At 42.6% G+C, this 57,671-nt stretch carries 57 protein-coding genes and 3 tRNA genes (1 of these 60 only partly in view); 49 read left to right on the top strand and 11 right to left on the bottom strand.

Going from position 1 to position 57,671, the window contains the following annotated elements:
• Window positions 1-59, top strand: the final stretch of a protein-coding gene (gene pheS, locus AC6HZ4_RS23075) for a phenylalanine--tRNA ligase subunit alpha (protein WP_497492169.1). It extends 976 nt beyond the left edge of the window; the window shows 59 of its 1,035 coding nt (coding positions 977-1,035); its start codon lies off the left edge, out of view; the stop codon is at window positions 57-59.
• 17 nt (window positions 60-76) lie between these two features.
• The gene (gene pheT / locus AC6HZ4_RS23070; protein WP_497492168.1) at window positions 77-2,497 is read left to right on the top strand and encodes a phenylalanine--tRNA ligase subunit beta; all 2,421 of its coding nucleotides are present in this window, start codon (window positions 77-79) and stop codon (window positions 2,495-2,497) included.
• A gap of 325 nt (window positions 2,498-2,822) precedes the next feature.
• Here the strand turns inward: pheT and AC6HZ4_RS23065 are convergent, their stop codons facing one another.
• Window positions 2,823-3,521 (bottom strand): SDR family NAD(P)-dependent oxidoreductase, encoded by a 699-nt coding sequence (locus tag AC6HZ4_RS23065; RefSeq protein WP_497492167.1) that lies wholly within the window; start codon window positions 3,519-3,521, stop codon window positions 2,823-2,825.
• Window positions 3,522-3,863: 342 nt separating this feature from the next.
• On the opposite strand from AC6HZ4_RS23065, the gene AC6HZ4_RS23060 reads away from it, so the two are divergent.
• The 5 genes from AC6HZ4_RS23060 to AC6HZ4_RS23040 all read left to right on the top strand — a co-directional run bounded on the left by AC6HZ4_RS23060 (window position 3,864) and on the right by AC6HZ4_RS23040 (window position 8,464).
• Complete coding sequence (locus AC6HZ4_RS23060) at window positions 3,864-4,382, top strand: HEAT repeat domain-containing protein (RefSeq protein ID WP_497492166.1); 519 nt, start codon at window positions 3,864-3,866, stop codon at window positions 4,380-4,382.
• 62 nt (window positions 4,383-4,444) lie between these two features.
• Window positions 4,445-5,335, top strand: coding sequence for a polyprenyl synthetase family protein (locus tag AC6HZ4_RS23055; RefSeq protein ID WP_497492165.1), 891 nt, complete (start codon window positions 4,445-4,447; stop codon window positions 5,333-5,335).
• A gap of 27 nt (window positions 5,336-5,362) precedes the next feature.
• On the top strand, window positions 5,363-5,518 hold the full coding sequence (gene comX / locus AC6HZ4_RS23050; protein ID WP_497492164.1) for a competence pheromone ComX: 156 nt from the start codon (window positions 5,363-5,365) through the stop codon (window positions 5,516-5,518).
• Between the two features lie 31 nt (window positions 5,519-5,549).
• Window positions 5,550-7,811 (top strand): sensor histidine kinase, encoded by a 2,262-nt coding sequence (locus tag AC6HZ4_RS23045; RefSeq protein ID WP_497492163.1) that lies wholly within the window; start codon window positions 5,550-5,552, stop codon window positions 7,809-7,811.
• Window positions 7,808-8,464 (top strand): response regulator transcription factor, encoded by a 657-nt coding sequence (locus AC6HZ4_RS23040; RefSeq protein WP_497492162.1) that lies wholly within the window; start codon window positions 7,808-7,810, stop codon window positions 8,462-8,464. Before AC6HZ4_RS23045 ends, AC6HZ4_RS23040 begins: the two co-directional genes overlap by 4 nt.
• 183 nt (window positions 8,465-8,647) lie before the next feature.
• Here AC6HZ4_RS23040 and rnhC read toward each other — a convergent pair whose 3' ends face one another.
• Window positions 8,648-9,577, bottom strand: coding sequence for a ribonuclease HIII (gene rnhC / locus AC6HZ4_RS23035; RefSeq protein WP_497492161.1), 930 nt, complete (start codon window positions 9,575-9,577; stop codon window positions 8,648-8,650).
• A 126-nt stretch (window positions 9,578-9,703) separates the two neighbouring features.
• Here rnhC and zapA point away from each other — a divergent pair, with 126 nt between their 5' ends.
• The 12 genes from zapA to AC6HZ4_RS22975 all read left to right on the top strand — a co-directional run bounded on the left by zapA (window position 9,704) and on the right by AC6HZ4_RS22975 (window position 22,776).
• Window positions 9,704-9,967, top strand: coding sequence for a cell division protein ZapA (gene zapA / locus AC6HZ4_RS23030; RefSeq protein ID WP_497492160.1), 264 nt, complete (start codon window positions 9,704-9,706; stop codon window positions 9,965-9,967).
• 7 nt (window positions 9,968-9,974) lie between these two features.
• Window positions 9,975-10,514, top strand: coding sequence for a CvpA family protein (locus AC6HZ4_RS23025; protein WP_497492159.1), 540 nt, complete (start codon window positions 9,975-9,977; stop codon window positions 10,512-10,514).
• Window positions 10,515-10,777: 263 nt separating this feature from the next.
• Window positions 10,778-12,496 (top strand): DNA polymerase/3'-5' exonuclease PolX, encoded by a 1,719-nt coding sequence (gene polX, locus AC6HZ4_RS23020; protein ID WP_497495816.1) that lies wholly within the window; start codon window positions 10,778-10,780, stop codon window positions 12,494-12,496.
• 16 nt (window positions 12,497-12,512) lie between these two features.
• Window positions 12,513-14,873, top strand: a complete 2,361-nt coding sequence (locus tag AC6HZ4_RS23015) for an endonuclease MutS2 (RefSeq protein ID WP_497492158.1) — start codon at window positions 12,513-12,515, stop codon at window positions 14,871-14,873.
• Between the two features lie 773 nt (window positions 14,874-15,646).
• Window positions 15,647-16,387, top strand: a complete 741-nt coding sequence (cas6, locus tag AC6HZ4_RS23010; protein WP_497492157.1) for a CRISPR-associated endoribonuclease Cas6 — start codon at window positions 15,647-15,649, stop codon at window positions 16,385-16,387.
• Window positions 16,388-16,786: 399 nt separating this feature from the next.
• Complete coding sequence (locus AC6HZ4_RS23005) at window positions 16,787-18,460, top strand: AMP-binding protein (protein WP_497492156.1); 1,674 nt, start codon at window positions 16,787-16,789, stop codon at window positions 18,458-18,460.
• A gap of 146 nt (window positions 18,461-18,606) precedes the next feature.
• Window positions 18,607-19,194 (top strand): fatty acid metabolism transcriptional regulator FadR, encoded by a 588-nt coding sequence (fadR, locus tag AC6HZ4_RS23000; protein ID WP_497492154.1) that lies wholly within the window; start codon window positions 18,607-18,609, stop codon window positions 19,192-19,194.
• 15 nt (window positions 19,195-19,209) lie between these two features.
• Entirely contained in the window at window positions 19,210-19,983 is a 774-nt protein-coding gene (locus tag AC6HZ4_RS22995) for an enoyl-CoA hydratase (protein ID WP_497492153.1), read from the top strand.
• Between the two features lie 82 nt (window positions 19,984-20,065).
• Window positions 20,066-20,839 carry an electron transfer flavoprotein subunit beta/FixA family protein gene (locus tag AC6HZ4_RS22990; protein WP_497492152.1) on the top strand — a complete coding sequence of 258 codons (774 nt, stop codon included), beginning with the start codon at window positions 20,066-20,068 and terminating at the stop codon, window positions 20,837-20,839.
• A gap of 40 nt (window positions 20,840-20,879) precedes the next feature.
• Complete coding sequence (locus AC6HZ4_RS22985) at window positions 20,880-21,857, top strand: electron transfer flavoprotein subunit alpha/FixB family protein (protein ID WP_497492150.1); 978 nt, start codon at window positions 20,880-20,882, stop codon at window positions 21,855-21,857.
• A 223-nt stretch (window positions 21,858-22,080) separates the two neighbouring features.
• Window positions 22,081-22,395: a thioredoxin gene (gene trxA, locus AC6HZ4_RS22980; protein WP_497492149.1), complete on the top strand. Its 315-nt coding sequence runs from the start codon at window positions 22,081-22,083 to the stop codon at window positions 22,393-22,395.
• 213 nt (window positions 22,396-22,608) lie between these two features.
• A complete protein-coding gene (locus tag AC6HZ4_RS22975) occupies window positions 22,609-22,776 on the top strand; it encodes a hypothetical protein (protein ID WP_497492147.1) in 168 nt (55 codons plus the stop codon).
• A 183-nt stretch (window positions 22,777-22,959) separates the two neighbouring features.
• Here AC6HZ4_RS22975 and AC6HZ4_RS22970 read toward each other — a convergent pair whose 3' ends face one another.
• On the bottom strand, window positions 22,960-23,484 hold the full coding sequence (locus AC6HZ4_RS22970; protein WP_497492145.1) for an alpha/beta fold hydrolase: 525 nt from the start codon (window positions 23,482-23,484) through the stop codon (window positions 22,960-22,962).
• A gap of 220 nt (window positions 23,485-23,704) precedes the next feature.
• Between AC6HZ4_RS22970 and AC6HZ4_RS22965 the strand changes: the two genes are divergently transcribed.
• The 9 genes from AC6HZ4_RS22965 (at window position 23,705) to uvrC (ending at window position 34,327) form a co-directional block, all read left to right on the top strand.
• Window positions 23,705-24,880: a hypothetical protein gene (locus AC6HZ4_RS22965; RefSeq protein ID WP_497492143.1), complete on the top strand. Its 1,176-nt coding sequence runs from the start codon at window positions 23,705-23,707 to the stop codon at window positions 24,878-24,880.
• 326 nt (window positions 24,881-25,206) lie between these two features.
• On the top strand, window positions 25,207-26,154 hold the full coding sequence (locus AC6HZ4_RS22960) for an SDR family NAD(P)-dependent oxidoreductase (protein ID WP_497492141.1): 948 nt from the start codon (window positions 25,207-25,209) through the stop codon (window positions 26,152-26,154).
• Window positions 26,138-27,055 (top strand): lysylphosphatidylglycerol synthase transmembrane domain-containing protein, encoded by a 918-nt coding sequence (locus tag AC6HZ4_RS22955; protein WP_497492140.1) that lies wholly within the window; start codon window positions 26,138-26,140, stop codon window positions 27,053-27,055. Before AC6HZ4_RS22960 ends, AC6HZ4_RS22955 begins: the two co-directional genes overlap by 17 nt.
• Complete coding sequence (locus tag AC6HZ4_RS22950; RefSeq protein ID WP_497492138.1) at window positions 27,043-28,515, top strand: alkaline phosphatase family protein; 1,473 nt, start codon at window positions 27,043-27,045, stop codon at window positions 28,513-28,515. The genes AC6HZ4_RS22955 and AC6HZ4_RS22950 overlap by 13 nt, the downstream gene beginning before the upstream one ends.
• Window positions 28,512-29,264 (top strand): glycosyltransferase family 2 protein, encoded by a 753-nt coding sequence (locus AC6HZ4_RS22945; RefSeq protein WP_497492137.1) that lies wholly within the window; start codon window positions 28,512-28,514, stop codon window positions 29,262-29,264. Before AC6HZ4_RS22950 ends, AC6HZ4_RS22945 begins: the two co-directional genes overlap by 4 nt.
• 75 nt (window positions 29,265-29,339) lie before the next feature.
• A complete protein-coding gene (locus tag AC6HZ4_RS22940) occupies window positions 29,340-30,095 on the top strand; it encodes a hypothetical protein (protein ID WP_497492135.1) in 756 nt (251 codons plus the stop codon).
• Between the two features lie 28 nt (window positions 30,096-30,123).
• Window positions 30,124-31,044, top strand: coding sequence for an FTR1 family iron permease (locus AC6HZ4_RS22935; protein ID WP_497492133.1), 921 nt, complete (start codon window positions 30,124-30,126; stop codon window positions 31,042-31,044).
• Between the two features lie 57 nt (window positions 31,045-31,101).
• Complete coding sequence (locus AC6HZ4_RS22930; RefSeq protein ID WP_497492132.1) at window positions 31,102-32,532, top strand: glycosyltransferase family 39 protein; 1,431 nt, start codon at window positions 31,102-31,104, stop codon at window positions 32,530-32,532.
• Between the two features lie 13 nt (window positions 32,533-32,545).
• Window positions 32,546-34,327 (top strand): excinuclease ABC subunit UvrC, encoded by a 1,782-nt coding sequence (gene uvrC / locus AC6HZ4_RS22925; RefSeq protein WP_497492130.1) that lies wholly within the window; start codon window positions 32,546-32,548, stop codon window positions 34,325-34,327.
• A 251-nt stretch (window positions 34,328-34,578) separates the two neighbouring features.
• Here the strand turns inward: uvrC and AC6HZ4_RS22920 are convergent, their stop codons facing one another.
• Window positions 34,579-34,983 (bottom strand): YslB family protein, encoded by a 405-nt coding sequence (locus tag AC6HZ4_RS22920; RefSeq protein ID WP_497495815.1) that lies wholly within the window; start codon window positions 34,981-34,983, stop codon window positions 34,579-34,581.
• 360 nt (window positions 34,984-35,343) lie between these two features.
• Here AC6HZ4_RS22920 and AC6HZ4_RS22915 point away from each other — a divergent pair, with 360 nt between their 5' ends.
• The 4 genes from AC6HZ4_RS22915 (at window position 35,344) to AC6HZ4_RS22900 (ending at window position 39,098) form a co-directional block, all read left to right on the top strand.
• Entirely contained in the window at window positions 35,344-35,970 is a 627-nt protein-coding gene (locus AC6HZ4_RS22915) for a succinate dehydrogenase cytochrome b558 subunit (RefSeq protein ID WP_497492128.1), read from the top strand.
• Between the two features lie 13 nt (window positions 35,971-35,983).
• Window positions 35,984-37,780 (top strand): succinate dehydrogenase flavoprotein subunit, encoded by a 1,797-nt coding sequence (sdhA, locus tag AC6HZ4_RS22910; protein ID WP_497492126.1) that lies wholly within the window; start codon window positions 35,984-35,986, stop codon window positions 37,778-37,780.
• The gene (sdhB, locus tag AC6HZ4_RS22905; protein WP_497492124.1) at window positions 37,773-38,534 is read left to right on the top strand and encodes a succinate dehydrogenase iron-sulfur subunit; all 762 of its coding nucleotides are present in this window, start codon (window positions 37,773-37,775) and stop codon (window positions 38,532-38,534) included. The genes sdhA and sdhB overlap by 8 nt, the downstream gene beginning before the upstream one ends.
• Before the next feature lie 114 nt (window positions 38,535-38,648).
• A complete protein-coding gene (locus AC6HZ4_RS22900; RefSeq protein ID WP_497492123.1) occupies window positions 38,649-39,098 on the top strand; it encodes an acyl-CoA thioesterase in 450 nt (149 codons plus the stop codon).
• Window positions 39,099-39,166: 68 nt separating this feature from the next.
• Here AC6HZ4_RS22900 and AC6HZ4_RS22895 read toward each other — a convergent pair whose 3' ends face one another.
• Window positions 39,167-40,186 (bottom strand): glycosyltransferase family 2 protein, encoded by a 1,020-nt coding sequence (locus AC6HZ4_RS22895; RefSeq protein ID WP_497492122.1) that lies wholly within the window; start codon window positions 40,184-40,186, stop codon window positions 39,167-39,169.
• A gap of 4 nt (window positions 40,187-40,190) precedes the next feature.
• A complete protein-coding gene (locus AC6HZ4_RS22890) occupies window positions 40,191-41,879 on the bottom strand; it encodes a DUF6044 family protein (protein WP_497492120.1) in 1,689 nt (562 codons plus the stop codon).
• 512 nt (window positions 41,880-42,391) lie between these two features.
• On the opposite strand from AC6HZ4_RS22890, the gene motA reads away from it, so the two are divergent.
• Together motA and motB are read left to right on the top strand one after the other, a co-directional pair.
• On the top strand, window positions 42,392-43,189 hold the full coding sequence (gene motA, locus AC6HZ4_RS22885) for a flagellar motor stator protein MotA (RefSeq protein WP_497492119.1): 798 nt from the start codon (window positions 42,392-42,394) through the stop codon (window positions 43,187-43,189).
• Entirely contained in the window at window positions 43,182-43,961 is a 780-nt protein-coding gene (gene motB, locus AC6HZ4_RS22880) for a flagellar motor protein MotB (protein ID WP_497492118.1), read from the top strand. The genes motA and motB overlap by 8 nt, the downstream gene beginning before the upstream one ends.
• Window positions 43,962-44,223: 262 nt before the next feature.
• Here the strand turns inward: motB and AC6HZ4_RS22875 are convergent, their stop codons facing one another.
• On the bottom strand, window positions 44,224-44,397 hold the full coding sequence (locus AC6HZ4_RS22875) for a hypothetical protein (protein ID WP_497492117.1): 174 nt from the start codon (window positions 44,395-44,397) through the stop codon (window positions 44,224-44,226).
• Between the two features lie 125 nt (window positions 44,398-44,522).
• Window positions 44,523-44,753, bottom strand: a complete 231-nt coding sequence (locus AC6HZ4_RS22870) for a YozQ family protein (RefSeq protein ID WP_497492116.1) — start codon at window positions 44,751-44,753, stop codon at window positions 44,523-44,525.
• A 416-nt stretch (window positions 44,754-45,169) separates the two neighbouring features.
• Between AC6HZ4_RS22870 and AC6HZ4_RS22865 the strand changes: the two genes are divergently transcribed.
• The 11 genes from AC6HZ4_RS22865 (at window position 45,170) to AC6HZ4_RS22815 (ending at window position 52,930) form a co-directional block, all read left to right on the top strand.
• A complete protein-coding gene (locus tag AC6HZ4_RS22865) occupies window positions 45,170-45,319 on the top strand; it encodes a hypothetical protein (RefSeq protein ID WP_497492115.1) in 150 nt (49 codons plus the stop codon).
• Window positions 45,320-45,465: 146 nt separating this feature from the next.
• Complete coding sequence (locus AC6HZ4_RS22860) at window positions 45,466-46,425, top strand: LacI family DNA-binding transcriptional regulator (protein WP_497492114.1); 960 nt, start codon at window positions 45,466-45,468, stop codon at window positions 46,423-46,425.
• A 159-nt stretch (window positions 46,426-46,584) separates the two neighbouring features.
• A complete protein-coding gene (locus tag AC6HZ4_RS22855; protein ID WP_497492113.1) occupies window positions 46,585-47,364 on the top strand; it encodes a Cof-type HAD-IIB family hydrolase in 780 nt (259 codons plus the stop codon).
• 668 nt (window positions 47,365-48,032) lie between these two features.
• Window positions 48,033-48,257, top strand: coding sequence for a spore germination transcription factor GerE (gene gerE / locus AC6HZ4_RS22850; RefSeq protein ID WP_497492112.1), 225 nt, complete (start codon window positions 48,033-48,035; stop codon window positions 48,255-48,257).
• Between the two features lie 274 nt (window positions 48,258-48,531).
• Window positions 48,532-49,326, top strand: a complete 795-nt coding sequence (racE, locus tag AC6HZ4_RS22845; protein ID WP_497492110.1) for a glutamate racemase — start codon at window positions 48,532-48,534, stop codon at window positions 49,324-49,326.
• A gap of 268 nt (window positions 49,327-49,594) precedes the next feature.
• Entirely contained in the window at window positions 49,595-50,650 is a 1,056-nt protein-coding gene (locus AC6HZ4_RS22840; protein ID WP_497492109.1) for a GerMN domain-containing protein, read from the top strand.
• Window positions 50,651-50,766: 116 nt separating this feature from the next.
• Complete coding sequence (rph, locus tag AC6HZ4_RS22835; protein WP_497492107.1) at window positions 50,767-51,504, top strand: ribonuclease PH; 738 nt, start codon at window positions 50,767-50,769, stop codon at window positions 51,502-51,504.
• Window positions 51,505-51,518: 14 nt separating this feature from the next.
• Window positions 51,519-52,151 carry an XTP/dITP diphosphatase gene (locus tag AC6HZ4_RS22830; RefSeq protein WP_497492106.1) on the top strand — a complete coding sequence of 211 codons (633 nt, stop codon included), beginning with the start codon at window positions 51,519-51,521 and terminating at the stop codon, window positions 52,149-52,151.
• A gap of 12 nt (window positions 52,152-52,163) precedes the next feature.
• Window positions 52,164-52,670: a metallophosphoesterase gene (locus tag AC6HZ4_RS22825; protein ID WP_497495813.1), complete on the top strand. Its 507-nt coding sequence runs from the start codon at window positions 52,164-52,166 to the stop codon at window positions 52,668-52,670.
• A 99-nt stretch (window positions 52,671-52,769) separates the two neighbouring features.
• Window positions 52,770-52,843, top strand: a tRNA-Gly gene (locus tag AC6HZ4_RS22820).
• 13 nt (window positions 52,844-52,856) lie between these two features.
• A tRNA-Arg gene (locus AC6HZ4_RS22815) sits at window positions 52,857-52,930 on the top strand.
• 488 nt (window positions 52,931-53,418) lie between these two features.
• On the opposite strand, the gene AC6HZ4_RS22810 is transcribed toward AC6HZ4_RS22815, so the two are convergent.
• Window positions 53,419-53,733 (bottom strand): YolD-like family protein, encoded by a 315-nt coding sequence (locus AC6HZ4_RS22810; protein ID WP_497492104.1) that lies wholly within the window; start codon window positions 53,731-53,733, stop codon window positions 53,419-53,421.
• A 476-nt stretch (window positions 53,734-54,209) separates the two neighbouring features.
• On the opposite strand from AC6HZ4_RS22810, the gene AC6HZ4_RS22805 reads away from it, so the two are divergent.
• A complete protein-coding gene (locus tag AC6HZ4_RS22805; RefSeq protein ID WP_497492103.1) occupies window positions 54,210-54,908 on the top strand; it encodes a hypothetical protein in 699 nt (232 codons plus the stop codon).
• 93 nt (window positions 54,909-55,001) lie between these two features.
• On the opposite strand, the gene AC6HZ4_RS22800 is transcribed toward AC6HZ4_RS22805, so the two are convergent.
• On the bottom strand, window positions 55,002-55,286 hold the full coding sequence (locus tag AC6HZ4_RS22800; RefSeq protein WP_497492102.1) for a hypothetical protein: 285 nt from the start codon (window positions 55,284-55,286) through the stop codon (window positions 55,002-55,004).
• A 417-nt stretch (window positions 55,287-55,703) separates the two neighbouring features.
• Here AC6HZ4_RS22800 and AC6HZ4_RS22795 point away from each other — a divergent pair, with 417 nt between their 5' ends.
• A complete protein-coding gene (locus AC6HZ4_RS22795; protein ID WP_497492100.1) occupies window positions 55,704-56,240 on the top strand; it encodes a hypothetical protein in 537 nt (178 codons plus the stop codon).
• 190 nt (window positions 56,241-56,430) lie between these two features.
• Here the strand turns inward: AC6HZ4_RS22795 and AC6HZ4_RS22790 are convergent, their stop codons facing one another.
• Window positions 56,431-56,610 carry a small acid-soluble spore protein H gene (locus AC6HZ4_RS22790; RefSeq protein WP_497492099.1) on the bottom strand — a complete coding sequence of 60 codons (180 nt, stop codon included), beginning with the start codon at window positions 56,608-56,610 and terminating at the stop codon, window positions 56,431-56,433.
• Between the two features lie 153 nt (window positions 56,611-56,763).
• Between AC6HZ4_RS22790 and AC6HZ4_RS22785 the strand changes: the two genes are divergently transcribed.
• A tRNA-Arg gene (locus AC6HZ4_RS22785) sits at window positions 56,764-56,836 on the top strand.
• A 234-nt stretch (window positions 56,837-57,070) separates the two neighbouring features.
• Complete coding sequence (yhfH, locus tag AC6HZ4_RS22780; protein ID WP_497492097.1) at window positions 57,071-57,202, top strand: protein YhfH; 132 nt, start codon at window positions 57,071-57,073, stop codon at window positions 57,200-57,202.
• Window positions 57,203-57,671: the final 469 nt, after the last annotated feature.

The raw sequence follows: 57,671 nt of genomic DNA, 5'->3' as shown, positions 1-57,671 counted from the left end.
ACATTCGCCATTTCTATACAAATGATGTACGATTCTTACAGCAGTTTAAACGAGCGTAAAAGGGGAGGGCACAAACATGTTCGTATCTTATAAATGGTTACAGCAATATGTAGATATTGACGGTTTAACGGCAGAGCAATTAGCTGATAAAATTACAAAGGCCGGCATCGAAGTAGAAGGCGTAGAGCTTTTAAATAAAGGCGTAACAAATGTTGTCGTTGGCTATGTGATGGAACGCGAAAAGCATCCAGAAGCGGATAAATTAAGCAAGTGTCTTGTAGATGTTGGGGAAGACGAGCCAGTGCAAATTATTTGCGGCGCGAAAAACGTAGCACAAGGGCAAAAGGTAGCGGTCGCAAAGGTTGGCGCGCGTTTACCGGGCGGCCTTAAAATTAAAAAGGCGAAGCTTCGCGGCGAAGTATCGCAAGGAATGATTTGCTCCCTGCAAGAGCTTGGCATTGAAGGAAAGCTTGTACCAAAGGAATATTCAGAAGGCATTTTCGTATTCCCTGCGGATGCAGAGGTTGGGGAGGATGCGATTGAGCAGCTAAACTTGGATGATCAAGTGCTAGAGCTTGGCTTGACACCAAACCGTGCGGACTGCTTAAACATGCTTGGTGTAGCGTATGAAGTAGCGGCAATCCTTGGCAAGGAAGTGAAGATGCCAAGCATTGAACTGCAAGAAACAAATGAAAAAGCATCTGACTATATTTCCATTCGTGTAGATGCGCCAGAGCAAAACCCGCTGTATATTGCGAAGGTTGTGAAAAACGTAAAAATTGGTCCATCACCAATTTGGATGCAAACACGCTTAATGGCAGCCGGCGTTCGTCCTCTGAACAACGTAGTGGATATTACAAACTACATTCTCATGGAATATGGCCAGCCGCTTCATGCATTTGACTATGATAAGCTTGGCTCCAAGGAAATCGTTGTTCGTCTTGCAGAAGAAGGCGAGAAGGTAGAAACACTTGATGGCACAGAGCGCACATTAAAAGGCGATCATTTGTTAATCACAAATGGATCGAAAGGCGTTGCGATTGCCGGCGTAATGGGCGGTGCAAATTCAGAGGTAGATGAAAACACAGTGAATGTTTTAATCGAATCTGCTTACTTCACAGGTACTGCAATTCGCAAGGCGTCCAAAGATTTAGGCCTTCGCAGCGAAGCAAGCGCGCGCTATGAAAAGGGCATTGATCCACAGCGTACATTTGAAGCAGCACAACGCGCGGCTGCGTTAATGGCACAGTATGCAGGCGGCGAAGTGTTAGAAGGTGTCGTAGAGGTTAATAACCTGAAGCTAGAGCAAAGCACTGTTTCGATCTCTGTTGAGAAAATTAACAGTGTGTTAGGAACGGCGATTACAGCTGAAGAGGTAGCTGCGATTTTCACAAACTTAAAGTTCCCATTCTCACAAGCAGAAGGAACATTCCAAGTAGAAGTGCCAACAAGAAGACCTGATATTACAATCGAAGAAGATCTAGTAGAGGAAGTAGGTCGTTTATACGGTTACGACCATATTCCAGCTACGCTTCCAGTTGCGGAAACAACGCGCGGCAAGCTTTCTGAAAAGCAGGCGAAGCGCCGTAAAACGCGCCGTTATTTAGAGGGAGCGGGGCTATACGAAGCAATTACGTATTCCTTAACAAGTGCGGAAAAAGCGAAGCAATATGCGCTGAAGGAAACGTCCCTTGAGCCGATTCGTCTTGCACTTCCAATGAGCGAAGAGCGCAGCCAGCTTCGTTTAAGCTTAGTACCGCATTTGCTGGAAGCAGTTTCCTATAACAACGCGCGCAAAATCGAAAACGTAGCACTTTATGAAATCAGCTCTGTTTTCTTGCCAGCAGGACAAGACGAGCAGCCAAAAGAAGAACAGCACCTTGCAGGTGTCATGACTGGACTTGTACTGAATCACCCATGGCAGGGTGAGAAAAAGGCAGTTGATTTCTATGTCATGAAGGGCGTGCTTGAAGGATTATTCGATGTGCTTGGTGTAACAGAGAAGATTTCATATGCAGCGACTCAACGTGCTGATCTGCACCCAGGACGCACAGCCAGCATCTTGTTAGATGGCCGGGAAATCGGCTATATCGGCCAAGTGCATCCAGAAATGCAAAAGCAATTAGACGTGAAGGAAACCTATGTCTTTGAATTATCTCTTGAGGCATTGTTTGGTGCTGATGTTGCTGAGGTAAGCTATGAAAGCATTCCGCGTTTCCCATCTATGACACGTGATATGGCGCTTGTTGTGAAAGCGGATGTCCTTGCTGGTGATGTACAACGCACGATTGTGGAAGCCGGCGGCGAGCTGTTAAAAGAAGCTGCTTTATTTGACCTATACCAAGGTGAAAAAATGGAAGCAGGCAAAAAATCGTTAGCATTCTCGCTTCGTTACTATAATCCAGAGCGTACGCTAACGGATGAAGAAGTAACAGAAGCACATAGCCGTGTGTTACAGGCTGTGGAGGAAACGTTTGATGCGGAGCTACGTAAGTAATAGGAAATAAATAGACAGGGACAATGCGGATGCATTGTCCTTGTTTTTTATACTTTAAGAGAGGATAAACTTCCAACTGGAAGCTAACTTCATATAGTGGGAAATTTTAAGAATAAAGTTTAAGTGCAACTACGCCTCTGCCGTCACCTAAAGGCCCGCCAATCGGCGAGTTTTCTTTACACTTTAAGAAAGTATAAATTTCTAGCTGGAAGACAATTCGACGTAGCGAGAAATTTTAGGAACAAAGTATAAGTGCAACTACGCCTCTGTCTTCGCCCAAGGGCAGGGCTCGCCAGTCGGCGAGTTTTCTTTATACGAAGACGGATTAATCCCTTGCTAGTTGAAAATCCTCTAATTGAATGACGCGCTTTTCACCGCTGGAATGGATCTCCGCTAGTGCAACAACGTATGGCGCAACATTTGCAGGATCATCACCTATATTAGCTAAATTCGTTTTCATCACACCTGGATTAAAGACATGCACGTGAATCCCGTTTTTATGCTCCTCATCCTGAGCAGAATACGTTAATGCTTCAATTGCTGCTTTACTTGCAGCATATGCGCCAAAGCCTGCCGCACCTTCTCGTACCAACCCTGACGTAATATTGATAATATGGCCGGATTTTTGACTTCGCATAATCGGAATACATTCCCTCATCATTAGAAACACACTCGTAGCATTATTATGGAATTGGTACTCCCATGAATCTAGAGAACTATCAACAAGATGATATTGCTGGAACACAGCTGCATTATTAATTAACACATCAATTCTTTGAAACTTAGCAAATGCAGCCTGTACAAGCATTTTTACATCGGACTCGGATGATACATCTGCGCGGATTGGCAGCACTGTGGCATTATACTGACTTGTAATTAGGCTCTCCACTCGTTCGAGCTTGGCATAATTACGACCGCAAATCACAAGATTCGCCCCAGCCTTTGCGAAGGCCAGAGCTGTTTCCTTCCCTAAACCGCTTCCCGCACCGGAAATAATGACTACCTTTCCTTTTACATGTTCCATAGATCGTCTCCCTCCATTAAAAAGCATACATGATCTTCCTATGATGATTACTGTTATTATATACCATAGTAAAAGTTTATGTATTCAAAATATTATGACTGTTTTAGAGGCATAAGAAAATGCAATGTGATGCTGCTTTTGTTCTTATGGTCTGATTTTGGAAATTTAAAAAAATTGCGGTTTTCCGAAGATAAATTTGCGGAAAACCGCAATTGTATTTCTGTTAATATAGAGACAATCCAATTGAAAGATCCTTAGCTGCCCGCTATTTCATTGGAGAGTTGTTACCCCCTGCTGAGATATGCCATGAACAAAGACAGGTGAAATGAGGTGATTGTGTGAATGGGTAAGGCTCCGGTGGATTTTCAAATGCTGCAATTCGAAAGTTCCAGCATTCCGGAGACATGGAAGGCAGTTCAAAGCTTGCAAAAGGAACAAGCTACTCAATTCATCGTAGAGGCCTTGCAAGACGAGCATAATTCTATAAAAATGCTGGCGGTAAGGATGGTGGATAAGTTAGGTGAAGTATTTTCAGATGCCATACCTGTAATCGTCCCTTTGCTGTTTGACGCAAAGGAGCAAACAAGAATGGCGAGTGCTTTAGCACTAGCAAGGATTGGGAGAAAGAGTGTACCATACCTAATCGAAGCGCTGGATTCAGGGAATAGGGTCGGTCGTTTTTGGGCAGCTTGGTCTATTTCATTGATTGATTCCTCTTATCTGACCTATAACGCACTAGCGTTACTGGAGAGTGTATGTGATAATCCAAGGAGTATGATAGAAATGATGGCAGCAGAAGAGGCATTAGGAAAAATAACTGCTCTAGCACCCTATAAAAATAAGATAAAAGTATTGGTATAAAATCGTTATATGTGGTAATTTAGTTTTATATAAGGTTTTGGAAAGGTGGAATGTAGAAAGAAATGATTGCTACGAGAGAGTATTTCATTCAAGACAAGCAGCTGCAACAGCTATATGAAGACTGTTTTGCTTATAAGGCGAAGCAAGGCCTGCCATTTGGCTTGGTAACCTTGCAGCATTACCAGGCCTTTGGAGGAACATCTTCTGATATCCAGCATATCGCTGATGCAGTGGAACAGTTTATTTTGTCGCTTGATATCATAGATGATTTGCAGGATGAAGATCTTGCTTCAACAGCTCCTTGGATGAAAATTGAGAAGGCACAAGCCTTAAATATTGCTTTACTATTTTTGAATTCCTCTATGAATCGCATCACAGCCTTATCCTTCCGAAATCAGAACGCAGCTGCCCGCTGCATGCATCAATGCCTTCACAGCTCCATAGAAGGACAATACTTAGATATCAAAAATGCCATTATGGATGAAGAACAATACTTGGCCATGTGCCGCAAGAAGTCAGGTTCCTTGCTTGCGCTAGCCAGCTTAATTGGTACCTCGCTTGCAACAGATGATGTGCCCGGTTGTATTGCTGCGTACGCAAGCGATATGGGAGTGGCTGCACAAATTGCCAATGACATGAGAGATGCTGTCAATATAAAAGGGAAAAATGACTGGAGAAAGAAAAAACGAACGTTACCTATTTTATATTTGCTGCATCCAAAGGCAGAAAAGGGAAAGCTTGTTCGCGATTATTTTGCCGGAACGATTTCCTTTGAGGAATTGTTGCGAAGAGAAGATGAGCTTGTACATATTGTGAAATCCTCTGGGGCGCTTGTGTATGCAAATGCTGTAAAGGAGCTTCATCAAAATCAGGCTATCGCTGCAATTGATGGTTTACAGGTGGATGAAAGAAGCAAACAGGCCTTAAAAGAAGTCTTTTTAAAAAAAATATAAAAAAATATAGATGAGGAGTGTGCAATTATGCAAGAAATGGTTTTATATTTAACGGAGAATCTAGAAGCTTTAGAAAGTGTGAAAAATGGCCATTCTAATTTGCTAGGTGTATCAGCGGAGGAGCAGAAAGCTATTTTGAAATCCTTTGAAGGAAATCAAGAGAAATTATACCTCTGGGCATAATCCCTTTTGAAAATTTATGAGAAAGCCCGCGTTGTACATAATTCCTATACTTTTAATTGCATGTATCGCTGTTTATTTTGCGTATATTATTAGCACCTATCCTTTAGTTGGAATGAAGGTTTATCAAATAAGGGAACATCATTATACCGTTACAGATGTATATCCGAACGGCTGGGCTTATATACATGGTATTCGAGCAGGGGACCATGTTGTCATTCAGGATGATCGGGTGAATGCGGTACGTACGCATAGCAAGGTGGAGAAAATACGCGCTTTGCTTATAGAAAGAAGGGAAACATACGGCTCATTTTTTATTAATTATGAAGGAGCCCCTATCGCATATCTGTTTTATTCCTTTTTTCCGCTTGTGTTGTTTGCGCTTACTTTAGTTATCGTTTTGTACGTGTATCAAAGATTTAAAGAGACAGAGAGTATTCTTCTTCTTTCTGTCTTTCTTTTAACTGTAAGCATTTGTTATGTCAGCAGCGGGATTTCCGCCAGATTTGATCAGGTTGGTCTGTATATAATGGGACTATCTCTGATGATGTGTCCTGTTTTAGTTAGTCATTTTATGTATCAAGTATATCGTGAGCATTCTATTCTGCTATTTCCTAGAATCATTCTCTTTATCTTGTATATATGTGCTATATTGTTTTCTGCGATTAGCTATGTGCTTGTTTACTTTTTTCACATTTCAGGGGGAATCTATTTATTCCTATTTTTGCTTATGTGTACAGCTGTGGCTGCGCTTATTTATAAGAATTGCCGAAACTATAAGCGTGTGCTTAATCATGCTAAGTTAAAGCTGGTTTTCTATACAATCCTCTTTGCGTTTCTTCCATTTTGCTTATTATATGCGCTTCCTAAGATTTTGATAGGAACTGTAATTGTCTCTGCTGAATATACATCCTGCTTTTTAGCTATTTTGCCGTTTGCCGCCTTGTATATTTTGATGAATAAGGAATTGCATGATATAGATTATGCGTTAAGGAGAATGTTCTATTATGTGTTACTCTCATGCTTTCCTGCTTTGGCACTTATGCTGGGATTTTACTTTCTGCACCCAGCCTCTTTTGAATGGATTTCCTATTTGAGAATCTATATTCTATGCTGGGCGATTATGGCGGTTCTTTTGTTTATAAAGGAAGAAGCGGATGTAGGAATTGAAAGCAGGCTATTGTTTAATAAAGCAAGGTATGAGGCCAGCTTATTACGATTTTCCAAAGCAGGGATGAGCAGTACAAATGCGGATAGCATTATAGATAGTTTGATTAATGAGATTAAAAAGGTGTTATTTGTGAAGCAGGTTTTTAAATTAGAGTTTTTGAAGACTCAGCAACGTTTTTGCCTGTCAGAGGATGACTGCCAAATGGATTTAGCTTTTCTAAGAGAAAAGCTTATTCATGAACAAATGGTCGTGGGGACGGTAACTCGCGGGAAAAGCGGGTATTTTCTATTGGTAGGTGAAACTCCAGAGCTATATACTTGTATGTTCATAGGCTATAAAAAAGATCAGATTCGCTTTAATCATGATGACCTTGTTTGGTTACATACTATTGCGCTGCAGACAAATGTTTTATTGCAAAGCTTTGTACATGTTCAGGAGATATTACGGGAGTTTGAACGTACACGTGATGAACGGGGGACTTCCTCCTTATTGCTGTCGAAGATGCTATTTACGGTTTCTGAGAAAGAAAGAGAACGGCTGTCGCGGGATATTCATGATACGCTGCTGCAGGAGCTTATTCTCATCTATCGTGAGATCGAGCAAGGAAAGGATATAGATGCTGCAAGAGATCATTTAATTCAACAGATTCAGTATATTCGTGAGGAGTGCTATCAGCTGCGGCCGCCATTTTTGCTGGAAATGGGGATTATCGATGGACTGCAGGCATTAATTGAAGACCATAGGATGAAGGAGCATGTTTTGATTGAGTTTGTTTCTAATCTAGATGTGACTGAAACACTTGATGATTGGTATACTGTACATTTATATCGGATTATGCAGGAGCTGCTCCACAATGCAAGAAAGCATGCTAAGGCAAACTGCATCTTTATTTCCCTGTATAAGAAGGAAAACAGATTGTTGCTTGTATATGAGGATGATGGGGTAGGCATGGAGCTGAGTTGTCTTGGAAATGTAAAGCAGCATTTTGGCTTGGCAGGAATGAAGGAACGAACCCAAGCGATGAATGGAGAGCTGTCTATTTCATCTGCGCCAAATGAGGGGATGCTGATTCGAATAGAACTTCCATTGCAGATTAAAGAAAAAACGGAGGGGGAACCAGCATGACAATCCGAGTTCTAATCGTTGATGATCACGTCGCTGTAAGCCAGGGAATGAAAGCAGTGCTAGAGCATAAAGCGGACATGACAGTAACGGTGCTTTCTTCTTCCTTAGAGACGATGGACTTGCTGAAAAAAGAAAATTTTGATGTGATTTTACTTGATTTACATATGCCGGAATTGAATGGAGTGGAGCTTGCACAAAACATTTTGTATGAAAAGCCGGAGAGCAAAATTGTCGTTTGGACAGGCTTTGACCTGGCAACTCATATGAATCTTTTAATAGAAGCGGGAGTATATGGTTTTATTAGCAAGACTTCTTCCACTGAGGATATTATGATGAGTATCACAGCTGCTGCAAGAGGACTGTCAATTCTTCCGGTCAGTATATTACGGCAGCTAACAAAAAAGGTGGAGGGTTCTCATCTAAAGAAAACAGAAGAGAAAAGGTCGATTCGTGTAACAGAGAAGGAGCAGGAGATTTTAACAATGATAGCGGAAGGATTAACGAATCGGGAAATTGCCGAAACGTTGTTCATGAGTCAACGCGCAGTGGAGTATGCGTTAACAAAGCTGTTTGAGAAGCTAGGGGCTCGTTCTAGAACGGAAGCATTGATGAAGGCAAGGCAGTATCAGTTGGTTTCCTTCAAAACAGTGTAATCAGGAATCGACTATTTTGAAAGAAATGCGGAAGGAATGACTTGTTAATGGTCATTCCTTTTTTAACAAAAAAGTATAACTTTTTGCGGTAACGCTGCCCTGCTCCGATGACCTGCTTACTATGGGGAAAGCCCCCGTCCACCCAGGCAAAAAGCGCCTCAATGGGCGGAGAACTGTCCTGCTTCAGAGCAATCTTAACGCTTTTTCGGTATTGGCAAAATGCAGCTTCGCAAATTCCTTCAATTTCTCTTTTCCATGCATGCGCATCAATTTTGCAGCCGCAGCATCCACATGTGCACCCGCTCCTTTTGGCAGCGTAAAACCAGCTTTTTTACTAAGCTCGTCAAATTGCTTTACGAAGCTATAGCGTGCGAGCATGGAAGCTGCCGCAACCGCGAGATGCACGCTCTCACCCTTTGTGGAAAAATACACATTTTCACGGTGAACCGTTTTTTGTTTGGCTAAATACTTATAATATGTATCAGGCTGGACAAACTGATCAATTAGGATGCCTTCCGGTTTTGTTGGGTTCAGTTTTTCTAACACCTTGCCGATTGCCTGATTATGAAGCCATGCTTTGATTTCGCCCTGGTTCATCCCGCGCTGCTGCAGCTCGTTATATTTTTCATTATGTAGTACAAGCGAGCTGTATGTGATGATCGAAAGTAAATCCCTTGCGATTTTTGCAATTTGGTCATCCGTTAAATCCTTCGAGTCCTTTACACCTAATTCCTTGAGAAGAGGAATTTGCTCTTTGGAGACGTAAGCAGCTACTACGGTAACCGGTCCAAAATAGTCCCCGGTGCCGACCTCGTCTGAGCCGATAATGGACATTGTACTAATGGAGGAAGGAGGAGAGTATGGCGTTTGCTTCTTCGTGCTTGTTTTCAGAGCAGCGGACGGCCTAGCGCTTTCTTGCCAACGCGCTGCTTCTGCCTCGGCTCTGGGTCCTTGGAACAATACCTTTCCAGACTTATAGGCTGTAATGCTGCAGGAAGGAGCTTTAGCGGAAAATATCCCGCCTTGGGGAACTTTTGGACTTAGCATGCTTCTGTAATGCTGCTTCATTTGTTCTATTGTTGCAGCGCTCACTTGAATGACTTGATTAGACAAATTGTTCTCTCCTTTTCCGTTTACTTACAATTTTATCATACCTCATATGTGATAGTGTTTCCATCTAAGTCTACTTCATGGTATGATAAAGTTTAGGATTCTGAAAGTTGATTGGAGGACAATAAGTTGTCACAGCAAAAAGACAATAGAACGCGAATTACAGTAGATATCTACGGCCAGCAATACTCTGTTGTTGGCGACGAAAGTACAAGTCATATTCGCATGGTCGCCGCAATTGTGGATGATAAGATGCGTGAGATACATGCTAAGAATCCTTCTCTTGACATAAACAGGCTAGCTGTGCTAACTGCGGTGAACGTTGTGCACGATTATATAAAACTGAAAGAACAACACGAAAGGCTGAAAGAAAAATTGAATCAAAAGGAATGAGTGGATCATGATCGATATTTTCATTATTATCCTGCTTTTTATAGGATTTATTATCGGCTTGAAACGGGGGCTCATTCTCCAGATCATACGTCTGGTAGGCTACGTTTTAGCATATGTTGTGGCATATTTATACTACGATCGTTTGGCGTTAGTGCTGCAAGCTGCTATCCCGTATCCGCTTAAGGAGCATACAAATGTACCAGAATGGCTAAAAAGCTCGGATGTGGAAAGCATGTTTTACCGTGTGATTGCCTTCATCCTGCTGTTTTTTGTCACAAAATTTGCGTTTTCGCTCTTTGGACAACTCCTTAATATGATTGCACAAATTCCGGTGCTGAAGCAATTGAACTCGCTCGGCGGCGGCTTGCTTGGATTTGTTGAGGTCTATATCGTATTGTTTATTGTGATTTTAATCGGAACACTCGTACCGATTCAGCCGCTTCAATCCTCTTTAAATGGCTCTGTGCTTTGCCGGACGATTATAGACGATACACCGGTTTTGTCAGACAAGATGAAGGAATTATGGGTTCAGCAAGATAGTGTATAACTTCTCTTTTGCATAAAGAGAAGTTTTTTTCTATACTTTAAGAAATTATGTATTTCCAGCTAGGAAGCCGTTCGGTGTAGCGGGGAAATTTTTCAAAGATAAGAAAGTATAATTTTTGGGAGATATCGTCTAGCGACCGCGGTCTGCTCCTTGTGGCGAAAGCGCCTCAATGTGCGGAGAACTGTATCCTTCGGGAGCAGGGCGGACCGCGAGAGCTTTTTGTAATGATTAAGGGAGAATGATGGTGAAAAGGTGGGGTAATGGTGAATGTAAACAAAAAACAGGTTATTAAACTGCTAGAAACAATTGCTTTATATATGGAGCTGAGAGGGGAAAACCCGTTTAAGATTTCTGCATTCCGGAAAGCGGCAGCTGCTTTGGAGACAGATGACCGCAGTTTATCAGAAATCGAAGACTTCACAAAAATTAGCGGTATCGGTAAAGGAACCGCTGCAGTCATTATAGAGTACATAGAAGAAGGGAGAGCATCTGTTCTAGAGGAGCTGGAAAAGGAGGTTCCAAGTACGCTTATTCCTTTATTAAAGCTGCCGGGTCTTGGCGGCAAAAAGCTGGCTAAGCTATATAAGGAGCTTGGTGTGACAGACATTTTTTCTTTGCGGCAAGCGTGCGAGGAGCAGCGTGTCCAGGCTCTTGCCGGCTTTGGAAAGAAAACAGAAGAGAAAATATTAGAAGCAATTGCCCAATTCGGGACTCGTCCAGAGCGGCTGCCAATTGCAGATGTTCTTCCTATTGCCTGGGAAATTGAGCGAAGATTGTCGGAAATCCCCGAAGTGGAGCGCTTTTCACGTGCAGGAAGCCTGCGGCGCGTAAGGGAAACAGTGAAGGATTTAGATTTTATTATTGCCACGACCAGTCCTTCTGCGGTTCGAGATGCACTGCTGCAAATTCCTCGCATTGAAGAAGTTATCGCAAGCGGCGATACAAAGGTTTCACTTCGCCTCCAATATGAATATGAGATTTCAGTTGATTTTCGTCTCGTCCAGCCAGTGGAATTTATTACAACGCTGCACCATTTTACCGGCTCGAAGGACCATAACGTAAAAATGCGGCAAATTGCCAAAGCACAAAATAAAAAAATTAGCGAATATGGTGTAGAGAATCTCGAAACAGGCGAGGTTGTAACGTTCGAGAGTGAGGAAGCCTTTTTTGCCCATTTCGGACTGCCTTATATTCCTCCTGAGGTGCGCGAGGATGGGCGGGAAATCGAATGGATCCAGCAATATCCAAGCTTCATCCAGCTAGCTGATATAAAGGGCGATTTGCATATGCACACAACATGGAGCGACGGTGCTTTTTCAATAGAAGAAATGGTACAGGCTTGTATTGCAAGAGGCTATCAATATATGGCTATTACAGACCATTCGCAATATCTGAAGGTCGCAAATGGGCTTACGAAGGAACGCTTACTCCAGCAAGGGGAAGAAATTGAGAAACTGCGGGCAAAATATAGAGACATTACAATCCTGCGCGGCATTGAAATGGATATCTTACCGGATGCTACGTTAGACTTTGATGATGAAGTATTAGCGCAATTAGACTTTGTTATTGGTGCCATCCACTCCAGCTTTTCGCAGGACCGAGAGACAATTATGAAGCGTCTTCGCGCCGCCATTGAGAACAATCACGTAACGATGATTGCCCACCCGACCGGCCGCTTAATCGGCAGACGGGAAGGATATGATGTGGATGCGGATATGCTCATTCAGCTCGCCAAGGAGACTGGAACGGTGCTTGAGCTCAATGCTAATCCGAACCGTCTGGATTTAAGCGCTGAGCTGCTCAAAAAAGCGCAGGATGAGGGTGTGAAAATTGCAATTAACACCGATGCACATACATTAGATATGCTAGAGCATATAGAAATTGGTGTAGCGGCAGCAAGAAAGGGCTGGATTCAAAAGGACACTGTCCTGAACGCTTGGGAGACAGACAAGCTGCTGGCATATATTCGCCGCAACAAATAGGGAGGATTTTAAAGCTGTGTTAGAACGAACATTACGTGTATTAGAGTACGATAAAGTAAAGGAACAGCTCATGGAGCATGTTGCGTCCTCGCTCGGACGAGATAGAGTCAGAAGCTTACAGCCCAGCACGGATTACGACGAAGTTGTTCGGCTGCAGGAAACAACAGATGAAGCTGCAACTGTCGTGCGCCTGCGCGGAAATGCGCCGCTTGGGGGCGTATTCGATATTCGTCCGAACGTGAAGCGCGCAAAAATCGGCAGCGTGCTGAGTCCGCATGAGCTGCTTGATATTTCAAGCACGATGCGCGCGAGCCGGCAAATGAAGAACTTTATTGAGGATTTGGCAGAGAACGGACCGGAGCTTCCGATTCTTTTAACATATGTAGAGCGCATTATGTCTTTGCAAAATCTAGAGCGCACGATTAATAACTGTATCGGCGAGGGCGGTGAGGTACTTGATAGCGCAAGCGATAAGCTGCGCACGATTCGCCAGCAAATCCGCTCCGCTGAAAGCCGCATTCGTGAAAAGCTGGAAGGAATGGTACGCTCTTCAAATGCATCTAAAATGCTCTCTGATGCGATCATCACCATCCGCAATGACCGCTATGTAATCCCGGTAAAGCAGGAATACCGTGGACATTACGGCGGGATTGTGCACGATCAATCTGCTTCAGGCCAAACATTGTTTATTGAGCCGCAGGTCGTAGTGGATTTAAACAATACATTGCAGGAAGCACGCGGAAAAGAAAAGCAGGAAATCGAACGCATTTTGCATATGCTGACAGTCGAGGTTGCGAACGATGCGGAGCTTGTCCTTGAAAACGTGGAAGTCATGGCGGAGCTTGATTTTATTTTTGCAAAGGCACATTATGCAAAGAAATTGAAGGCATCGAGACCAGAGATCAACAACGAGCGATATATGATGCTGAAAAAGGCCCGTCATCCGCTCATTTCGCAAGAGGTTGTCGTGCCAAACGACATCGAGCTTGGCGGCGATTTCACAACAATTGTCATCACAGGTCCAAATACAGGCGGTAAAACGGTCACGCTTAAAACAATTGGCCTATGTGTACTCATGGCGCAATCCGGTTTGCAAATTCCGGTGCTCGATGGCTCGGAGATTTGTGTCTTCCGTAACGTATTCGCCGACATCGGCGACGAGCAATCGATCGAGCAAAGCTTAAGTACATTTTCCTCGCACATGGTCAACATCGTCGATATCCTAGAGCAAGCTGATTTCGAAAGCTTAGTATTATTCGACGAGCTTGGTGCAGGGACAGACCCACAGGAAGGGGCGGCGCTTGCCATCTCGATCCTGGATGAAGTATACAATCGCGGCTGCCGGGTTGTAGCGACAACGCACTATCCGGAATTAAAGGCATATGGCTATAACCGTGAAAAGGTCATCAACGCGAGTGTGGAGTTTGATATAAATACGCTTAGCCCAACGTATAAACTGCTAATTGGCGTACCAGGACGAAGCAACGCATTTGAAATTTCCAAACGACTCGGTCTCATCGATCGTGTAATTGAGCGCGCGCGCGGACATATTAGCACTGAAACGAACAAAATTGATAATATGATTGGCAAGCTAGAGGAAAGCCAGAAAAATGCCGAACGCGCCTGGGAAGAGGCGGAGGAATTCCGAAAGCAATCTGAAAAGCTTCATAAAGAACTGCAGCGTCAAATTATTGAATTCAACGAGCAGCGCGACAATATGCTATTAAAAGCTCAAAACGAAGCGGCAGAAAGAGTAGAAGAAGCGAAGAAGGAAGCAGAAACAATCATTCGCGAGCTTCGCCATCTTCGCAAAGAGCAGCTAGCTAACGTAAAAGAGCATGAGCTCATTGAGGCAAAAAGCCGCCTTGAAGGAGCCGTGCCGCAGCTTGTGAAAAAGCAGCCAAAGCAGCAAGCACAAACGGCGCCGCAGAAAGCACTTCGACCTGGAGATGAAGTAAAGGTACTCACATTCGGACAAAAAGGACAGCTGCTTGAAAAAGTAAGCGATAATGAATGGTCAGTGCAAATCGGAATCCTAAAAATGAAGGTAAAAGAAAAGGATATGCAATACCTCAGCAGTCCGAAGCAAACAGAAAAGCGCACTCTTGCGACGGTAAAAGGAAAAGACTATCATGTTGGCCTTGAGCTTGACCTGCGCGGCGAGCGCTATGAGGAGGCGCTGCATCGGGTAGAGAAATATATAGACGATGCCTTGCTCGCGAATTATCCGCGTATTTCCATTATCCACGGAAAAGGAACAGGAGCGCTCCGTCAAGGCGTACAGGAGTATTTGAAAAAGCACCGAGCCGTGAAAAGCTTCCGCTACGGCGATGCAGGAGAAGGCGGCCTCGGTGTGACTGTGGTAGAATTTAAATAATAACATTCTTCGCAAAAAGGGGTATGGGGATATGTTTATGGAGAAGCTGGCGAAGGTTTTGCTTGTGCTTTGCGGGGGATTTATGGTTGTTGGAATTGTATATTGGATGTTTTTTGCGTAGGCCAGCTGTTTTATGAACCGAGCACGGCTGATAATAAAGAAAAAATAAATGATGCTATGAAAAAAGTCTGGGAAACCAGGCTTTTTTTATTGTAAAAAGTTTTCTGTGAAGTTTCTAGTTTTTCGGATGATTTTATCTTGCCCATAAGAAATTGGAACCGCATAAATGCTAATATTGCTAATTAAATAACAACGAATATTATCTTACAAACCACAATGAAAAAACAAAAATTAGTAATATATTACTATGCATCTCTGCAAAACAGCCCCCCTCCTAAGCAGCCTCTTTTTTGAGTATTTGTAAGAAAAAACCACTATTTTCTAAAAAATAGGTAATTTAAACAGAAAATTTCGAAGAAAAACCTAACAAAATCCTAACAAAATCCCCGACTACCAACATTATGAGTATACAAAAACTGTTAATTTTGTATATTTACAACGATAGATGCATTTGATACCATATAACTAATCATTAGGAATTACTAGTAGGAGGTAATAATCTAAAAAACGAGATAATGCATAATAGTTATCAAACTAGGCTTAGAGAAAAAATGTGTCGGGCATAAGCTCTTATGTGTAATGAAGAGAGAGTTTATTTTAAGTTAAAAACGATCAGAAGATGGATATCGATACATAATAAAGGAGAGTGAAACGTGAGGTTAACGGTAACCATGAGGCCTGTCAATGGTTCTTTAAGGCTGCCTCTCAATTATCAGTATGCGCTGCAGGGATTTCTATACCGCTCCCTAACAGAGACAAGTTTTGCCAGCTTCCTTCATGAGGTTGGTTTTCAAAAGGGAAAACGGACGTTTAAGCTGTTTACGTTTAGCCGCCTGTTCGGGACGCATAAAATTTACGTGAAACAAAAAAAGATTGAATTTACTGACGCCGTTACATGGCAGGTGAGCAGTGTACTGGAGGATTTAATCCGGCAGCTTGGGGAGCATTTTCTTATGTCCGAAACTGTACAATTGAATGGACAAACGTTATACATTGATAAAGTAGAAGTGCGTAAGACGAGAATGCAAAAGGGGCGTTATAAAATTAAGATGCTGTCGCCTGTGACGGTATATAGTACATATGAGGAGGAGGAGCGGAAGAAAACCCATTATTTTCAGCCGCCAGATCCTGTGTTTCCGATTTTAGTAGAGTCTAATTTTGTAAATAAGTATGAAGCGTATCATGGAATAGCGCCTGAGCATGAGTTTAAAGTGTATCCAATTGCAGATGGAGAGTGGTCTAAGGTTGTGACAACCTTTAAGGGGCATATTATTACAGGCTGGCTTGGGACGTTTGAGGTAGAAACCTCGCCTGAGCAGTTGGCATTTGCGTATGATACCGGAATTGGCGGTAGAAATTCGCAAGGCTTTGGAATGTTTGAGATTGTAGAATAAATCATGTCAGTTTGGGAATGTATATAATTTCTAGACTGACATTTTTCTTTTTTTGGGGAGATGCATATTTTCCGTTTTGTTTCTGAAATATTCTATATGAATGTAAAATGTTAGGGATTCAAAAAAACATGATAACTATGTTCGAATCAGATATTTGTCCACAGGTAGTGAACGACCCTCGCTTACCCACTATCGCAACTTCACTCGCTGGAAGAAAGGGACTTCTAGGTTAAGTTCGTTAAAACGGCTCCAACGCTATATATTTTAGGTGCACTACTTTTTTGATAAGAAAAATATAATCATAGTTTCGTCTGTTTCAGAGAAATGATGAATAGCCTATATATGAGGGAGATTTTCTGTTTTTGAATCCCTGGTATTCTTATATAGGAGGAAGGTCAAATGGAAAGACCATGGCTGCGCCATTATCCGAAGGAAATTCCTCATGTTGTGAATTATGATCTTCAGCCTCTTCATTTCTATTTGAAAGAAACTGCCTCTGAATATCCCGATAAAAAAGCGATTCATTTTTTAGGGAAGGATGTGACGTTTTCGGAGGTGTACGAAAAGGCGAAGCGTTTTGCATCATTTTTACAGAAAAATGGGCTGCGTAAAGGTGATAGAGTGGCGATTATGCTGCCAAATTGTCCGCAGGCAGTGATTGGGTATTATGGCGTGCTGCTCGCAGGCGGTATTGTTGTGCAGACAAATCCGTTGTATACGGAGCGGGAGCTGGAGTATCAAATGCGGGATTCCGGTGCCACCTTTATCCTATGTTTGAATCTTGTGTATCCGAAGGTTTCAGCTGTTGTCCCTTCAACGTATTTGCAGCATATTATCGTAACGGGCATCGGTGATTACTTGCCGTTCCCAAAGAATGTGCTGTATCCGTTTGTTCAGAAGAAGCAGACAAATCTCATTGTGAAACTACGGGAAACAGAGACGGTTCGTTTGTGGAAAACGGTTATGCGTACATCGCCCAATTATACGGATGTACCGTGTGATCCTGCGAACGATTTAGCGCTTTTGCAATATACGGGCGGGACGACCGGATCTCCAAAAGGCGTGATGCTTACACATGAGAATCTTGTTTCTAATACAGTAATGGGGATTCATTGGCTGTATAACTGTGAGAAAGGGCAGGAGGTTATGCTTGGGGCACTACCGTTTTTCCACGTCTACGGTATGACAGCAGTAATGAATATTTCTATTATGCAGGCATATAAAATGGTGCTTGTGCCAAAGTTTGATGTTGAAATGATATTAAAGGCGATCAAGGAACAGCGTGTGACATTGTTTCCAGGCGCGCCGACAATGTATATCGCCTTGCTGAATCATCCAAATTTAATAGAATTTGATGTATCTTCTATACGTGCTTGTATTAGCGGGTCGGCTGCACTTCCTGTTGAGGTGCAGGAGCAGTTTGAGACACTAACAGGCGGAAAGCTTGTTGAAGGCTATGGCTTGACCGAATCTTCGCCGATTACGCATGGTAATTTTCTTTGGGCAAAGCGGACGAAGGGGAGCATCGGCGTGCCATGGCCAAATACGGATGCGTGTATTATTTCGCTTGAAACGGGAGAAAGATTACCGCCCCGGGAAATTGGGGAACTGATTGTGAAAGGGCCTCAGGTGATGAAGGGGTATTGGAAGAACGAGGAGGAGACAGCGGCTGTACTGAAGGACGGCTGGCTGTATACGGGCGACCTCGGCTATATGGATGAGGAAGGCTTTTTCTATATTGTAGATCGGAAGAAGGATATGATTATTTCAAGTGGATTCAATGTGTATCCGCGCGAGGTTGAGGAAGTATTGTATGAGCATGAGAAGGTAAAGGAGGCTGTTGTAGTAGGTATACCGGATTCATACCGAGGAGAAACGGTGAAGGCGTTTGTTGTGTTAAAGGATGGTGTGACGTGTACGGAGGAGGAGCTGGATCAGTTCGCTCGTAAGCTGCTTACAGCATATAAGGTTCCGAGAGTGTATGAATTTCGAAAGGAGCTGCCAAAATCCATGGTTGGAAAAATTTTGCGGCGTGTATTGGTAGAGGAGGAAGTAAATAATAAAACGGAGTAGATAGATTTATGGAAGCCCTTTCTTTTTTGCGGAGAAATGGCTTCTATTCGTTCCTTTTGCAGGATTATATTGACAATTAAAGGAATTGTCAGTATGATGAAAATATGAATGAATGGTCATTCATTTAGTTGAAGGAGAAGTTAAATGTGAAAAAGAATAAGCCAAAATATTCTCAAATCCTAGATGCAGCTGTAATTGTAATTGCAGAGAACGGATACCATCAGGCGCAGGTTTCAAAAATTGCCAAGCAGGCTGGCGTTGCGGATGGTACGATTTATCTCTATTTTAAAAATAAAGAAGATATTCTGGTTTCCTTGTTCGAGGAGAAGATGGGAGAGTTTGTCGAAATAATCAAAGAGCGCACAGCAGGAATTGAGAGTGCTGCAGAGAAGTTATTCATGTTAGTTGAGAGTCACTTATCCTTGCTTGCGGAGAATCATCATCTTGCCGTTGTGACGCAGCTTGAGCTTCGTCAGTCGAATAAAGAAATTCGCTGGCGTATTAATGAGGTGTTAAAGGGCTATTTACGGGTGATTGATGAGATGGTGGAGCTTGGTGTTGAAAGAGGAGAGTTTCAAAGCGGTTTGAATGTTCGCATTGCGCGGCAAATGATATTCGGAACGCTGGATGAAGTGGTGACCAACTGGGTGATGAGCGAGCGGAAATACGATTTGGCTTCCTTGACTCCTACGGTGCACGAACTTTTAGCAAACGCTTGCGGCTGCCGAAAATAAAAGGGGGTAATACATATGGGTTTCCTTACGTTAAAAGTGGAAGAGTATGTGGCTGTCCTTACGATTCAAAATCCGCCTGCGAACGCGATGGCGGCGGCAATTATTCACGAATTGTCTGAGGTGCTTGACCAGCTGGAGCAAAACGATAGCGTACGAGCGATTGTAATTCATGGCGAAGGTCGTTTTTTCTCTGCCGGCGCTGATATTAAAGAGTTTACGCTCGTTGAAGAAGCGAAGGGTGCAGCAGAATTGGCGCAAAACGGTCAGATTGTGTTTGAGCGTTTGGAGAAGTTTCCCAAGCCTATTATTGCGGCGATTCATGGTGCGGCGCTCGGCGGCGGTTTAGAGCTGGCGATGGCGTGCCACATGCGGATCGTAAGCGAGAACGCAAAGCTTGGTTTGCCGGAATTAAACCTCGGCATTATCCCAGGCTTTGCGGGAACACAGCGTTTACCTCGTTATGTCGGCAAAGCAAAGGCGCTTGAAATGATGCTAACAGGCGAGCCGATTACAGGAACGCAGGCGGTGCAGTGGGGTCTTGCGAATGCTGCTTACCCAGAGGAGGCGTACCTGGAGGAAGCGATGAAAATCGCGAAAAAGGCTGCAGGCAAGAGTCCGGCATCCGTTCGTGCTGTATTGGAGCTGCTTCAGACAGTGAAAACGTCCGAATATTATGAGGGCGTGCAGCGAGAGGCGCAGCTGTTTGGCGATGTCTTTACCTCACCAGACGGCCGAGAAGGAGTCGAAGCATTCATACAAAAACGTAAGCCTGTGTTCAGCGGTAAGTAATTCCCTAGTATTTTTTTGAGAATAATAAACTGAATATTTTCAATTAAATGTATGTTTTTACATTTCGGGAGGGGAATGCGGAATGAACATCTACGTACTTATGAAGCGAACTTTCGACACAGAAGAGAAAATCGTCATTAAAAACGGCAGTATTTATGATGACGAAGCAGAATTCATTATAAATCCATATGATGAGTATGCGGTTGAAGAAGCAATCCGTGTTCGCGATGCAAAGGGCGGCGAGGTGACCGTTGTAACAGTCGGCGGTGAGGATGCGGAGAAGGAGCTGCGCACAGCGCTTGCGATGGGTTGTGATAAGGCTGCGCTCATTAATATTGAAGACGATGTAGAAAACTGTGACCAATATACAACGGCGAAGGTATTATCCGAGTACTTAAAGGATAAGGCTGCCGATTTAATTTTAGCGGGCAACGTAGCGATTGACGGCGCTTCCGGCCAGGTTGGCCCACGTGTGGCGGAGGCGCTTGGCATTCCCTATGTAACGACGATTACAAAGCTGGAGATTGACGGTGCGAACGTCCGCATCGAACGCGATGTAGAAGGGGATACAGAAGTGGTGGAAACAACACTGCCGCTTCTTGTAACTGCACAGCAAGGTTTAAACGAGCCACGCTATCCATCCTTACCGGGAATTATGAAGGCGAAGAAGAAGCCGCTGACCCGAATAGAGCTTGATGACCTTGATTTAGAAGAGGACGATGTAGAAGCGAAAACGAAGACAATTGAGGTATACTTGCCGCCGAAAAAGGATGCAGGAAAGGTGTTGCAGGGGGAGCTTGCCCAGCAAGTAAAGGAGCTTGTAGCTTTGCTGCATACGGAGGCAAAAGTCGTCTAAGTTTGTGAAAAGCGCCAAACATATCTCGGAGGTGGATTAGATGGCTCGTAAGGTATTAGTTTTAGGAGAAGTACGTGATGGTTTCTTGAGAAATGTGTCATTTGAAGCTGTGTCCGCAGCAAAAACAATCGCGGAGGGCGGCGATGTCATTGGTCTTCTGATTGGTGAGAGCGTGGCTTCTTTGGCCCGGCAGCTCATTCAATATGGAGCAGACCGCGTAATAACGGTAGAAGACGCGAAGCTGAAATCCTATACATCTGATGGTTACGCTCAGGCAGTTTTAGCAGCGGTGGAGGCGGAGCAGCCGGAAGGTCTTGTGATGGGGCATACGGCGCTTGGAAAGGACCTGTCGCCAAGGCTTGCTGCAAAGCTAGGCGCAGGCCTAGTTTCTGACATAACCGCCCTAGAGATTGCGGGAGGGAATGTTGTATTTACACGCCCGATTTATTCAGGTAAAGCCTTTGAAAAGAAAATCATAACAGATGGCCTGCTCTTTGCGACTGTGCGGCCAAACAATATCGCACCTCTCGTATTCGATGAGTCCCGCATAGGCGAAATCAAGTCTCTTGCGGTCACAATTAAGGATTTGCGTACAATCATTAAGGAGGTTGTTCGCAAAACAGCTGAGGGTGTAGATTTGTCAGAGGCAAAGGTAATTATTGCTGGCGGACGCGGTGTCAAAAGTGCGGAAGGCTTTAAGCCGCTGCAGGAGCTCGCCAAAGTACTAGGAGGTGCGGTCGGAGCCTCCCGCGGTGCCTGCGATGCTGACTACTGTGATTATTCGCTGCAAATTGGACAAACGGGAAAGGTCGTAACACCTGACCTCTATATTGCTTGCGGTATTTCCGGTGCTATTCAGCATTTGGCCGGCATGTCTAACTCGAAAGTAATTGTAGCGATTAACAAGGATCCAGAAGCGAACATTTTTAAAGTAGCAGACTACGGCATTGTCGGCGACTTATTTGAGGTTGTACCGCTTCTTACAGAGGAGTTCAAAAAGCTGACAGTTCGTTCGTAATCTCAATGAAAAGGCGAGAGGGTTTTCCTTCCCGCCTTTCGTAATGTCCGGTTTCCTATTCTAAAACCATCTTTCTAATATAAAGGTTGAGCCTGTCTGTCCTGTACAATCATGAATAAATAAAAAACAAATTGAGACACTACATAACGGTACATAATATTCGCCACGATGAAAAGATAGTGATATACTTTTGGTTAGATTAGGTATTAAGGAGGAACTTAAAATGGCAATTGTAAATGCAAATGATCAAACTTTCACGGCTGAGACAAGCGAAGGTCTAGTACTTGTTGACTTTTGGGCACCTTGGTGCGGACCTTGTAAAATGATCGCTCCTGTTTTAGTTGAACTTGACGAAGAAATGGGCGACAAAGTGAAGGTTGTTAAAGTAGATGTAGATGAAAACCAAGAAACAGCAGCAAAATTCGAAGTAATGAGCATTCCATCTCTATTTGTAATGAAAGACGGTCAAATCGTTGATAAAGCATTAGGATATAAGCCGAAGGAAGCGTTAGTGGAGCTAGTATCCAAGCACTTCTAATTTCAAATGCAGTTTTGCGGCAAGGGTTTTATGTTAGCGGCTTTCTGAGTCGCATAATAAAATTCGCAATGATTACGGCAAAAGGAGCTGACACAAGAGTTCGCGAAAAACGGGCTTTTGCTGTCGGCTCTTTTTTGATTCAGATAAGATCTCACTGCCATGCATACTCTTTGTATCAAAAGGGAACGGATAATGTGAAAGGAGTGCATGCATATGAAACGAAAACATACGAATCAAGGCGAACCGGTTCTCGCTCCCGGATTGGATCGCGGTCAAGAGCTTGAGCGAAGTGCAACGCCGGAAGAGGTTGAGCGCGGCGAGTATACGAAGGTTTTCAAGCTGTCCTTCGATGAAGTAGATGCATCTGATCCTCAAGGATAAAGCTGGCTGCAAAAGGTCACATTTTCAGTGACCTTTTGGGTCAACCTCTCTTTTATCACACTTTAGGAAAGTATAATTTTCAGCTAGAAGCTCATTCGACGTATTAGGAAATTTTAGGAACAAAGTGCAACTACGCCTCTGTCCTCACCAATCGGCGAGTTTTCTTTAAAAATTAGCATGATGCTAGTAGATTGTGCTTTCTTTTATCGAGAGACATTCCTCATAAAATTTATCGGGCTCTTCATAATTCAGCAAATGCGCAGAGTTTTCAAACCAAATCAGTTTTTTATGCGGGCACTCTAAAGTGTTGAAGTATTGCTCCACTAATTGAAACGGTGTTTGGTAATCGTATTTGCCAACGAAAAAGTAAACAGGAACCTCTAATTTTGGAACAGAGGCAAAGAAATTAATCTCTAGTACTTGCGGCCATAATGCAGTCAAAGCGGTTTTGCCTGCTTTTATGTAATGAAACCAGTCTTTTAGCGTGTATTCTGTTGCAAATAACATGTTAGAGTAAATCAGATGATACATATTTATCCCAATCATGGAGCCGCCGAATTTGATTAACCAGTTCCGCTGTACGGCTAGGTATTTCATATCAGCGGGGTTAAAGGTTAACTGTTCTAGCTTTTTTAGGGCTTTTTTATTTTTTAATTCATGTGCCTTTGCAACCGTGTAGTCGTATGAAATTTTTTCCCCTTCCTTCATGTTGACGACTTGACCAATGCCGATATAGCCATAGATGGATTGCGGAACTTTTTCAGCAGTTCAATACATAGAATCTGTTCATTATACGAACGTTTTCCCCTTGGTAGGACTGAATGTACAATATTAAAAAACTCATTGACAATGAGAATTGTTCTCTCTTATACTAACGATAGTTAAAAGTGAAAATCATTATCACTTACAGACATAGGGGGAGCAATACATGAATTGGAAGTTAAAGGTATTATCGGCAGCAGCGGTGACGTCTATTTTGTTTGCGGGCTGCAGCAAGCAGGAGACAACGTCAAGTACTACTTCAACAGAGACAAAGCAAACAGAGAAAAAAGAAGAGACAAAAGCAGAAGTAACAAAAGAAGCGATCGTACAAGCTTATAAGGATGCTGTTGCGGAGCTAGACAAAGCAAAAGCAGGGCAAGCTGTTGACTTTGATAAGGTAGCAACTTTATATAAAGAAAAGTTGCAAACTCTTGTACAAGCACGTGATGCTGAATTTACAGAGCAAATTGACCAAACGATTACAGCAGCACTGGAAGCGGGTAAAAAGAAAGAGATGGACCCGGTTGTTGCGCGTCAGTTGTTTGATAAATTAATGCAAAAAGAATTGTTCCAAACAATGCGTCACGAGTTTAAAGAAATCGATGCAAACTGGGGCAAGACAGAGGAAGTAAAGGAAGAGTATGAGGAAGCGTTGGCGTTTTATAAAGTACTTGAAAGTACAGTAACAAAACGTGATGCAGCGTACGGAACGAAGATGGTGGATACAATCAACGGCGGCTTCAGCGAAATGAAGGCAGCAATTGATAAAGGGGATAAGCTTGCGTTCCACCTTGGCAAGCAGGTAGTTGATAAAACGTTAATGAAGACATTCTACTTTGCAACAGGCGCCCTGCCAAACGGTTATGCAACAAAGGCTGCTGAAAAGGCGAAAACTGATGCAACCGCGGCTAAGATCGAGCAAGCAGAAGGCTGGGCTTTCTATCAAGCAATCTATCCGTACTTGAAAAAGAACTCTCCTGAAGAGGGTGAGGCAATCTTAAAGCAATTTGATCTGCAAACAGATGTGAAAACATTAGATCCAGCAGTAGTGAACAAAACATTTGTACGCGGCTGGGTGAATGTGGCGCTTGCTGAGTATAAGGAAAGCCAAGAAACATTTAACGAAGATAAAGGTGCCATCACAGCAATTGAAGGTGCATTGTTCATTAACATGATCGAGAGCGACTTGAAGAGATTAATCGGCGAGCAGGAAACAGCAGCTTTAACAGCATCTGCGCAAGCATACCTTGATGCGGCAAAAGCGAAGGATAAAGCAGCAGCAGACAAGGCTTTAGCTGAGATTAAAGCGGCGCTTGATAAAGTCGTACAAGCTACAAAATAAGCAGAAACCGACACGCTTTTACAAAAATCGTTTATACTAGTATGAGAAGACAACCTTGTTGGAAAACAAGGTTGCTTCTTTTTGTTATAAATGTAAGAAAGCGTAACTTTTTGAAGGCCTAGCTCCCTGCGGAGAACTTTCTCTCGGGAGCAGAGCGGACTGTGTCCGCTTTTCTTACACTTTAAGAAAGTATAAATTTCCAGCTAGGAGGTCATTCGACGCAGCGGGAAATTTTAGGAACAAAGTGTAAGTGCAACTACGTCTCTGTCTTCGCCTAACGGCTCGACAATCGGTGAGTTTTCTTTAAAGAAATGGAGGAACTGCGCGTGAACGTGCTTATTACGGGAGGCGCCGGCTTTATCGGCAGCCACTTGGCGCTTCGGCTTTTGCAGGATGGAAAGAAGGTTGCATTATTAGACAGCCTTCATCCACACTATTCGCGGGAGCGCAAGCAATACCATATTCAGCAGGTGCAGCAGCATGGAGCAGTATCGTTTTATGAGTGCGATGTGCTACATAAAGAAGATGTGAGAGCTGTCATACGGCAGGAGAGGATTGATGCGGTCGTTCACTTGGCTGCTTTGCCTGGCGTGCGTCCTTCTTTGGAAATGCCGTCTGTATATATTGATGTAAATGTAAAAGGAACGAGCAATGTCCTCTCATGTGCGGGCGAGGAGGGAGTCAAGCAGGTTGTGTTTGCTTCTTCCTCTTCCGTATATGGAGAGCAAGCAGGAATACCTCTTGCGGAGCATATGGCAAACGGAAAAGTGCTGTCTCCGTACGCTGCCTCCAAGTTCGGTGCGGAGGCGCTTTGTTATGCGTTTCAATATATGCATGGCTTTCAAATGAATATCCTGCGCTTTTTTACGGTATATGGACCGTGGAGCCGGCCTGATATGGCGATTGGGATTTTTCTGCGCAAGCTGCTGCGTCAAGAAGAGATTAGCGTGTACGGCACAGGAACAGGACGCGATTATACGTATATTGACGATATTGTAAATGGCATTGCCCTCACGCTGGAATCAAAGAATAGCGATGTGTACAATCTTGGCTCTCATGCGCCTGTGCTGATGACAGAGCTGTTAGATGAGCTTCGCCGTTATTTTCCATATATGCAAGTGAGGCAGGAGGAAGGAAGAATGGGTGATGTGACGTCGACATGGGCGGATATTACAAAGGCACAAGCAAAGCTGGGCTATAAGCCGAGTGTTTCGTTTGGGGACGGATTAGAACGGACAGTTGCCTGGGCGAAGAAGCATGCGTATCTTCTTTAGAGCTATCGGTGCTGTTTGTTTGCTTTTGTTTTTTGTATTATCTTTTCGTGTATTGGATGTGCAGTCTCTTGTTGCGCAGCTGCGCTCTCTTTTACAGCGTCCTATTCTTCTTGCTGTGCTGGTCGTCTTGTACGGGGCTTCATTTTTGCTGAAAGCTTATGCCTGGCGTTTATATTTGCATCATAAGATTACGCTGCGCGAAGGGGTGTACGGCCTGGTGTACAGTCTGCTTGTAAACCATTTATCACCGCTGAAAATTGGCGATGCTGTCCGCATCGCCGCCGTGACGAAACGGGAACGCGTTTCTTTCGCGGAAGCGGCGCAGTCTGTCATTGTGATGCGCCTGCTCGATTTGCTGACACTTGGTTTATTCGGTGCTTTCGGGACGCTGCTCCTGTTTCAAAAGGTGAGTATACGTGTGCTGCTGTTTGTGCTAGGAATCGTCCTTATACTAACCATCGCCTTATTTTTGCGTCATAAAGCGCCGCGCTTTCTTCAGAAGCAATTGCAGCAGCTAGGCGGTGCCTTACAAGGCGGTCGCGGCGCAGCTATCGTTTTGCTCGTTGCAGTGAGCTGGATCTTTGAAGCATTTGTTATTTTTGGCATAAGCAGTAATGTTTCCTTTTGGAAGGCTGTATGGGTAAACAGTGTTACAATTGCGGGACAAGTATTTCAGTTAACGCCAGGAGGGGTCGGTACGTATGAAACAGTGATGACATTTGCACTTGGGGCTGTTGGTGTGTCCATGCAAAAGGCCTATGAATGGGCGCTTCTCAGTCATGGCTTTAAATTTTTGTTTTCGTATGCAGCCGGCTTAGTTGTATTTCTTGTATATCCAATTCAACTTGCCTCGTATCTACGTTATAAACAGAAGGGAGAGACTAGCGGGTGGAGGAAGTAAAAAAAGCATCAAAGTTTGAAAAAATTGCAGCGCGCTGCTGGAATGTGCTGAATGAAGGCAAGCCGTTTACGCCAGTATTTGTTATCGGAACGTTTCTTTTGTTCCATATTGCAGAGGCGGGAACGAGCGGCTTTTGGGGGAATATGCTCGGCAGTCTTCTTCTCGTGCTGCCGCTTCTCATTTTATACTATTTGTTTGATTTTCCATTATTTTTGCGAAATTATTTATGGATTCCGTTTATTGCTTATTTCATGATGTTTGGGCAGTTTACATTATCCCTTTTGCTGCTGGCAATCGGATTATACTTCTTTTTTACAGTATTTTTCTGGGGAACGTTTTATTATCATTTGCGCATTGGCACATCGTGGCTCAATTTCACACGCTTTTGGAAGCTCGTCTTAAAAAACAGCGATTCTACAAGCGGCAATGCGCAGGAGCAGCTGCCTAAGTTTTTGCTTATATTGTCACTTTGGCAATATGAGTTCAATACACTTTCCGCAGGCGGCTTTGCCTCTGTGAATGCTCCAATGCTTCTTATGTTTTACGGCGGTTTGCTGCTGTATACGATCATTTTGCACCGTAATTTATTTGATTGGAAGCCAAAAGCAATTGAAACGTATACGAACAATGCGGCTGTGCCGGCGGAAGCGATTAGCGAGAAGGTTGTCGTCATTGTCATTGACGGTATGAGAAAGGATCGTTTCGATGTCGCGCATACGCCGTATTTGGATTTCCTCCGAAAAAATGGTACGGAGTTTACAAATATGGAAACGGTGTATCCGGCTCGGACAGTTGTTTGTTTCTCGTCAATGTTTACCGGTACGTACTCATTTGAACATGGAATTAAATCCAATATGGTTTGGAAGCACGGCGTAAATGTGGAAAGCATTTTTGATTCTCTTCGCAAGATTGGAAAGAAGGGGAAGATGCTCGCAGTTGCCCACCTTGTTGACGCGTTTGGTGATGATGTAGAAACGTATACAGCTGTGATGAAGAATGATATTGTAGACTCGCAAATTATGAAAAAAGCAAAGAAAATTATGGATGAGCAGAATCCGGATCTTTTCATTGTACAGCTTATTTCGACAGATCAAACCGGTCACAGTCGAGGTGTATTGTATGACGAGTACCTTCAAAAAATATATGAAGCAGATCAGCATGTAAAAGATTTTATTAAGCATTTGGAGAAAACGGGAAAAGCAAAGAATACGACATTTATCGTTTGTGCTGACCACGGACAGGCAGACGGCATTGGCGGTCATGGGCATTTAGATGAGGGAGAGCGTATTGTGCCGTTTTTTATGTACGGTCCCAATATTAAGAAGGGCGTTCGGATTGAGGAAAAGCAAAGCCTTGTATCCGTCGCTTCTACAATTGCGTATTTGCTCGGGGCTCCGTATCCGTCACACAGCCGCGGTCCTGTTTTATTAGATGCTGTCGAGGAGAGAACAAAAGAATGAAGCAGCATGTAATTGTATTTTTACCGGCGCATAATGAAGAGGAGGCCATTGGAGAGGTGATTCGCAATGTGCCTCGGCATTTTCATCCGGATGTTTTGGTAGAGGTGCTTGTCATTGATGATGGTTCAACTGACAGGACGATGCAAGCCGCGAAGGAAGCCGGGGCGGATTATATTGTTTCGAAACCCGTAAATGAGGGGCTTGGTGCAGCGGTGCGGACAGCTCTTCAGGAATGCTGTAAGCTTGGGGCGCATATCGGGGTCATGATTGATGCGGATAACGAATATCCGGCGGATGAGATTCCTAATATTTTGCTGCCGATTTTTGAAGGGAAAGCTGATTATACGATGGGATCGCGTTTTTTAGGAACAATTCGCGGCATGAGACTGCATCGAAGGCTTGGGAACTATTGCTTTACGCTTTTGCAGTCTGTACTTCTTAGAAAATGGATATATGACGGCCAATCCGGTATGCGTGCCTTTTCGCGCCAGGCGATGGAGCATGCGGAAATTGTGCATGATTATAACTATGCGCAGGTGCTAACCTTAAATTTAGTCAGGAAGGGATTTCGCGTTCAAGAGGTTCCGATTACGTATAAGGTGCGAGAAACCGGCGAATCCTTCATTAAGTTTCGAAAGTACCTATTTAACGTGCTGCCGGCTATTTTTCGAGAAATGAGACGCCCTGTACAAAAGGTGCAAATTGATTATAAGGCACATTTGTTAATAGATAAGAAGAAATGCTCATGATGGGTATTTCTTCTTGCTTCTTTTCTTGACAATAAAATTGATAATCATTATCATTAGCAGGGGAGGGAAATGTTCATGAAAAAATTTACGCTATCTTTTTTAGTTGCAATTTTCGCAATATTTTCTATACATACGAGCATATTCGCTTATTCGTACGGAAATCCGAATGAGGAAGCAATTGCTGAGGCCTATAAACAAATGGCAGCGAAGCTTGATGAGAATCCTCCGAATTATACGGAAGCGAAAAAGATTTATGAAACGGTCCGCGAGGAAATTGATATGCATATGGGGCCAGAGCCTTCTAAAGCAATTATGCAAAACTTTGAGAAAAAGCAAAAAGATGAGCTTGTACAAAATATGCAAAAGCTGCTCGTCCTCAATATTAACCGCCGTTTGGCGAATATTGAGGAGAATTTTAGTGACTATGATACGAGCAAGAGGTTGCTGGCAAAGGGATTTGCGACATATGAAGCCCTTTCTCCAATCATCGCAAGCAAGGATAAGGAGCTGGATACAAAGCTGCGGGACGAATTTAACAAAGCGCTTGATGCGCTTGGGAATCCCGGATTGTTCGGAGTTGGAAAAAAGGAAGCGAATAAAGATCAGTTTCTAGAAAGCAAAAAATTCATTTTAAGCAGCCTGCAGAAGGAATTTAAGGTTGAAAGTCTGAAGGCTGGCCACTTCACAGCAGCTGGCGAGGAAACAACATCAGCGGCGGCAAAGACGGAGTGGACGGATCTCAGCAGCTTGAAGAACTGGCTGCCAATTGTCATTATTGTCATTGTGCTTGTTGGCGTTGTTGTATACGCGTTACGAAAAAGAAAGAAATAACGAAGGATGATAAAGGGGAGGAAGAGCGATGCAGCTGCAGGCGTTTCTCATTACGTTTCGTGAAGTGCTGGAAGCTTTGTTGATCGTTGGAATTATTACAACGTACTTAAAGCGAACAGATAATAAGAAGTTTGTGAAATATGTTTGGATGGGAGCAGGTCTTGCAGTTGCAGCGAGCTATTTAATCGCTCTTCTTTTTCAGGTTGTATTCACTGGCTTTGCAGCCATGGGCAGCGAGATTTATTTAAAGATCGGGATTATGTTTGTATCAGCTGTTCTGTTAACGCAAATGGTGTTTTGGATGGCGGAGCATAGCAAGGACATTAAGTCCAATGTGGAAGGAAAGATGGGGCAGTTCATTACAGCCGGAAATGTTGTTGGCATGGTGATTCACTCCTTCCTTGTTGTTGTGCGTGAAGGTGTTGAAACAGTATTTTTCTTTGCGGCGATCACTGGTGGTAACATTGGTCAGGCGATGCAAGGATGGGGAGCGATTTCTGGTGCAGCAGCTGCTGCGCTTGTGAGCTATCTGTTCTTTAAAGGAACGATGCGCATTTCGCTAAAGGCTTTTTTCAAAGCAACAGGAGTGTTTATTGTACTGATTGCTGCAGGTTTGCTTGTTCAGGGAGTGGCAATTTTACAGGATATTAAATTACTGGGCAGCGTAATTCCTCATTTATATGATATTACATGGCTGCTTCCGGAGCATCCAATTGATTATGCTCACTACTTGCGCGATACAGGAACTGCACCGCTATTATCCGGTGATATCGGTGTTTTCCTAAAAGCGTTTCTCGGTTATTCTTCCATGCCTTCTATTGAAGAGGTTATCGTGTATCTCGGCTACTATGTGGTGATCTACTTGTTCGTTTCATCGAAGCAGCCAAGCACAAAGGCGGGGGAAGATCCTGAAAAAAAAGTATTACAGCCAAATAAATCGATTAACTAGAAGTACAAGGCGCAAGCCTTGTACTTTTTTTGCAGATATGTAGGGAGGGAACTGTGTATGCATGTTGTAAGGGGAGTTGCAATTATTTGTGTCGCAGCGGCAGCTGTTATCCGTTTTTTATATGCAAGTCCGTTTGCGGCCACATGGGATGAAGTGGATTTTGCGCTCGCGCTTGATGAATATGATATAACGAAAATGCAGCCGCATTTTCCGGGATACCCATTTTTTATTTTAGGGGGAATGGCGGTTCATCATTGGATTAGCAATCCCGTGCAGGCGCTCTCTATATTCAATGCTGTGCTTGCTGCAGCGGCAATTTTTCCGATATACAAGCTGGCGCGCCGTTATGTAACAGGGACACAAGCGCTCGTTGCTGCTGCGCTGCTGCAAACAAGCAGCTATTTTTCAATTCTCGCAGCGCAGCCAATGTCAGAGGGGGCGGCACTGTCAATTGTATGGTGGTACCTTTGGGTGCTTTTAGCTGCTTTTGAACGGAAGGAGTTTCATTTTCAAATTTGGCCGCTTGTTTTGTTTGCACTTTTAATGGGGATCCGTTTGTCGTACGCGCCATTTGGGATTGGCCTTGTATTTCTTTTGCTTTGCAGGCATAATCGAAATGCGCTGCGCCTTGTTTCCCTCATTATAATTGCTGCTTTGCTGCAGTCTGTTTGGATAAGTGCTCTTGTCTGGAATGTGGGAGGATTAGACGGACTTTTAAAGCTAGCCTTTGGATTTGTGGAAGGGCACTTTACAGAATGGGGTGGAGCGGTGACGGAGACAAAAGAACCGATTCTATCAAGATTGTACCGTCTTGTTGCTATAAATATTGTATATGTGGGTATTCTTTCGCAGTCACTTGTTTCAGGTGTCATTCTTGCTTTGCTTATTATTCTCCTTATGCTTCATAAAAAAAGAGGTCTTCATGGGGAGATGGAGCGGGCGACATGGCTGCTTTTTGGTATAATAGCAACCTATTTTCTCTGGAACTTACTTGGACAAAATATTGATAAGCCGAGACATTCCTATCCCATTGTGATGCTCCTATTGTTTTTACTCGCCGTTTCATCCATGAAGATGCGTCCTGTAAGTCAGTGGCTGCTTTTGGCATTTTCCGCTGTGCAGCTTATCACTGGGTTTGCACTTGTGAAAGAACAGGCTTCAAATGAGCCGGCTGCCTATCAGCTTGCACGCTATCTAGAGGAGCGGAAGCAGCCGCTTATTGTGTACACATGGGAAGAAACGAGAGTGATGGATTATTTGCGTGTATCATATGAGCATAAACGTTTTTACACGTATGACTATTATTTACAAGACAAAAAATATCGGCAAAATGATACAATATACGTTACGAACCACCTTATAGAAGGATTTCGCAAGCAAGGAGCAAGGATAGAAGGGAATCTGAAGAAGGTGGCGGAGTTCCGATCGAATCCTTTGTTCGACCCAATTTACAGCGAAATTATTTTATATGAATGGAGAAACAAATAAAGGGGGGAGAGGTATGCATGAGAAGCTGCGTGAAAAGCTGGCGATTTTGCCGGATCAGCCGGGCTGCTATTTAATGAAGGACAAGCATGGCACCATCATTTATGTCGGCAAAGCGAAGGTACTAAAAAACCGTGTGCGATCTTATTTCACAGGAACACACGATGGGAAAACGTATCGTCTAGTCAATGAGATTGCTGATTTTGAGTATATTGTTACATCCTCCAATTTAGAGGCATTGATTCTAGAGCTGAATTTAATTAAAAAGCATGATCCGAAATACAATATTATGCTTAAGGATGACAAAACCTATCCGTTTTTGAAAATTACGGCGGAAAAGCAGCCGCGTCTCATCATTACGAGAACTGTTAAGAAGGATAAGGGAAGATACTTCGGACCATATCCCAATTCACAGGCGGCGCATGAAACGAAAAAGCTGCTTGACCGTATGTATCCATTCCGTAAATGTACAAACATTCCCGACAAAGTGTGCTTGTATTATCATATGGGACAATGCTTAGCTCCTTGCATCAAGGACGTGACAGAGGAGCAAAATAAAGAGATTGCTGAGCAAATTACCCGTTTTTTAAACGGCGGTCACAAGGAAATTCGTTCGGAGCTTGAGACAAAAATGTACGAGGCGGCTGAAAAGCTGGAATTCGAACGTGCGAAGGAGCTGCGGGATCAAATTGCTCATATGGATGCGCTCATGGAGAAGCAAAAAATGATTATGGGTGATTTTCTTGACCGGGATATATTTGGTTATGCTGTGGATAAAGGCTGGATGTGTGTGCAGGTGTTTTTTGTTCGGCAAGGAAAGCTGATTGAGCGTGATGTTTCCATGTTTCCGATTTATGATGAGCCTGAGGAGGAATTCCTAACATTCATTGGGCAGTTTTATGCGCAGGAGAGTCACTTTAAGCCAAAGGAAATTGTGCTCCCAAATGCTATCGATCAAGAGCTGGCGCAGCAATTTCTGGAGGTAGATGTAGCGCAGCCGAAGAAAGGTAAGCGGAAGGAGCTTGTTGATTTAGCTTCAAAGAATGCCGCTATTGCGCTACAGGAAAAGTTTTTCCTCATTGAACGTGATGAGGAGCGTACGATTAAAGCGGTGGAGAATTTAGGAGAAGCAATGGGGATTCCAACGCCGCACAGAATTGAGGCGTTTGACAACTCGAATATTCAAGGAACAAACCCAGTTTCTGCAATGGTTGTGTTTGTCGATGGAAAGCCTGATAAGAAGGAGTACCGGAAATATAAAATAAAAACGGTGCAAGGGCCTGACGATTATGAATCAATGCGTGAGGTTGTGCGACGCCGTTATTCCCGCGTGCTGCGCGAAGGCCTGCCGCTCCCGGATCTCATTATTATTGACGGCGGAAAGGGGCAAGTTGGTGCAGCGATAGATGTATTAGAAAATGAGCTCGGTCTATTCATTCCTGTTGCCGGCCTGATGAAGGATGAAAAGCATCGAACGTCACAGCTTATTATAGGAGAGCCTGCACGGCCAGTAGAGCTGGGACGGAGCAGCCAGGAGTTTTATTTGCTGCAGCGTATTCAAGATGAGGTGCATCGTTTTGCGATTACGTTTCATCGCCATTTGCATGGCAAGTCTGCTATTCAATCCGTGCTTGATGAGATTCCAGGTGTAGGGGAAAAGCGAAGAAAGCTGCTTTTGAAGCATTTTGGTTCTGTTAAAAAGCTGAGGGAAGCATCGATTGAGGAAATTACGGCAGCGGGTGTTCCGCGAAATGTAGCTGAAGCAGTGCGAAATCACTTTGAGCAAGCTTCTTCATAATAGCTTATATGATTTAGTATAATATGCGCTCATTTCTTTTTCCTGACAGCTTGGTTACAGAGTATTTATATGAAGAAACAGGAAGTATAATGATAGAGAGAAAAAAGCGGAAACGTTTCCCGTGTTGGCACGTAAATTCGCAGCTGTTACAATAGGACTGCGGAGCGATTGAGCAGCCGCTCGCTCCGTCGGCTGGCTGCATAGCTTGAAAATTATGCTTAAAGGTGCGAAAAAAGCCAGCGAAAGCCGGCTTATGTATCAAGAGTATCCTTTGCGTCCCATTTCACGGTAAATAGTACCTTTTCGGCGCGTTTTTTCTGGTTTTCATAGGCTTCAGCAACCACTTGGCGCTGCTGCTGCGTTTGTTGTGCAAGAAAGCCTGCCTCTAATTGATACGTTGTATTTCGTTTGTTTTTGTAACGCTCTACAATAAGAGGACTAGTTAGTTGTAATTGCATTTCACGCCGGTTTTGCTCAACAATGCTTAAGTCACCCCAACCGGCTTGTTGAAAAAAGATAATAATATCATCAAAGGTTTCTAATGTGTATTTTCGGGCAAGGTTTTTTCCCGCCCAATATAATATACGGTCTAATTCTTTGCCGATAATGTCCGGAAGAAGCTCTTCGCGAATTAACTCGTAGGCGAAAGCGTTCATTGGAATCGTTAGTAGTTGTTCTATATTTGTTTTGTTGCTCACGAGATTTCCCCTCTTTCTTTTCTGACGTTATTATATAACATTTCGACAAAAGAAACACATTATTTCGTGGAAATGTTACAAAAGTATTACGATATTTGGATAGGTGTCAATAATTTGTTCTTAAATTTTATACAGATATTATGTATCCGTTTTCTTGACGCTCTTAGGAAGTAGGAGTAAAATGGATTTGTCATAAATTATACTGTAATATTTTGAATAATTTTTACAATCTTTTGACGATGGTAATGAAAAAATACTATTGTTTGAAAGTAAGTAATTTATGATGGGAGCTAAACATTCAAGGGGGGTAATGGAAAGATGAAAGGTCAAGAATATGCTTACCGCAAGTGGCACTCTTTATTGGGAGTGATTCCTGTCGGTATCTTTTTGACACAACACTTAGTAGTGAACCATTTTGCTACGGCAGGCGCAGAAGCGTTCAACAAGGCTGCCGGATTTATGGAACAACTGCCATTTCGAATTTTCTTAGAAACGTTTGTGATTTTTTTACCATTGTTGTATCACGCAGTCTATGGAATTTATATTGCATTTACTGCTAAGCACAACGTCAACGCTTACGGCTATTTTCGTAACTGGATGTTTTCTATTCAGCGTTTTACTGGGGTATTCCTCGTTGTCTTTATCGCTTGGCACGTTTGGCAGACACGTATTGCTGCAGCATTAGGCCAAGAAGTGGATTACGAAATGATGGAAAATATTTTAAGCAACCCTGGTATGTTTATATTTTACACAGTTGGTGTGTTATCAGCGGTATTCCACTTTGCTAATGGATTATGGTCATTCTTCATCAGCTGGGGTATTACAGTTTCACCGCGTTCACAGCGTATATCGACATATGTAACAATGGCGATTTTCTTTGCACTATCTATAGTAGGAATCCGCGCGTTGTTTGCATTCGTGGATCCTCAGCTAGCAAATATGTAAGGAGTGGGAGAGCATGAAAGGGAAATTAATCGTAGTCGGCGGCGGCTTAGCCGGCTTAATGGCAACAATTAAAGGGGCAGAAGCAGGAGTTAAAGTCGACTTATTCTCTCTTGTTCCTGTAAAACGTTCTCACTCTGTTTGTGCGCAAGGCGGCATTAACGGCGCTGTTAACACAAAGGGTGAAGGGGACTCTCCTTGGGAGCATTTTGATGATACGGTATACGGCGGCGACTTCTTAGCGGACCAGCCTCCTGTTAAGGCGATGTGCGACGCAGCTCCTGGAATTATTCACTTAATGGATCGTATGGGTGTTATGTTTAACCGCACGGATGAAGGACTTCTTGACTTCCGCCGCTTTGGGGGCACGAAGCACCACCGAACAGCATTTGCGGGTGCGACGACTGGCCAGCAGCTGTTATATGCATTAGATGAGCAGGTGCGACGTCATGAAGTCGCAGGTCTTGTTGAAAAATTTGAAGGATGGGAATTTTTGCGTATCGTTGTGGACGATGAGGGCGTTTGCCGCGGAATTGTAGCGCAAAATTTACAGTCATCTGAAATTAAAAGCTTCCAAGCTGATGCTGTCATCATGGCAACAGGCGGCCCTGGCATTATTTTCGGAAAATCTACAAACTCGATTATTAACACAGGTACAGCAGCTTCTGCTGTATATCAGCAAGGTGCAATCTATGCGAATGGCGAGTTTATCCAAATCCACCCAACTGCAATTCCTGGGGACGACAAGCTTCGTCTTATGAGTGAATCTGCACGCGGTGAGGGCGGACGTGTTTGGACATACAAAGACGGCAAACCTTGGTATTTCTTGGAAGAGAAGTATCCAGCGTATGGAAACCTTGTACCACGCGATATTGCGACTCGCGAAATCTTTGACGTGTGTGTAAATCAAAAGCTCGGCATTAACGGCGAAAACATGGTATATCTTGATTTGTCTCATAAGGATCCGAAAGAGCTTGATATTAAGCTTGGCGGTATTATTGAGATTTACGAGAAATTCACAGGCGACGACCCACGCAAGCTGCCGATGAAAATTTTCCCTGCTGTTCACTATTCAATGGGCGGACTATGGGTAGATTACAATCAAATGACAAACATCCCAGGCTTATTCGCTGCGGGTGAGTGTGATTTCTCCATGCACGGAGCAAACCGTTTAGGAGCAAACTCCTTATTGTCCGCTATTTACGGCGGTATGGTAGCAGGACCAAATGCGATTGAATATATGAAGGGTCTTGAAAAATCAGCTGATGCTGTATCTGCTTCTGTTTACGAGCAAAACGAGCTTGCCGAAATTGAAAGATATAACAACATTTTATCCATGAATGGAACTGAGAATGCGTATGTGCTTCATAAGGAGCTTGGAGAATGGATGACGGATAACGTAACAGTTGTACGTTACAACAAAAAGCTTCTTCAGACTGATGATAAGATTCAAGAGCTGATGGAACGTTATCAGCGCATCAACATCAATGATACGGCGAAATGGAGTAACCAAGGTGCTTCCTTCACTCGTCAATTGGAAAATATGCTTCACTTAGCCCGCGTTATTACGCTTGGTGCATATAACCGTAATGAAAGCCGTGGAGCACATTACAAACCAGAATTCCCAGATCGTAACGACGAACAGTTTATGAAGCATACAATGGCAACCTTCGACGCAAATGCGAAGGCACCAGCTTTCTCTTACAAGGACGTAGATGTAGATTTAATTGCACCGCGCAAGCGCGACTACACTACAGATAAGAAGAAGAAAAGCGTAACGGCAGAAAAGAAGGGGGATAAGCAACATGTCTGATAAAACAATCCGCCTCATTATTACGAGACAAGATTCTCCAGATACACAACCGTATGAACAAGAATTTGAAATTCCATATCGTCCAAATATGAATGTCATTTCGGCATTAATGGAAATTCGCCGTAATCCGGTTGATGCAAAAGGAAATAAAACAACGCCTGTTGCTTGGGATATGAACTGCTTGGAGGAAGTATGCGGTGCGTGCTCGATGATTATTAACGGCAAACCGCGTCAATCTTGTACTGCTCTTGTTGATAAGCTGGAGCAGCCGATCCGTTTGCAGCCAATGAAAACATTCCCTGTTGTACGTGACCTGCAAATCGATCGCAGCCGTATGTTCAACGCATTAAAACGCGTAAAAGCATGGGTTCCGATCGATGGCACGTACGACCTTGGTCCAGGACCGCGTATGCCAGAGAAGAAACGCCAATGGGCGTATGAGCTGTCAAAATGTATGACTTGCGGCGTTTGCTTAGAGGCTTGTCCGAACGTAAACGACAAATCATCCTTTATTGGGCCAGCACCATTATCGCAAGCACGTCTGTTCAACGCGCATCCAACAGGTGCTCTGCATAAAGCAGAGCGTTTGCGCGCTGTTATGGGCGATGGTGGACTTGCTAACTGCGGAAACTCGCAAAACTGTGTACAATCCTGTCCGAAAGGAATTCCGCTTACAACATCAATCGCTGCATTGAACCGTGACACAACATTACAAGCGTTCAAAGATTTCTTTGGCAGCGACAACAACTATTAATCTATTATGTTTCGCCTCTTCTGTATGAAGAGGCGATTTTTACAATGTGTTCTAGCCGCGAGTAGCAAGTTTTTTATAATATTTCACTTTGTGAAATGACTGGGAGTCGATGGAATGAAACACATATCATATATTGAGAATGCTCTAGAATGGGAAAAGGAATTTATCTTTTTTATACCGATAAAGGTTCGTTTCTCAGAAACGGATATGTTTGGTCATCTCAATAATAAAGCTCCATTTACATACTTTGAAGAAGCACGAATTGAATTTTTTAAAGAGCTTGGCTTTATGCAAAAGTGGATGGATAAAGAGACGGAGGCTATGATTGTTGTTGCAAACCAGCAGTGCGATTATTTGAGGCAGGTTTATTTTGATGAACGGCTAAAGGTGTATATAAAGGCACAGTCTGTGGGAACCTCCTCTGCTGATCTGCATTACATGGTGAAAAATGAAGCGGGAGAAATCTGCCTTACAGCAAGAGGAACCATTGTACAGGCTTCGAGAACAACTGGAAAAGGCTTGCCATGGTCTGATGAATGGAAAGCGAAATTGCTTGCGAGATGATCGGTGCAGGAACAATAAGGGAGTTGCCTATATAAGAGGCGACTCCCTTTAAAAGTTTAGAGATCAGGTCAGGATGTTTTTTCTTGTTCCTCTTGTGGGGAGGATGAGGATACAGACCATTCCTGTGTTTGAATTTGTCTGGAGTACAGGTCGGTCTCAATGGTATAACGAGGCCGTTGTTTCACCTCTACATACAGTTTCCCGATATATTCCCCAATTAATCCGATACTCATAAGCTGAATCCCGCCCAATAACCAAATCGAAATGACAATCGACGTCCATCCTGGCGTTGTAAAGCCAAGAAAACGCTGGCCGAGTGCATAGACTCCACATAATAGGCTCATCAAGAAGACGCATATTCCAATGATTGTAATCCAACGAATCGGTGTTACGCTAAAGGATGTAATGCCATCGAAGGCAAATGACAGCATTTTTTTCAACGGATACTTTGATTCACCAGCAAAACGGGCTTTTCTCTCATATGTAACAAAAGCGGAACGAAAGCCAAGAAGCGGAATGATGCCCCGCAAAAATACATTGCGTTCTTGATACAGGCCTAGCTCATCAAGGGCGCGTTTACTGAGCAGGCGATAGTCTGCATGATTATGTACAATATTTACGCCTGTTTTGTGTAGGAAGCGGTAAAACAAAACAGCGCTTGTTCTCTTAAAAAATGTGTCTGTATCACGCTTGCTTCGTACTCCATATACAATATCGCAGCCTTCTTGATATTTTAAAATAAAGTCGCGGATAACAGCAATATCGTCCTGTAAATCAGCATCAATTGAAATGACGCAATCTGAATATTCCTTTGCCTGTAAAATGCCGGCAAGGAGCGCACGTTGATGACCAACGTTGCGCGCCAGCTTAATTCCGGTTAGAAATGGATTTACTTTGCTTATTTCCTCTATGAGATTCCATGTTGCATCCTTGCTGCCATCATCCACGAACAGCAGCTTGCTTCTTGCGTGAACGAGCTGCTCCCGGATGAGCTTTGCCAGTACAACTGAAAGCTGCCCAATTGTTTCTTTCAGTACTTTTTCTTCGTTATAGCAAGGAACTACAATTGTTAAAATAGGTTCTGTCATGATGTCACTCTCCTTGTGTTTCCACTTCATATAGATAAATGCGCCAAGGTGTTTCTGGATGTTCAAAGGATCGCTTGAAGCGAAGGGCGTTTGCAGCTGCGTTTTGAATTGGAACAGCTGAGAAAATGTAGCGTCCCCCTAATGAGGAAAATGCTGCTGTGTTTAACTGTAGATGACGAATTTTTTTCTTGGATGTTTTTCGGTAGTCATACCATTTTCCAAGTTCGGCAGAGAATAGATAGCAGCGGCCGCCCCAAGTGTCGAAATAGCGTTTCAAATGTTTATTTTTTTCTAGTTCGGCTGCGATGATTTTTCGAAATTGACGTTTATAGGACAACGGATAAAAGTTGTTGTATGTATCTAATGTGTAAAAGCCATTATATTGCGCAATAGCGGGGTGAAGCCCAATCGTCGCAACGCGGTAGCTCTGCTTTGGTTCCCCAATATAATCCGCGATATTCTCAAATAGCGAGACTGCGTAGAATTCCTTAAAGGAAGGAGCATGTACGCGTCTGTAATACCACTCCTCGTTACAGTAAAATAAGATGAGACATTGTGCGATAACAGCCAGTTTTACAACTGTCCTCCATCTTTTCCCAATCCGCCAAAGAAATGCGAGGGAAAGGGCAAAGAGTACATATAGCACAAGCGGCCGCAAAAAGTGGAACCGCGCAAAATTGAAGGTATTCAATACTGCGAAACGTTCCTTGAGAGGCTGCCAACCAGTATAAAACCAAAAGGCATACCAAACTGACAAACAAACATTAAGAGTAAACCAACCTAAAAAGCTGCGCTTCAGCATGCTTTGTTTCTGCCGCAAAATTAGGATGAGTGTAAACAGCTGAAGCGGAAGAAGAACAAAGGTATGAATGGTTAGTACGTGGCCATGTCCAATTACGAAATTCTTTCCTGCCAGCCGAACGCATCTCCAAAATGGAAGAACAGACGAGATAAAATCATTTCGGCTTGTCGGCTCCTGCGGAAACAAAAGAGAGTAGACAAATCGATAATCAATAGCCAAATACAAGCCTGTCATCATAACGATACTCGCCCCAAATACAAGATTGAGGCGGCGAGTCCGCAGGATATCAACCAGCCACAGTATTCCCATTGCAGTTAGAAAAAAGAAAAAGCCTAACACGAAGCTTGAATACAGCGGCAGCAGAAGGATAACAAGCCAGTGCTTCCAAGAGGCCGTGTGACGGCGAATATGCAAAAATGCCCACAGAGCAAGAGGGTGCCCAAGCGTACTTAACATGCCGGACGGCCAAAAAGGAGTTAAGGCAAAGGTTAAGGCAACTCCCGCAGAAATCCAATTCGTGTCTCTTTGTGGAATAATGTGATCATTAAGCAGATAATACATTCCAAAAAAAGCAACAAAGCGGACAATCGTTTGGCTAACTGCATAAGCAAGCATAGAAGGAAGCAGCGTATGAAGCCAGACGAGAAGACTAAATTCTGTTCCAAATGTGTTGCGAGGCAATCCATTGATAACCTGAGGAATCGTTGCGTCGATTGCCCCAAACAGCTGTCCACTCTCCTTTAGTACCTTATACCAAGCGATATTGGAATCTAAATTATCGTGCATACGAATATGTGCATCTTCCCCCAGTACGTATAGAGGAAGGAGAAAAAGAGCAATTATCGCGCATGCTAGTAAAACAGCACGATACTCTCGAAATTTCAGCAGCATGTTTCATCACCCAAGTTATAGGATAAGCAAACAATGGAAAATCATTCATTATTTTACAAATACCTTTTTTGAGGTGCGGTTTATATTATAAGGATAAGTTATTATGATTTAGTGGATTATAAAAGGTTCATGGAAGGATAAATCTCTTGTATGAAGAGTTTATTTAAATAGAATGCTATATACACAATGCTGTCATGTAGGCTTAGTCGATAACATCTAGATAACTTCCAGTGAACTTACAAGGTAGTTAGTGGGAATCTAAGATTATATCTATTGTTTTTTTAAATAAACGCATATAATTAGATATAGAAGAAATTGAATATAAAAGTATTGTAAAACATGTCTGCCTGAGTTAGATGAAGTATTTGAATTCATCCTGTTTTCAGAAAAAGAAGATATATTTTTTTGTAAAAAAGCTATTTTTTTATTCTATATTCTTATAGAATAATATAGTAGAAGTTTGTTTATATTAATATTTAGATTGATTGTTTTTTGGTGGGAGGAAACAGCAAATGGATATCGCAACGTTGGTAGGAATCGTGTTAGCTATTGTTGCAGTAGTCGTGGGAATGATTTTTAAAGGTGCCGATGTAAGTGCATTAGCAAACCCGGCAGCTTTAATGATTATTTTCGTCGGAACGGCAGGAGCAGTTAGTATCGCGGTACAAGGAAGTCATCTAAAGAAATTGCCGAAGCTGTTCAAAATTATTTTTACAACGAAAAAGAAGGATTTATCTTATCAGGATATTTTAGAATTGTTTGTTCGTTGGGCAACAGAAAGCAGAAAGCATGGTATTCTCTCTCTTGAGGCGCAACTAAAGGAAGTAGAGGATGATTTTATTTTAAGAGGCATGCGCTTTGTAATCGATGGGATAACAGCCGAGGATTTAAAGGACATTATGGAGGCTGAAATTGAGGCGATTGAAGAGCGTCATGCAAAAGGGGCAAGTATCTTTACGCAAGCCGGCACATATGCTCCGACTCTGGGGGTATTAGGCGCTGTAATTGGCCTTGTTGCCGCTTTAGGAGATTTGTCTGACATGGACAAGCTTGGCCACGCAATTTCAGGCGCGTTTATTGCTACGATTTTCGGTATTTTCAGCGGTTATGTACTATGGCATCCTTTTGCGAACAAGCTAAAACAAAAGTCTGCCGATGAATTAGATAAGAAACGCTTGATTTTACAGTGTTTGCTGATGCTGCAGGCGGGGGTATACCCATTCTTAATTAGAAATAGAGTGCTTGGAGCTTTATCCGAAACAGAACGCAAAAAGTTAGAGCAAACAGCGGGAGCGAAGGACAATGGCTAAGAAGAAAAAGCATGAGGAACATATTGATGAAACATGGCTGATTCCATATGCGGACATGCTGACGCTCTTGCTTGCGCTATTTATTGTATTGTTTGCGATGAGCAGCGTAGATGCCGAGAAGTTTAAGCAAATGGCGATTGCTTTTAATGAAGAGCTTAAGGGCGGGACTGGTAAGAAGGAGTTTTTGAGCGAGGAGAAGGCGAAAACCGAGGAAAACTTGACGGAGGCGCAGAAAACAGAAGAGCAGCTAAAGCAAGAGCAGGAAGCATTGAAAAAGAAGAAGGAAATGGAAGAGCTTAAGCAGCTTCAGGAGCAAATTGAGCAAGCGATTAGTCAAAATAATTTAAAGCTATCGCTAAAAACAACGCTTACTGATCGAGGCCTCATGGTTACAATTGTTGATAATGCATTATTTGATTCTGGGAAAGCAGATGTAAAGCCGGGAGCCGGCCAATTGGCAAAGGAGATTGCCAAGCTCTTGAAGGCAGCTATGCCTCGTGAGGTTATGATTTCCGGTCATACAGATAATGTTCCGATCTCCAATTCCAAATATCCATCCAACTGGGACTTAAGCTCTCAGCGTGCCTTGAATTTCATGAAGGTATTGTTAGACAGTGACGCAAGCCTGCAGCGTGATAAATTCAGCGCGATTGGATATGGGGAGTATCGTCCAGTAGCAAAGAACGATACGGATGGAGAAAGAGCAAAAAACAGACGTGTAGAGGTATTGATTTTGCCTTTAACATCAACGGAAGCTGTAGCGCAGCACTAAGGATAGAGGATGGCAGCCGCCCTTCTCTATTTTTAGTATAAGAAAGCATCGTGTTTATCGGCTTGCCCCCGTTTCTAGAATCTCCTCTAGCACAAAAGGAAAAACACCTTGTGCGCAGGAGAACATATGGAGAAAGCTTCGATGAATAAACTTCGCCTGAACCGCGCGTTTTATGCGCGGTTTGTTCTTTCAGAGGAGAAAATCGGCTGATGTGTAACAAGCTCATCCTTTGAAAAGAAATAGGATGAGCTTCTTTGCGTTCTTATTGATTTTGATTGTTTCGGTGCTGTGATTGATTTTGCTTATTTGGAGACATCATATCGGTTAACTGGATACCGCCATTTCTCATCATACGAGATGCAGCTACGCCAATTCCAATCCCAATCCCGACAGCTGTTAAAGCAGAAATGGTTCCGATTCCGTTTCGTCGAAACATCGTAACCCCTCCTATCGTATAGAGTGTTTGCTTGAAGCCTTTATAATGTGTGATATACGCGCGGAAAACATAAGTACAAATCATTGCCAATTGAAAGGCTTATCTTTATTTCTTGCATGTACAGCCTACATTTTTTTGATGTCATATCCTTTTCTTTCTAGCTTAATATCCTTCCCTGCCACATTCTCCATAACTCCATCAACAGTTCCTTCTGTGTACGTATCGCTTACCTGCTCGTGTGTAACCGCAAACGATTGAGACAAGCTATCACTTTTGGTGTAATCCTCAGGGGTATACTGTCTGTCTGAAATGCTGCTGCTTTGCTTCTGTAAAGCATCGTTTTGTTTGTTGGTCATTTGTATCAGCTCCTTTCTGCCATAGTGTCACCGTTTCCGTACTGAATTATAAAATTTTGTCTTTTTGTTATGAAGTTTGTTGGAATAGTGCCTCTTTTGTAAAACATTACTGTGAGGAAGCTAGATAAAAATATGCATACATAAAAAACGGCAGGGGTGGAAAACCCTTGCCGTTTCTGTTTTTTTAGAAACTTTCCTGCCAGTAATGTCGCCTTATGTTAACTTGGTGTGAATATGGTATACAGGATTTTTGTTCAACTATTCTGATAGTTTAAAGTAGACATCCGAAAAAGGAGTTTAAATGCTCCTTTTTTCTATGATGATCTACACTATTTTCGTCAAATTTTCCATTTGACATGGTATGCGTTTCATAATCTACACTCATAACAAATAACAGAAAGCGAGGAGAAAATCTTATGTTTGCATTAAGTATACTTTGCTTTGTTATTTATTTGTCAGCTTACTTTTGTTTAAAGGCATCTGGACAACCGATGGAAGTGAGATCGATCCAATCTCTTGATGATTATTTCATTCAATTTAATGAAGAGAACTCAAATAAAAAATAACCTTCACCTCTCAGTAAATTTGAAGGGTATTCCTGAGAACACTAAAACAAACTCTTGAAGAGTTACAAGCAGTATCCAGATAATCGACAGGTGATCATCTTAGAGTTTTTGATGATGATTACCGTGTTTTTTGAAAAGGTGAGCATATGACAAATATTAAAGATTTGGCAAAGATGGCCAGAGTATCCGTCACAACCGTTTCTCGTGTATTAAATAATCATCCATATGTCAGTGAAGAAAAGAGGAATGCTGTTTTAGAGGCTATCAAGGTCAGCAATTATCATAAAAATATAAATGCTGTTCATTTAAGTAAGGGAAAAACGCAGTTGATGGGTGTAGTTCTCCCTTTCTCGGATCATCCTTATTTTGCTCTATTATTAAAGGGGATAGCAAAGCAAGCATTGGAAAATAACTATAAGTTGGTCTTATTTCAAACCGATTACATGGAGAGTAGGGAAATGGAAGCTTTACAGATGTTAAAACAAAAACAGATTGATTCATTAATTATTTGTTCGAGAACCTGTGATTTGTCCACGATTGAAGAGCATGTGCCATTTGGATCAATTGTATTATGTGAAAACATCAAAGAAGGAAACGTAGCATCCACTTTTGTAAACCACTACAAGATCTTTTTTGAAGCATTAGAATATTTGTATCATAAAGGTCATAAAAAAATTGGTTATTGTATTGGCAGGAAGTCAGGAACAAATAGTCAAGATCGGGAGCGTGCATATAGAGATTTTATTGAAAAATATAATTTACCGTATAAGCCTGACTATATTATTGACGGGTGCCTGTATTTTGAGGACGGTGAAAAAGTCATAAAACAAATAAATGAAATGGATGCACCGCCATCAGCATTGTTAGTCACAAGTGATCAAGTCGCAGCTGGAATTGTTACCTGTTGTCAAAATCAGAACATATCAATACCAGATGAACTTGCAATAATCGGTTTTGATAATCAACCAATAGCTAAAATGATGAATATTACAACAATAGAAATTCCTCTTGAGGATATGGGAAAGAACCTTTTTCTTCAAGCTGTAAATGGTGATTCATCAAATAAGGAAATCCCTGTTGAACTAATTGAGAGAGGAACGGTTTGAACGTGTGCATCTGTCGCTATTTATGGGTATGATGAATTGTAATTAGAAAGAATTAAAATGATTTAAGTTATATGAGTGTCTAGGCTGAATGCTAATATAGCTAATTCCAAGTGCTATAAATGAGCTTAAATTAAATATACATCGAAAGTTGGAACACAAATGATGAAACGAAGCGTTATCTTTTTTGATATAGATGGAACCCTGCTTACCCATGATAAAGAGTTGCCCTCTTCAACAAAAGAAGCAATTTTTAAATTAAAGGAACATGGACATGAAGTAGCCATTGCAACAGGACGAGCCCCTTTTATGTTTGATGATTTACGAACAGAGTTGGATATTCATACTTTTGTTAGTTATAACGGTCAATACGTCGTGTTAAATGGTGAAGTGTTATATACAAACCCATTAAATATCCCATCCCTTGAAAAGTTAACAGAAGCAGCTCTTCATAACAATCATCCTGTTGTCTTTATGGACCATGAAGATATGAAAGCGAATGTTCCAGAGCATACCTACATTAAGGAAAGCATTGATACATTGAAAATTAGCCGTTTTCCTGCGCATGACCCACATTATTACAAGGGACGCGAACTGTATCAAACTCTCCTTTTTTGTCCGGAAGGAGAAGAAAAACAATACGAACAGAAATTTCAGGACTTTGACTTTGTGAGATGGCATCCTGTTTCAGTCGATGTTCTCCCAAAGGGAGGGTCAAAAGCCAAAGGGATTGAAAAGATAGTTCAAAAACTAGGATTTCCACAAGAACGTCAATATGCCTTTGGAGATGGGCTGAATGATATAGAAATGCTCCTAACTGTAAAAAATAGTGTGGCAATGGGGAATGCAGAAGAAAAGGTTAAGGCGGTTGCAAAACATGTTACGAAATCGGTTGAAGATAACGGAATTTTTCATGGTCTTCAAATGTTGGGCCTGTTATAACTTTTAAAGTATAATTTTTACAAAAGTTAAAGGTAATTGGTATAGTTATCATTACAATTCTAGCTATCCGTATTTAACTAATGGATGTTAAAATAAACCAAATACTTTTCTTCTAAGAACGCTAATTATATGAACACAAAAGCCCTTCAAATCGCTTAACTGAAGGGCTTTTGGCAGTCCCATACATACATTGAATCTCGGTAATGTGACAGAAGACTAAGGTGATTAATAATATAGACTAAAAAACATACCTAGGGATCATAAAAGAGCTGATGCTTATTAATTCGGCTTTTTGAACCATTACTTATTAAAGTGATGAAATTAAATTTAAAGAGTAACTTATAAAGAAAAATGTGTATAGAATTTGAAGATATTATACTTCCTGCCCCGTTGGAATGACGGGTTTATTCTATGCTTTTACCATAAAATAAACTATTTATTCATTTCTTTTTAAAGTAACGGACGCTTTAGTTGAATAAGATATCTAGAAAACGGGACAAGAGCCAGCCTCTCGTATACGGGCTTCAATGAATTTTTTTCGTAACCGCTTTAGAAAACTCCTTCTTTTCATGCACGTTGCAAGCACCCTTTTCATACAATGCTATGACTAAATAGATACCCATCCCAAAACATGTGGAGCGCTGTTTAAGCAAGGAGGGTTACAGCACTTGAAGGAAAAAGACTTTGCATCTAAACCATTACTTACGAAGCGGGAACGAGAAGTATTCGAGTTACTCGTTCAAGATAAGACGACAAAAGAGATTGCGGGAGAATTGTTTATCAGTGAGAAAACAGTTCGTAATCATATCTCAAACGCTATGCAAAAGCTTGGAGTGAAGGGGCGCTCGCAGGCAGTAGTAGAGCTTCTCCGTATGGGAGAGTTGGAATTATAGGAATCAGCCGGCTTTCTTCCCGCCGCAGGAAGGCCGGTTTTCTTTGCACTTTAAGAAAGTATAAATTTCCCGCTCGAAGCAAATTCGACGCAGTAGGAAGTTTTAGGAACAAAGTGTAAGTGCAACTACGCCTCTGTCTTCGCCAATCGGTGAGTTTTCTTTATACATAAAGCCTTGCAATTTTATTTGAAAAAGTGGAAAATAGACAATGGTTTGCCAGAGGAGAGATTACGCCTGCTGACAACAGTATACAGACAGAAAATGGGGCGATTTTTTGAACAGAGCAATCGGTGTTATCGATTCCGGTGTCGGCGGGCTAACGGTAGCGAGAGAAATCATCCGTCAGCTGCCGAAGGAGCGCATCATTTATTTAGGAGATACGGCAAGATGTCCGTACGGTCCGCGTCCGCGCGAGGAGGTACGGAGGTTTACTTGGGAATTGACCAACTATCTGTTGGCATATGATATTAAGATGCTTGTTATCGCATGTAATACAGCAACATCTGTTGTGTTAGAGGAAATGCAGGCAGAGCTGCCGATTCCGGTTATCGGCGTGATTCATCCAGGGGCGCGTACGGCGCTGAAGGTGACAGAGAATCACCATGTCGGTGTCATCGGTACAGTCGGGACAATTGCGAGTGGGGCGTATGAACATGCGCTTCGCGCGATTCACAATCGGGTTACGGTAGAAAGCCTTGCGTGCCCGCCGTTCGTTCCTTTAGTGGAAAATGGAATGTTTGGGGAGGATGAGGCGTTAGAAGTTGTTGAATGTACGCTTGCGCCGTTAAAGAGGACGAATATTGATACATTAATTCTCGGGTGTACACATTATCCGATCCTTGGGCCCGTGATTCAACGAGTCATGGGAAATGACGTTCAGTTAATTAGCTCTGGGGATGAAACTGCACGTGAGGTAAGCACAATTTTGTATCACAGCGGTTTATTACATCAAGAGGATAGGCACGGTGAGCATTTATTTTTAACAACTGGTCCAACAGATAAATTTAAAGAAATCGCCTCTAGCTGGTTCGGGCAACCGATTGAAAATGTCCAGCATATTTCTTTATAAGGAGGCATTGTCCACGTAAGAAAGGCTCCCCGATCACGGGAGCCTTTCTTTTTGGGTTGTCTAGCTTCATCGGTATGCTCACTGTGAGGAAAAGAACTCCGACCAATGTGGCAAAAAGCGTCTCATCGTTCGAAGAACCGTCCCCCTTCACGAGCAAAGCGGGCCGATTTCGTTTTTCTTATATGGACAAGAAATTTCAGCGCTTCTGGTCTAAACGAAAAAAGGGCTCGTATACATATAGTACAAACCGTATGAGGAGGGGAATGGCATGCGAAAATGGATTGTGTGCACCATTGTATGCACTGCTGTACTGGCAGGCTGTGGGATAGGTGGAAACAAAACAGCAACGGAGCAAATCGACCCGCCAAAGGAAGTGACATATAAGGATCAAGAAGGAGCAAGCACAAAAACGGAGCCAACGGCTAAACAGGGAGAAAAGACCCAAGCGGTCAATCGAGAGCTGTATTTAGTGGATAAAAACGGCTATGTTGTTCCGCAAACATTGGCAATTCCTACTCCGCAGGATAATGCCGTTATCAAACAAGCGCTGCAATATTTAGTGAAGGAAGGTCCAGTCACGGGCATGCTGCCGAACGGATTTGAGGCAGTGCTTCCGGCTGATACAGAAATTAACGGCGTAGATGTAAAAGACGGTGTGGCAATAGCTGATTTCTCTGAGGAATTTAAAAACTATAAAAAAGAAGAGGAACGCCGTATTGTAGAAGCCGTTACGTGGACACTGACACAGTTTAAAGAAGTGAAGCAGGTGAAGTTCCGCATAAACGGAAAGGATCTCACGATGATGCCGGTGAATAAAACGCCAATTGGCAATGGTGTGAGCCGCGCAGATGGCATCAACTTTGATGATGAACAAGTAGCGGACGTTACAAATACAAAGCCAGTGACGCTTTACTTCCTAGCGCAAACAAATAAGCAAACGTATTATTACGTTCCTGTTACACGCCGCATTGCAAACAGTGAGAAGAACGAATTAGCAGCAGTTGTTAAGGAGCTGGTCAAAGGGCCATCTCCGCAGTCTAAGCTCTCAAGTGATTTGAATCATGACGTAAAGCTGCTGGATGAACCAAAGTACGAAAACGGAGAAGTCACGTTGAATTTTAATGAAAATATTTATGGCAGCCCGGATAAAAATATTATTTCGACATATGTACTAAATTCCCTTGTTCTATCTTTAACCGAGCAAAAAGGCATTAACAGTGTATCTATTGAGGTAAATGGCAAGCCTGATATTGTAAACGAGCAAGGTCAGAAGCTGACAAAGCCGGTGACACGACCACAAAATGTCAATACGGGTAGTTTTTAAGGAATAGAATTTGATATACTTGTGAGGATGGAGGAGAGAGAGGCTCTCCTTCTTCTTTTTTCATATATAAGTGCAGATAGGCTATACTACAGGTAGAATGGCAAGGAGGTTTTTTTATGAGAGCGGACGGACGTCAAAAGGATGAGTTGCGCCCTATACATATGCAAACACACTACATAAAGCATGCTGAGGGATCTGTTCTTATTGAAGTCGGAGATACGAAGGTAATTTGTACGGCAAGTGTTGAGGATCGTGTACCGCCTTTTATGAGAGGAAAAGGGAAGGGTTGGATTACAGCGGAATATGCGATGCTGCCTCGCGCGACGGAGCAGCGCACAATTCGGGAATCCAGCAAAGGAAAGGTATCAGGACGCACAATGGAAATTCAACGCTTGATCGGCCGTGCGCTTCGCGCTGTTGTTGACTTGGACATGCTTGGGGAGAAGACGGTATGGATTGATTGTGATGTTATCCAAGCGGACGGCGGCACAAGAACAGCTTCGATTACAGGAGCATTCGTCGCGATGGTGCTGGCATTTCAAAAACTTGTTGAGATTGGAAAGCTTCCAGACGTTCCTGTTAAGGATTATTTAGCGGCAACCTCTGTTGGAATGGTAGAGGATGCAGAGGTTGTGCTTGATTTAAATTATGTTGAGGATTCCAAGGCGCAGGTCGATATGAACGTTGTGATGACCGGTAAAGGACAGTTCGTGGAATTGCAAGGAACGGGCGAGGAAGCGACATTCAGCAGAGAAGAACTGCAGCAGCTTTTGGAAACGGCAGAATTGGGTATCCTGAAGCTGATTGAGATGCAAAAAGAAGCGTTAGGTGAAATTGCGCAAAAAATTGGATAAAGGCTGGGGTGAGTATGAAGCAGGTAGTCATAGCAACAAAAAATACAGGTAAGGTTCGTGAATTCGAACGATTATTTGAGAAATTTGATTTAGAGGTGAAATCTCTCTATGATTACGCGCATGTTAAAGAGGTAGAGGAGACAGGCGATACGTTTGAAGAGAATGCAATTATTAAAGCAGAAAGCTTGAGCAAGCAGCTTGAGCAAATTGTAATTGCTGACGACTCTGGACTCATCGTTGACGCTTTAAATGGTAAGCCGGGTGTTCGCTCTGCGCGTTATGCGGGCGAGGAGAAGTCTGACGAGGCAAACATGCAGAAGGTGCTGCAAGGAATGAAAAATGTCCCGGAAGAGAAGCGGACAGCTCGTTTTTATTGTGCGCTCGCCGTTGCGTTTCCAGAGGAAGACAAAAAAACAGTGGTTGTAAATGGAACGTGTGAAGGGAAAATCCTAGAGCAAAAGCGTGGAGATAAGGGCTTCGGCTACGATCCTATTTTTTATGTAGAAGAATTTAAACGATCGATGGCAGAATTGTCTCCCGAAGAAAAAAATAAAATAAGCCACCGCGGCCGTGCACTTCGCAAGCTTGAACAAAAAATTCCAGAGTGGTTTCTAGAGGAGAAGTCTGACGATTTTGATGGTTTGTAATGGGGGAGAATGATGAAGGCTTTAATTGTAAGTGACAGTCATGGTTTAACTGGGGAGTTGGAAGAGCTGAAGCGAAAGTACGAGAATCAAGTAGATGTCATGATTCATTGCGGCGATTCTGAGCTTTCGCCGCAGCAGAACGAGCTGCAAGGTTATCAGGTCGTAAACGGTAACTGTGATTTCGGCAGTTCGTATCCAAATGAAATTATACAGGACGTACGAGGCATTCGCTTGTTTGTCACACACGGTCATTTATATAATGTGAAGTTTACAATGCAAAACCTGCTGTACCGGGCAAAAGAAGCCGGGGCACATGTTGCATGCTTCGGGCACTCGCATATTATGGGAGCAGAGGTTGTAGACGGCGTTCTTCTCATCAATCCAGGAAGCATTTTGCTGCCGCGCCTGCGCAAGGAGAAAACATACGCGATTTTGGAAGTGAAAGGTCATGACGCTTCTGTGACATTTTATGATTTAAGTGGAAGTATTGCCGCGCAGCATGCTTTTCAGCTAAGTTAGAGAAAAAATCTCTAACTTAGCTGAAAAAGTGTTGACTTTCGCTATGGATGCGAATATAATAAAAAATGTCGATAGGACGACGTTGCTTAATTATCAAGTGCGGGTGTAGTTTAATGGTAGAACTTCAGCCTTCCAAGCTGATAGCGTGGGTTCGATTCCCATCACCCGCTCCAATATGTCTAGTATGTCCCAGTAGCTCAGCAGGATAGAGCAACGGCCTTCTAAGCCGTCGGTCGGGAGTTCGAATCTCTCCTGGGACGCTTTCATAAGAAAACGCTAGTTGTACGTTAGGGTTAACGATAATCCCATACGTAATGACTAGCGTTTTTTTGTACGTCGGAAACCGCTAAAATTCACGTGTGAACGCGTGATCGTTACGCTCTCTTTCGTTGGATTATTTACCAGTTGAGAGGGGGCGTTTTTGGTTTTATGCGAAAGTTTACCAGGGGGGAGGAAGCGAGTAGTTCAGCGTGCACCTGTCTCGGAATTATTAACGTTTGATGAGGCGCTAGATCTATTCATTAAAGCGAAAGAGCCGGAAGGTATGCATCCTCACGTTATGATGCCGTTAAATAAAGAGCAATTAACATGTACCTCCTATCGCTCCAAAAATAAGTACGGAGCATTACCCGACGTATCAGCATCGGATCTTCTTCGCATCGAATATACGATATGCAATATCGAAGGTATCACCTCCCCACGTTTAACCCTCCGTAATTTTAACCATTTACACAAGTTCGATTTACGTTTAATCCGTCGATATATGTACGATGTCCTTTACGTTTATGTAACGCACTTTTCCTTTAACGTCAACTATGCGAAGCTGATTCCGTTGTGTATCGTAGTAATGCACATGCCCGCTAACGTGCGCTATATATCCATTTCGCCAGAAGTCGACGTACAGCAGGTCGTTATTCTCCAATGCATCGTCTACAATCGCCTCGAATTGTTCTAGCCCTGGGTCATCCATTTGTGGTTGATTGACCTTCGTTTGTGCGGGGAGCGAACCATCTAGCATGGCCATCTGCTCCGATATAAACGTTGCTGGTCGCCATTCCTTCATTACGATAACCGCCTTTCAGAATCGAACCTATGTTCTAATTTTACCGCTATACACAAGCAATATGCAAGCAGATGTTAATTGATAAATTCCGAATTTCCCGCGTTTCCGCCGTTAAAACTTGTACTTTCTTTCCGATTCTGCTAGCCGAAGGGTCGCGGCGGACGCGTGCCTTCAAAAAAACAGGGGGTTCAGCACTTCCGTTTCGCAAGGTTTTGGCGATAGCAGCGGGCGCAAATGCCCGTCGTTACATGGGGGCAGAAGACTATAAATAAAGGCATGAGAAAAGATGTAGTGCTAACAGAGTTTACATCAAAGAGGAAAGGAAGCATTCGCTTTTTTACGTGCGTGTTTATTGGAATTGTGCAGAGCCAATGAAATTGTAAGATGCAGTGTATAGAGGAGCAAGTGAACATTCATATAAGCATATTGTAATGTTGTAGGTGTATTTTACTTTAACAATTGGGAGAGATGATTGTATGCAAAAATGGAAAGCTGTAATATTTGTTTCATTTCTTCTGTTATCATCCTTGCTTTTTACGGGGTGCTTTAGTAATAATGCTTCTAATGAAAAAGCTAATCCCAATTCTGAACAACCGAAACCAACACCTTCACAACAGCCTAATCCGAGACCAGATGCAGAGCCAGCTCCGACTCCAACTCCAGAACCAGAACCAGGACCGCCGCAATATGTAGTGCCAGCGCCAATCCCATTATCATTTCTCGAACCTAATGCTCTTCCTGATGAAATGATGGAGCAATTTTTACTTAACTTTAATGCATATTCGACTCAAATTGGATATGAGCTTCAGCAAGTTGGGGATATAGAACATCTTGAAGACGGTACTAGATTCAGAGCTGTCTTCCCAAATGGCATGCCATTTACAATTGCATTTCATGCTAAAACAAACGACATTATGGAAGTCGTGATTGGGTTGGATGACCAATCGCCAGCAGCAAAAGATAGTGATGAATTTTATCAAACTGTTGGTATCTTTTTAAATTGGTGGCTTGGATTGAGTGGAGGTACAGATACCTCTGAGCTTCTGGAGCATCTCGGCTACGGAGGAAATATATTGACTCAAGATTATGAAGTTTTTGGGAATGGATATAGGTACTATGTACACTATGATCCAACTACAAAGACATTTATGTTTTCACTCAATAAGCAATATTGAGGAAAATTTAGTTGAATAAAATTTTAAAAGCCGATTCCCAAACTTGGAAAATCGGCTTTTTTGATTTTGCTAAACAAATAGTATGATAACTTATTAGTACTGACGCTCATTTTCCGATGCCAGATAAGCCTGTGATTCTTTGTATAGCAGTTCCCACTGTTCATATAAACTTTTAGCTATCTGGAACTCAACAAAATCCGCTCTTAAATCTCCCTGTAATTTTTCTTTTAATTCGCAGCATAACTCTTCCCATTCATCTACAGTTTTTAAATCAAAGAGTCTTGAAAACCTCGGTTTCATATTTTCCCAATGACAATATATATGATTACACCATTCTAACAAGTATTCAGCGTATTGTTTTTGCTTTTGTTCTTCCATTTCCATACATCTCCCTGCGAATGAAATATTAAAGACCACTTTAAATTATTTCAAGCTAAAGCTTTAGTGCATGTATACTCCATAAAAAGGCCTTATTCTCATTTTCGAACTTATCTTTCCTAAGTAAGTTCAAAAAGAGATGATCCTAAATTTCCTTCATCAAAAGCAATATCCCCAACCTCCTAAGAGAAGCATTGCTTTTCATGGAGGGAACCTACTTTCGAGAGCTCCAGTTAGCTAAAGAAGAAAATTGACACCACTTTTTAACAGGCTTAATAAGCATCTATTGCCCACGGTCTTTTTTACCCAACTCCTGCTTATCAAATACTCTATTTATAGTGGTTTAAAATATTCATTTTATTAATTATAATAAAGATGTGTAAATAATTACTAAAAATATGCAGAGGGGTATCTCATTTGAAGGGGAAAATTATTTGGACAACATTCTGGATCTTGATCGCGGGTGCTGTTTGTTGGAGTGTTTACACGGTCACACCGTATGTTTTAGGGGAAAAGAATGTTGAAGCAACGAAAGAAGAAGCACCCGTCAAAAAAAAGCCTGAAGAAAGCCCGCAAACGACGGAAGCAGACGAAGAAATTGAATCGTTGGACAGTGAAAATGCTTCGGGATTCATTTCTTGGTATCACCGTAAAATGAATGAATTTACGGGTTGGAACAATATCAATAATCCAAGATGGGATGACATACATTCCGCAGCAAAATCTATTGTTTCTGAGATTGACGCAATGGGATATAAAGAGAATGCCGATTTGGTAAAGGATTTCGAAGCAATTCGCAATTTGGCGAAAGAGCTTGAAACGAATGAAGACAAAGGCGACCTTCGAACACTTCACCGATATTTTCACGATCTTGATGTTGTAATGAATGACGGTAACGGCGAAGGTAAGTATTATGGGGTGACGGCTTGGGGCGAAGCGAATAAACAAGGATAGAACGGCAAAAGTCGTTCTTTTTTCATATCTTCTCGTGAAACGAAACATCTGTCTGTTGGGTTTGTATCGCAGCCAATAAGTTGTCCTTCCATGCAGCTGTTTCTTTGGTTGCTCAAAAGATATCTGAGTTAAATATAAAAACACCACATCTAGAGTGGTGTTTCACTAAAGGTAAGAAAATGGTTGACAATTAATGTTCTATTAGGCTGGATACAGAAACACTTTGTTTATTATTTGGGTTGTCAAGGGAATGGATTGTAGCTGTTCCTTTTTGCTCATCTACATGTTCAATGTAGACGCGTTCCCCATTACAGGTTACATTAGCCATAATTGGTGAAGCAGAAATTTCTTGCGCTCGTTGTGCATTCATTATAGCCACCTCCTTTTGATTTACAACAGTTATAATATTTGTTCCAAATTGCTTAGATATACTTATTGTTGGAGTAATTCCAATTTTAATTGCGATAACGGCCTAAGCTTAGAAAGTGACCATTGTCCTGAGAAGAAGAAAAAGATTTATATATCCCAGTAGCTCAGCAGGATAGAGCAACGGCCTTCTAAGCCGTCGGTCGGGAGTTCGAATCTCTCCTGGGACGCTTCATAAGAAAGGCGTTGATTACGCGGTCTAGGATCGTTAAATCAACGCCTTTTTTATTTTCATTAACATGAAATCTATTACCCATATTTCTGGTTTAACAACGCCTCATATTCGTAAGTACATTACGCTATGGTCTTCTTTTTTACATTGGCATTATGTAACAGTATTTAATTACAGTCTTGCTTAATAATACAACAGTACCAATAAAACGATATTGAAAGGGGCGTTTTCTATGGAGGACTTGGAATTTTATAAAAGAATTCCTGCGAAAGTATGCCGCGGCTGCGGTTGGAAGATCGAAGAGCAACATGAATCATATTTACACGAGTGCGAACATTGCAAAGAACTAATTAACAAAGAATGAGACTAAGCCCTTACGTTTAACTACGTAGGGGCGATTATTTACTCACTTTCAATTGTTAATAACTTTTTTTCCAGACGACATACCCATTTATAATACCTTAACAAGATAAGAAGAAGTATAGGGTCAACAATTGCTGAGTACTGCAATCCCCACCAGCTATAATGAAAATATCCCCATGGTGCAGGAAGTAATGTGATTACTTCATAAATCAAGATGCCTATTGTCCAAGCCGCAATATACATAACCTGTTTCCATATTTTTAATTTAAATGGATACCAATTCAGAAACATCATATTAACTGGTGGAACTAATATGGTATGTGGAAGAAGTCCTGTCCAATCGACTTTTTTAGTAAAATACCAATAACCGTGATACTTGAAGTCGATATATAAATCAAAGATACTTTGGAATGCAATTGTAAATATCCAAATGTGAGCAATTTGATTTGCTGTTAATCGCGTATTTGTTT

It is taken from the genome of Ectobacillus sp. OTK, assembly GCF_059698935.1.
The sequence above is the reverse complement of the archived record's forward strand: the minus strand, read 5'-3'. Positions and strand labels throughout refer to the sequence as shown.

Coding starts and splice junctions, on each gene's coding strand:
- AC6HZ4_RS22895 (WP_497492122.1), bottom strand. CDS start 40,186: ATGACAGAACCTATTTTAACAATTGTAGTTCCTTGCTATAACGAAGAA.
- AC6HZ4_RS23005 (WP_497492156.1), top strand. CDS start 16,787: ATGGAAAGACCATGGCTGCGCCATTATCCGAAGGAAATTCCTCATGTT.
- comX (WP_497492164.1), top strand. CDS start 5,363: ATGCAAGAAATGGTTTTATATTTAACGGAGAATCTAGAAGCTTTAGAA.
- AC6HZ4_RS22930 (WP_497492132.1), top strand. CDS start 31,102: ATGCATGTTGTAAGGGGAGTTGCAATTATTTGTGTCGCAGCGGCAGCT.
- AC6HZ4_RS22935 (WP_497492133.1), top strand. CDS start 30,124: ATGCAGCTGCAGGCGTTTCTCATTACGTTTCGTGAAGTGCTGGAAGCT.
- AC6HZ4_RS22875 (WP_497492117.1), bottom strand. CDS start 44,397: ATGTTTCGACGAAACGGAATCGGAACCATTTCTGCTTTAACAGCTGTC.
- pheT (WP_497492168.1), top strand. CDS start 77: ATGTTCGTATCTTATAAATGGTTACAGCAATATGTAGATATTGACGGT.
- motA (WP_497492119.1), top strand. CDS start 42,392: ATGGATATCGCAACGTTGGTAGGAATCGTGTTAGCTATTGTTGCAGTA.
- AC6HZ4_RS22940 (WP_497492135.1), top strand. CDS start 29,340: ATGAAAAAATTTACGCTATCTTTTTTAGTTGCAATTTTCGCAATATTT.
- AC6HZ4_RS22985 (WP_497492150.1), top strand. CDS start 20,880: ATGGCTCGTAAGGTATTAGTTTTAGGAGAAGTACGTGATGGTTTCTTG.
- AC6HZ4_RS22800 (WP_497492102.1), bottom strand. CDS start 55,286: ATGGAAGAACAAAAGCAAAAACAATACGCTGAATACTTGTTAGAATGG.
- AC6HZ4_RS23040 (WP_497492162.1), top strand. CDS start 7,808: ATGACAATCCGAGTTCTAATCGTTGATGATCACGTCGCTGTAAGCCAG.
- AC6HZ4_RS22830 (WP_497492106.1), top strand. CDS start 51,519: ATGAAGCAGGTAGTCATAGCAACAAAAAATACAGGTAAGGTTCGTGAA.
- AC6HZ4_RS22805 (WP_497492103.1), top strand. CDS start 54,210: ATGCAAAAATGGAAAGCTGTAATATTTGTTTCATTTCTTCTGTTATCA.
- AC6HZ4_RS22990 (WP_497492152.1), top strand. CDS start 20,066: ATGAACATCTACGTACTTATGAAGCGAACTTTCGACACAGAAGAGAAA.
- AC6HZ4_RS22890 (WP_497492120.1), bottom strand. CDS start 41,879: ATGCTGCTGAAATTTCGAGAGTATCGTGCTGTTTTACTAGCATGCGCG.
- AC6HZ4_RS22900 (WP_497492123.1), top strand. CDS start 38,649: ATGAAACACATATCATATATTGAGAATGCTCTAGAATGGGAAAAGGAA.
- AC6HZ4_RS22965 (WP_497492143.1), top strand. CDS start 23,705: ATGAATTGGAAGTTAAAGGTATTATCGGCAGCAGCGGTGACGTCTATT.
- AC6HZ4_RS22955 (WP_497492140.1), top strand. CDS start 26,138: ATGCGTATCTTCTTTAGAGCTATCGGTGCTGTTTGTTTGCTTTTGTTT.
- AC6HZ4_RS23055 (WP_497492165.1), top strand. CDS start 4,445: ATGATTGCTACGAGAGAGTATTTCATTCAAGACAAGCAGCTGCAACAG.
- AC6HZ4_RS22995 (WP_497492153.1), top strand. CDS start 19,210: ATGGGTTTCCTTACGTTAAAAGTGGAAGAGTATGTGGCTGTCCTTACG.
- AC6HZ4_RS22790 (WP_497492099.1), bottom strand. CDS start 56,610: ATGAATGCACAACGAGCGCAAGAAATTTCTGCTTCACCAATTATGGCT.
- AC6HZ4_RS22865 (WP_497492115.1), top strand. CDS start 45,170: ATGTTTGCATTAAGTATACTTTGCTTTGTTATTTATTTGTCAGCTTAC.
- AC6HZ4_RS23065 (WP_497492167.1), bottom strand. CDS start 3,521: ATGGAACATGTAAAAGGAAAGGTAGTCATTATTTCCGGTGCGGGAAGC.
- AC6HZ4_RS22810 (WP_497492104.1), bottom strand. CDS start 53,733: ATGAAGGAATGGCGACCAGCAACGTTTATATCGGAGCAGATGGCCATG.
- AC6HZ4_RS22920 (WP_497495815.1), bottom strand. CDS start 34,983: ATGAACGCTTTCGCCTACGAGTTAATTCGCGAAGAGCTTCTTCCGGAC.
- AC6HZ4_RS22975 (WP_497492147.1), top strand. CDS start 22,609: ATGAAACGAAAACATACGAATCAAGGCGAACCGGTTCTCGCTCCCGGA.
- uvrC (WP_497492130.1), top strand. CDS start 32,546: ATGCATGAGAAGCTGCGTGAAAAGCTGGCGATTTTGCCGGATCAGCCG.
- AC6HZ4_RS22915 (WP_497492128.1), top strand. CDS start 35,344: ATGAAAGGTCAAGAATATGCTTACCGCAAGTGGCACTCTTTATTGGGA.
- rph (WP_497492107.1), top strand. CDS start 50,767: ATGAGAGCGGACGGACGTCAAAAGGATGAGTTGCGCCCTATACATATG.
- sdhA (WP_497492126.1), top strand. CDS start 35,984: ATGAAAGGGAAATTAATCGTAGTCGGCGGCGGCTTAGCCGGCTTAATG.
- AC6HZ4_RS22825 (WP_497495813.1), top strand. CDS start 52,164: ATGAAGGCTTTAATTGTAAGTGACAGTCATGGTTTAACTGGGGAGTTG.
- trxA (WP_497492149.1), top strand. CDS start 22,081: ATGGCAATTGTAAATGCAAATGATCAAACTTTCACGGCTGAGACAAGC.
- AC6HZ4_RS22840 (WP_497492109.1), top strand. CDS start 49,595: ATGCGAAAATGGATTGTGTGCACCATTGTATGCACTGCTGTACTGGCA.
- sdhB (WP_497492124.1), top strand. CDS start 37,773: ATGTCTGATAAAACAATCCGCCTCATTATTACGAGACAAGATTCTCCA.
- yhfH (WP_497492097.1), top strand. CDS start 57,071: ATGGAGGACTTGGAATTTTATAAAAGAATTCCTGCGAAAGTATGCCGC.
- AC6HZ4_RS23060 (WP_497492166.1), top strand. CDS start 3,864: ATGGGTAAGGCTCCGGTGGATTTTCAAATGCTGCAATTCGAAAGTTCC.
- AC6HZ4_RS22945 (WP_497492137.1), top strand. CDS start 28,512: ATGAAGCAGCATGTAATTGTATTTTTACCGGCGCATAATGAAGAGGAG.
- AC6HZ4_RS22860 (WP_497492114.1), top strand. CDS start 45,466: ATGACAAATATTAAAGATTTGGCAAAGATGGCCAGAGTATCCGTCACA.
- AC6HZ4_RS22855 (WP_497492113.1), top strand. CDS start 46,585: ATGATGAAACGAAGCGTTATCTTTTTTGATATAGATGGAACCCTGCTT.
- motB (WP_497492118.1), top strand. CDS start 43,182: ATGGCTAAGAAGAAAAAGCATGAGGAACATATTGATGAAACATGGCTG.
- AC6HZ4_RS23025 (WP_497492159.1), top strand. CDS start 9,975: ATGATCGATATTTTCATTATTATCCTGCTTTTTATAGGATTTATTATC.
- AC6HZ4_RS22870 (WP_497492116.1), bottom strand. CDS start 44,753: ATGACCAACAAACAAAACGATGCTTTACAGAAGCAAAGCAGCAGCATT.
- AC6HZ4_RS22970 (WP_497492145.1), bottom strand. CDS start 23,484: ATGAAGGAAGGGGAAAAAATTTCATACGACTACACGGTTGCAAAGGCA.